Origin of the sequence: Sphingomonas insulae, from assembly GCF_010450875.1 — a bacterium.
GTDB lineage: Bacteria > Pseudomonadota > Alphaproteobacteria > Sphingomonadales > Sphingomonadaceae > Sphingomonas > Sphingomonas insulae.
In genome coordinates this window covers 1,960,752-2,013,512 of sequence record NZ_CP048422.1, presented here as the reverse complement: position 1 = coordinate 2,013,512, position 52,761 = coordinate 1,960,752, and the positions used below count along the sequence as shown (strand labels likewise).

68 protein-coding genes, 1 tRNA gene and 2 pseudogenes (2 of these 71 running past the window's edge) are annotated in these 52,761 nt (G+C 66.1%); 38 read left to right on the top strand and 33 right to left on the bottom strand.

Annotated elements, in window-relative coordinates; genetic code table 11:
• The 6 genes from rpsA to GTH33_RS11200 all read left to right on the top strand — a co-directional run.
• Positions 1-1,158, top strand: the 3' portion of a protein-coding gene (rpsA, locus tag GTH33_RS11220) for a 30S ribosomal protein S1 (RefSeq protein WP_163958470.1). The gene continues 561 nt to the left of window position 1, outside the view; only the last 1,158 of its 1,719 coding nucleotides appear in the window; its start codon lies beyond the left edge, outside the window; its stop codon occupies positions 1,156-1,158.
• 129 nt (positions 1,159-1,287) lie between these two features.
• Positions 1,288-1,566, top strand: a complete 279-nt coding sequence (locus tag GTH33_RS11215) for an integration host factor subunit beta (protein WP_163958469.1) — start codon at positions 1,288-1,290, stop codon at positions 1,564-1,566.
• A gap of 63 nt (positions 1,567-1,629) precedes the next feature.
• Positions 1,630-1,713: transfer RNA gene (locus GTH33_RS11210), tRNA-Leu, on the top strand.
• Positions 1,714-1,886: 173 nt separating this feature from the next.
• The gene (locus tag GTH33_RS18190) at positions 1,887-2,672 is read left to right on the top strand and encodes an ABC transporter substrate-binding protein (protein WP_249054864.1); all 786 of its coding nucleotides are present in this window, start codon (positions 1,887-1,889) and stop codon (positions 2,670-2,672) included.
• Positions 2,666-3,148 carry a hypothetical protein gene (locus GTH33_RS18185; RefSeq protein WP_249054862.1) on the top strand — a complete coding sequence of 161 codons (483 nt, stop codon included), beginning with the start codon at positions 2,666-2,668 and terminating at the stop codon, positions 3,146-3,148. The genes GTH33_RS18190 and GTH33_RS18185 overlap by 7 nt, the downstream gene beginning before the upstream one ends.
• A 5-nt stretch (positions 3,149-3,153) precedes the next feature.
• On the top strand, positions 3,154-3,579 hold the full coding sequence (locus GTH33_RS11200; protein WP_208404062.1) for a DUF4112 domain-containing protein: 426 nt from the start codon (positions 3,154-3,156) through the stop codon (positions 3,577-3,579).
• 16 nt (positions 3,580-3,595) lie between these two features.
• Here GTH33_RS11200 and GTH33_RS11195 read toward each other — a convergent pair.
• The 3 genes and pseudogenes from GTH33_RS11195 to nadC all read right to left on the bottom strand — a co-directional run bounded on the left by GTH33_RS11195 (position 3,596) and on the right by nadC (position 5,669).
• A pseudogene (locus tag GTH33_RS11195) lies at positions 3,596-4,314 on the bottom strand (ribonuclease T2 family protein).
• Entirely contained in the window at positions 4,311-4,757 is a 447-nt protein-coding gene (locus tag GTH33_RS11190) for a hypothetical protein (protein ID WP_163958468.1), read from the bottom strand. Before GTH33_RS11190 ends, GTH33_RS11195 begins: the two are co-directional and overlap by 4 nt.
• Positions 4,758-4,820: 63 nt before the next feature.
• Positions 4,821-5,669 (bottom strand): carboxylating nicotinate-nucleotide diphosphorylase, encoded by an 849-nt coding sequence (nadC, locus tag GTH33_RS11185; RefSeq protein ID WP_163958467.1) that lies wholly within the window; start codon positions 5,667-5,669, stop codon positions 4,821-4,823.
• Positions 5,670-5,747: 78 nt separating this feature from the next.
• Between nadC and GTH33_RS11180 the strand changes: the two genes are divergently transcribed.
• A complete protein-coding gene (locus GTH33_RS11180) occupies positions 5,748-5,897 on the top strand; it encodes a hypothetical protein (RefSeq protein WP_163958466.1) in 150 nt (49 codons plus the stop codon).
• Positions 5,898-5,906: 9 nt separating this feature from the next.
• On the opposite strand, the gene nadA is transcribed toward GTH33_RS11180, so the two are convergent.
• From nadA to GTH33_RS11135, 9 genes are all read right to left on the bottom strand, one after another.
• Entirely contained in the window at positions 5,907-6,914 is a 1,008-nt protein-coding gene (nadA, locus tag GTH33_RS11175; RefSeq protein ID WP_163959945.1) for a quinolinate synthase NadA, read from the bottom strand.
• A 31-nt stretch (positions 6,915-6,945) separates the two neighbouring features.
• Positions 6,946-7,629, bottom strand: coding sequence for a DUF4230 domain-containing protein (locus GTH33_RS11170; RefSeq protein WP_163959943.1), 684 nt, complete (start codon positions 7,627-7,629; stop codon positions 6,946-6,948).
• 41 nt (positions 7,630-7,670) lie between these two features.
• Positions 7,671-8,537, bottom strand: a complete 867-nt coding sequence (locus GTH33_RS11165; RefSeq protein WP_163958465.1) for an MBL fold metallo-hydrolase — start codon at positions 8,535-8,537, stop codon at positions 7,671-7,673.
• A gap of 95 nt (positions 8,538-8,632) precedes the next feature.
• Positions 8,633-10,153 (bottom strand): M56 family metallopeptidase, encoded by a 1,521-nt coding sequence (locus GTH33_RS11160; protein ID WP_163958464.1) that lies wholly within the window; start codon positions 10,151-10,153, stop codon positions 8,633-8,635.
• A complete protein-coding gene (locus tag GTH33_RS11155; RefSeq protein WP_163958463.1) occupies positions 10,150-10,518 on the bottom strand; it encodes a BlaI/MecI/CopY family transcriptional regulator in 369 nt (122 codons plus the stop codon). The genes GTH33_RS11160 and GTH33_RS11155 overlap by 4 nt, the downstream gene beginning before the upstream one ends.
• A 302-nt stretch (positions 10,519-10,820) precedes the next feature.
• Positions 10,821-12,068: a glycosyltransferase gene (locus GTH33_RS11150; protein ID WP_243848304.1), complete on the bottom strand. Its 1,248-nt coding sequence runs from the start codon at positions 12,066-12,068 to the stop codon at positions 10,821-10,823.
• Positions 12,069-12,082: 14 nt separating this feature from the next.
• Entirely contained in the window at positions 12,083-12,409 is a 327-nt protein-coding gene (gene grxD / locus GTH33_RS11145; protein WP_163958462.1) for a Grx4 family monothiol glutaredoxin, read from the bottom strand.
• Positions 12,410-12,420: 11 nt separating this feature from the next.
• Positions 12,421-12,651 (bottom strand): BolA/IbaG family iron-sulfur metabolism protein, encoded by a 231-nt coding sequence (locus GTH33_RS11140; protein WP_208404061.1) that lies wholly within the window; start codon positions 12,649-12,651, stop codon positions 12,421-12,423.
• Between the two features lie 5 nt (positions 12,652-12,656).
• A complete protein-coding gene (locus GTH33_RS11135; protein ID WP_163958460.1) occupies positions 12,657-12,980 on the bottom strand; it encodes a DUF1476 domain-containing protein in 324 nt (107 codons plus the stop codon).
• 195 nt (positions 12,981-13,175) lie between these two features.
• On the opposite strand from GTH33_RS11135, the gene GTH33_RS17910 reads away from it, so the two are divergent.
• The gene (locus tag GTH33_RS17910) at positions 13,176-13,319 is read left to right on the top strand and encodes a hypothetical protein (protein ID WP_166753141.1); all 144 of its coding nucleotides are present in this window, start codon (positions 13,176-13,178) and stop codon (positions 13,317-13,319) included.
• Between the two features lie 3 nt (positions 13,320-13,322).
• On the opposite strand, the gene GTH33_RS11130 is transcribed toward GTH33_RS17910, so the two are convergent.
• From GTH33_RS11130 to GTH33_RS11090, 9 genes are all read right to left on the bottom strand, one after another.
• Complete coding sequence (locus GTH33_RS11130) at positions 13,323-14,321, bottom strand: NADPH:quinone oxidoreductase family protein (RefSeq protein ID WP_208404060.1); 999 nt, start codon at positions 14,319-14,321, stop codon at positions 13,323-13,325.
• Entirely contained in the window at positions 14,284-14,913 is a 630-nt protein-coding gene (gene leuD / locus GTH33_RS11125) for a 3-isopropylmalate dehydratase small subunit (RefSeq protein WP_163959937.1), read from the bottom strand. The genes GTH33_RS11130 and leuD overlap by 38 nt, the downstream gene beginning before the upstream one ends.
• Positions 14,914-15,024: 111 nt before the next feature.
• A complete protein-coding gene (gene leuC / locus GTH33_RS11120; protein ID WP_163958459.1) occupies positions 15,025-16,464 on the bottom strand; it encodes a 3-isopropylmalate dehydratase large subunit in 1,440 nt (479 codons plus the stop codon).
• Positions 16,465-16,755: 291 nt separating this feature from the next.
• Positions 16,756-17,391 carry a 3-oxoacid CoA-transferase subunit B gene (locus GTH33_RS11115; RefSeq protein WP_163958458.1) on the bottom strand — a complete coding sequence of 212 codons (636 nt, stop codon included), beginning with the start codon at positions 17,389-17,391 and terminating at the stop codon, positions 16,756-16,758.
• Position 17,392: 1 nt separating this feature from the next.
• Complete coding sequence (locus GTH33_RS11110) at positions 17,393-18,349, bottom strand: HAD family acid phosphatase (RefSeq protein WP_163958457.1); 957 nt, start codon at positions 18,347-18,349, stop codon at positions 17,393-17,395.
• Positions 18,346-19,077, bottom strand: a complete 732-nt coding sequence (locus tag GTH33_RS11105; RefSeq protein WP_163958456.1) for a CoA transferase subunit A — start codon at positions 19,075-19,077, stop codon at positions 18,346-18,348. The genes GTH33_RS11110 and GTH33_RS11105 overlap by 4 nt, the downstream gene beginning before the upstream one ends.
• Positions 19,078-19,291: 214 nt before the next feature.
• Positions 19,292-21,949 (bottom strand): pyruvate, phosphate dikinase, encoded by a 2,658-nt coding sequence (ppdK, locus tag GTH33_RS11100; RefSeq protein WP_163958455.1) that lies wholly within the window; start codon positions 21,947-21,949, stop codon positions 19,292-19,294.
• Positions 21,950-22,051: 102 nt separating this feature from the next.
• The gene (gene glyS / locus GTH33_RS11095) at positions 22,052-24,532 is read right to left on the bottom strand and encodes a glycine--tRNA ligase subunit beta (protein WP_163958454.1); all 2,481 of its coding nucleotides are present in this window, start codon (positions 24,530-24,532) and stop codon (positions 22,052-22,054) included.
• Between the two features lie 238 nt (positions 24,533-24,770).
• On the bottom strand, positions 24,771-25,640 hold the full coding sequence (locus GTH33_RS11090; RefSeq protein ID WP_208404059.1) for a glycine--tRNA ligase subunit alpha: 870 nt from the start codon (positions 25,638-25,640) through the stop codon (positions 24,771-24,773).
• A 95-nt stretch (positions 25,641-25,735) separates the two neighbouring features.
• Between GTH33_RS11090 and GTH33_RS11085 the strand changes: the two genes are divergently transcribed.
• The 9 genes from GTH33_RS11085 (at position 25,736) to GTH33_RS11050 (ending at position 31,060) form a co-directional block, all read left to right on the top strand.
• The gene (locus GTH33_RS11085) at positions 25,736-26,650 is read left to right on the top strand and encodes a TraB/GumN family protein (RefSeq protein WP_163958453.1); all 915 of its coding nucleotides are present in this window, start codon (positions 25,736-25,738) and stop codon (positions 26,648-26,650) included.
• 216 nt (positions 26,651-26,866) lie between these two features.
• The gene (locus GTH33_RS11080) at positions 26,867-27,562 is read left to right on the top strand and encodes a 50S ribosomal protein L25/general stress protein Ctc (protein ID WP_163958452.1); all 696 of its coding nucleotides are present in this window, start codon (positions 26,867-26,869) and stop codon (positions 27,560-27,562) included.
• Between the two features lie 145 nt (positions 27,563-27,707).
• Positions 27,708-28,274 (top strand): aminoacyl-tRNA hydrolase, encoded by a 567-nt coding sequence (gene pth, locus GTH33_RS11075; protein WP_163958451.1) that lies wholly within the window; start codon positions 27,708-27,710, stop codon positions 28,272-28,274.
• Positions 28,275-28,288: 14 nt separating this feature from the next.
• A complete protein-coding gene (locus GTH33_RS11070) occupies positions 28,289-28,891 on the top strand; it encodes a TIGR02466 family protein (protein WP_163958450.1) in 603 nt (200 codons plus the stop codon).
• 57 nt (positions 28,892-28,948) lie between these two features.
• A complete protein-coding gene (locus tag GTH33_RS11065) occupies positions 28,949-29,266 on the top strand; it encodes a 5'-nucleotidase (protein ID WP_163958449.1) in 318 nt (105 codons plus the stop codon).
• Positions 29,267-29,309: 43 nt separating this feature from the next.
• A complete protein-coding gene (locus GTH33_RS17905) occupies positions 29,310-29,453 on the top strand; it encodes a hypothetical protein (protein ID WP_166753140.1) in 144 nt (47 codons plus the stop codon).
• A gap of 84 nt (positions 29,454-29,537) precedes the next feature.
• Positions 29,538-29,843 carry a glycine zipper 2TM domain-containing protein gene (locus tag GTH33_RS11060; RefSeq protein WP_163958448.1) on the top strand — a complete coding sequence of 102 codons (306 nt, stop codon included), beginning with the start codon at positions 29,538-29,540 and terminating at the stop codon, positions 29,841-29,843.
• A gap of 95 nt (positions 29,844-29,938) precedes the next feature.
• Positions 29,939-30,364 (top strand): OsmC family protein, encoded by a 426-nt coding sequence (locus GTH33_RS11055; RefSeq protein ID WP_163958447.1) that lies wholly within the window; start codon positions 29,939-29,941, stop codon positions 30,362-30,364.
• Positions 30,365-30,469: 105 nt separating this feature from the next.
• Positions 30,470-31,060: a glycine zipper 2TM domain-containing protein gene (locus GTH33_RS11050; RefSeq protein ID WP_163958446.1), complete on the top strand. Its 591-nt coding sequence runs from the start codon at positions 30,470-30,472 to the stop codon at positions 31,058-31,060.
• 70 nt (positions 31,061-31,130) lie between these two features.
• Here the strand turns inward: GTH33_RS11050 and GTH33_RS11045 are convergent, their stop codons facing one another.
• A complete protein-coding gene (locus GTH33_RS11045; RefSeq protein WP_163958445.1) occupies positions 31,131-31,352 on the bottom strand; it encodes a hypothetical protein in 222 nt (73 codons plus the stop codon).
• 109 nt (positions 31,353-31,461) lie between these two features.
• Between GTH33_RS11045 and GTH33_RS11040 the strand changes: the two genes are divergently transcribed.
• The 7 genes from GTH33_RS11040 to GTH33_RS11010 all read left to right on the top strand — a co-directional run bounded on the left by GTH33_RS11040 (position 31,462) and on the right by GTH33_RS11010 (position 36,618).
• Entirely contained in the window at positions 31,462-32,184 is a 723-nt protein-coding gene (locus tag GTH33_RS11040; protein ID WP_163958444.1) for a hypothetical protein, read from the top strand.
• 164 nt (positions 32,185-32,348) lie between these two features.
• Positions 32,349-33,476: an extracellular catalytic domain type 1 short-chain-length polyhydroxyalkanoate depolymerase gene (locus GTH33_RS11035; RefSeq protein ID WP_163958443.1), complete on the top strand. Its 1,128-nt coding sequence runs from the start codon at positions 32,349-32,351 to the stop codon at positions 33,474-33,476.
• A gap of 63 nt (positions 33,477-33,539) precedes the next feature.
• Positions 33,540-33,923 carry a fluoride efflux transporter CrcB gene (crcB, locus tag GTH33_RS11030; protein ID WP_166753139.1) on the top strand — a complete coding sequence of 128 codons (384 nt, stop codon included), beginning with the start codon at positions 33,540-33,542 and terminating at the stop codon, positions 33,921-33,923.
• On the top strand, positions 33,920-35,056 hold the full coding sequence (locus GTH33_RS11025) for an RluA family pseudouridine synthase (RefSeq protein WP_163958442.1): 1,137 nt from the start codon (positions 33,920-33,922) through the stop codon (positions 35,054-35,056). Before crcB ends, GTH33_RS11025 begins: the two co-directional genes overlap by 4 nt.
• 7 nt (positions 35,057-35,063) lie before the next feature.
• Entirely contained in the window at positions 35,064-35,717 is a 654-nt protein-coding gene (locus tag GTH33_RS11020) for an HAD-IA family hydrolase (protein ID WP_163958441.1), read from the top strand.
• The gene (locus GTH33_RS11015; protein WP_243848303.1) at positions 35,714-35,935 is read left to right on the top strand and encodes a hypothetical protein; all 222 of its coding nucleotides are present in this window, start codon (positions 35,714-35,716) and stop codon (positions 35,933-35,935) included. Before GTH33_RS11020 ends, GTH33_RS11015 begins: the two co-directional genes overlap by 4 nt.
• Positions 35,932-36,618 (top strand): ATP12 family chaperone protein, encoded by a 687-nt coding sequence (locus GTH33_RS11010; RefSeq protein WP_163958440.1) that lies wholly within the window; start codon positions 35,932-35,934, stop codon positions 36,616-36,618. The genes GTH33_RS11015 and GTH33_RS11010 overlap by 4 nt, the downstream gene beginning before the upstream one ends.
• Positions 36,619-36,661: 43 nt before the next feature.
• Here GTH33_RS11010 and gmk read toward each other — a convergent pair whose 3' ends face one another.
• Entirely contained in the window at positions 36,662-37,327 is a 666-nt protein-coding gene (gene gmk / locus GTH33_RS11005) for a guanylate kinase (protein WP_163958439.1), read from the bottom strand.
• A 115-nt stretch (positions 37,328-37,442) separates the two neighbouring features.
• Here gmk and GTH33_RS18430 point away from each other — a divergent pair.
• Positions 37,443-37,927, top strand: a pseudogene (locus tag GTH33_RS18430) (DUF2585 domain-containing protein).
• On the opposite strand, the gene GTH33_RS10995 reads toward GTH33_RS18430, so the two are convergent.
• The 4 genes from GTH33_RS10995 to GTH33_RS10980 form a co-directional block, all read right to left on the bottom strand.
• Complete coding sequence (locus GTH33_RS10995) at positions 37,924-38,124, bottom strand: hypothetical protein (protein ID WP_163958438.1); 201 nt, start codon at positions 38,122-38,124, stop codon at positions 37,924-37,926. The pseudogene GTH33_RS18430 and the gene GTH33_RS10995 sit on opposite strands and share 4 nt — an antisense overlap.
• Positions 38,121-38,372, bottom strand: coding sequence for a hypothetical protein (locus tag GTH33_RS10990; protein WP_208404058.1), 252 nt, complete (start codon positions 38,370-38,372; stop codon positions 38,121-38,123). The genes GTH33_RS10995 and GTH33_RS10990 overlap by 4 nt, the downstream gene beginning before the upstream one ends.
• Before the next feature lie 32 nt (positions 38,373-38,404).
• Positions 38,405-39,793, bottom strand: a complete 1,389-nt coding sequence (gene fumC, locus GTH33_RS10985; protein ID WP_163958437.1) for a class II fumarate hydratase — start codon at positions 39,791-39,793, stop codon at positions 38,405-38,407.
• A gap of 275 nt (positions 39,794-40,068) precedes the next feature.
• Complete coding sequence (locus GTH33_RS10980) at positions 40,069-40,554, bottom strand: SspB family protein (RefSeq protein ID WP_163958436.1); 486 nt, start codon at positions 40,552-40,554, stop codon at positions 40,069-40,071.
• 75 nt (positions 40,555-40,629) lie between these two features.
• On the opposite strand from GTH33_RS10980, the gene hisB reads away from it, so the two are divergent.
• The 10 genes from hisB (at position 40,630) to GTH33_RS10935 (ending at position 46,828) form a co-directional block, all read left to right on the top strand.
• Positions 40,630-41,217, top strand: coding sequence for an imidazoleglycerol-phosphate dehydratase HisB (gene hisB / locus GTH33_RS10975; RefSeq protein ID WP_163958435.1), 588 nt, complete (start codon positions 40,630-40,632; stop codon positions 41,215-41,217).
• Positions 41,214-41,534, top strand: coding sequence for a YciI family protein (locus GTH33_RS10970; RefSeq protein WP_163958434.1), 321 nt, complete (start codon positions 41,214-41,216; stop codon positions 41,532-41,534). Before hisB ends, GTH33_RS10970 begins: the two co-directional genes overlap by 4 nt.
• Before the next feature lie 10 nt (positions 41,535-41,544).
• Entirely contained in the window at positions 41,545-42,186 is a 642-nt protein-coding gene (gene hisH / locus GTH33_RS10965) for an imidazole glycerol phosphate synthase subunit HisH (RefSeq protein ID WP_163958433.1), read from the top strand.
• A complete protein-coding gene (gene hisA / locus GTH33_RS10960) occupies positions 42,183-42,923 on the top strand; it encodes a 1-(5-phosphoribosyl)-5-[(5-phosphoribosylamino)methylideneamino]imidazole-4-carboxamide isomerase (protein WP_163958432.1) in 741 nt (246 codons plus the stop codon). The genes hisH and hisA overlap by 4 nt, the downstream gene beginning before the upstream one ends.
• A 184-nt stretch (positions 42,924-43,107) precedes the next feature.
• Positions 43,108-43,875 carry an imidazole glycerol phosphate synthase subunit HisF gene (hisF, locus tag GTH33_RS10955; protein ID WP_163958431.1) on the top strand — a complete coding sequence of 256 codons (768 nt, stop codon included), beginning with the start codon at positions 43,108-43,110 and terminating at the stop codon, positions 43,873-43,875.
• 36 nt (positions 43,876-43,911) lie between these two features.
• On the top strand, positions 43,912-44,286 hold the full coding sequence (locus tag GTH33_RS10950; protein WP_163958430.1) for an STAS/SEC14 domain-containing protein: 375 nt from the start codon (positions 43,912-43,914) through the stop codon (positions 44,284-44,286).
• A complete protein-coding gene (locus GTH33_RS17900; RefSeq protein WP_166753138.1) occupies positions 44,283-44,444 on the top strand; it encodes a hypothetical protein in 162 nt (53 codons plus the stop codon). The genes GTH33_RS10950 and GTH33_RS17900 overlap by 4 nt, the downstream gene beginning before the upstream one ends.
• 32 nt (positions 44,445-44,476) lie before the next feature.
• Entirely contained in the window at positions 44,477-44,785 is a 309-nt protein-coding gene (locus GTH33_RS10945; protein WP_163958429.1) for a phosphoribosyl-ATP diphosphatase, read from the top strand.
• Between the two features lie 11 nt (positions 44,786-44,796).
• On the top strand, positions 44,797-45,189 hold the full coding sequence (locus GTH33_RS10940) for a histidine triad nucleotide-binding protein (RefSeq protein WP_163958428.1): 393 nt from the start codon (positions 44,797-44,799) through the stop codon (positions 45,187-45,189).
• A 103-nt stretch (positions 45,190-45,292) separates the two neighbouring features.
• Positions 45,293-46,828 (top strand): amino acid permease, encoded by a 1,536-nt coding sequence (locus GTH33_RS10935; RefSeq protein WP_163958427.1) that lies wholly within the window; start codon positions 45,293-45,295, stop codon positions 46,826-46,828.
• A gap of 420 nt (positions 46,829-47,248) precedes the next feature.
• Here the strand turns inward: GTH33_RS10935 and GTH33_RS10930 are convergent, their stop codons facing one another.
• Entirely contained in the window at positions 47,249-48,247 is a 999-nt protein-coding gene (locus GTH33_RS10930; protein ID WP_163958426.1) for an adenosine kinase, read from the bottom strand.
• A gap of 107 nt (positions 48,248-48,354) precedes the next feature.
• Here GTH33_RS10930 and GTH33_RS10925 point away from each other — a divergent pair, with 107 nt between their 5' ends.
• From GTH33_RS10925 to GTH33_RS10915, 3 genes are all read left to right on the top strand, one after another.
• Positions 48,355-49,044, top strand: coding sequence for an EI24 domain-containing protein (locus GTH33_RS10925; RefSeq protein WP_163958425.1), 690 nt, complete (start codon positions 48,355-48,357; stop codon positions 49,042-49,044).
• Entirely contained in the window at positions 49,041-49,406 is a 366-nt protein-coding gene (locus GTH33_RS10920; protein ID WP_163958424.1) for a hypothetical protein, read from the top strand. The genes GTH33_RS10925 and GTH33_RS10920 overlap by 4 nt, the downstream gene beginning before the upstream one ends.
• A 191-nt stretch (positions 49,407-49,597) precedes the next feature.
• Entirely contained in the window at positions 49,598-49,936 is a 339-nt protein-coding gene (locus GTH33_RS10915) for a GFA family protein (protein WP_163958423.1), read from the top strand.
• Positions 49,937-49,974: 38 nt separating this feature from the next.
• Here the strand turns inward: GTH33_RS10915 and GTH33_RS10910 are convergent, their stop codons facing one another.
• From GTH33_RS10910 to GTH33_RS17895, 5 genes are all read right to left on the bottom strand, one after another.
• The gene (locus GTH33_RS10910) at positions 49,975-50,298 is read right to left on the bottom strand and encodes a hypothetical protein (RefSeq protein ID WP_163958422.1); all 324 of its coding nucleotides are present in this window, start codon (positions 50,296-50,298) and stop codon (positions 49,975-49,977) included.
• Positions 50,295-50,963, bottom strand: coding sequence for a hypothetical protein (locus tag GTH33_RS10905; RefSeq protein WP_163958421.1), 669 nt, complete (start codon positions 50,961-50,963; stop codon positions 50,295-50,297). Before GTH33_RS10905 ends, GTH33_RS10910 begins: the two co-directional genes overlap by 4 nt.
• A gap of 795 nt (positions 50,964-51,758) precedes the next feature.
• A complete protein-coding gene (locus GTH33_RS10900; RefSeq protein WP_163958420.1) occupies positions 51,759-51,995 on the bottom strand; it encodes a helix-turn-helix transcriptional regulator in 237 nt (78 codons plus the stop codon).
• Positions 51,992-52,600, bottom strand: coding sequence for a hypothetical protein (locus tag GTH33_RS10895; protein ID WP_163958419.1), 609 nt, complete (start codon positions 52,598-52,600; stop codon positions 51,992-51,994). The genes GTH33_RS10900 and GTH33_RS10895 overlap by 4 nt, the downstream gene beginning before the upstream one ends.
• On the bottom strand, positions 52,597-52,761 hold the 3' portion of the coding sequence (locus GTH33_RS17895) for a hypothetical protein (RefSeq protein ID WP_166753137.1). 12 nt of this gene lie beyond the right edge of the window; the window shows 165 of its 177 coding nt (coding positions 13-177); its start codon lies beyond the right edge, outside the window; its stop codon occupies positions 52,597-52,599. Before GTH33_RS17895 ends, GTH33_RS10895 begins: the two co-directional genes overlap by 4 nt.

Here is a 52,761-nt window from a genome sequence, read left to right as displayed (position 1 = left end):
CAGCGTTCGGGCCTGATCCAGAGCCTGGCCGAGGGCCAGATCATCGACGGCGTCGTCAAGAACATCACCGATTACGGTGCGTTCGTCGACCTGGGCGGCATCGATGGCCTGCTCCACGTCACCGACCTCAGCTACAAGCGTGTCAATCACCCGTCCGAGATGATCAACATCGGTGACACGGTGAAGGTGCAGATCATCCGCATCAACAAGGATACGCAGCGCATCAGCCTCGGCATGAAGCAGCTCGAGTCGGATCCGTGGGACGGCGCATCGGCCAAGTATCCGATCGGCGCCAAGCTGTCGGGCCGCGTCACGAACATCACCGAATATGGTGCGTTCGTCGAGCTGGAAGCGGGCATCGAGGGCCTCGTCCACGTGTCGGAAATGTCCTGGACCAAGAAGAACGTCCATCCGGGCAAGATCGTCAGCACGTCGCAGGAAGTCGATGTTGTGGTGCTCGAGGTCGACGAGGACAAGCGTCGCATCAGCCTCGGCCTCAAGCAGGCGCAGAACAATCCGTGGGAAGCGTTCGCCGCCGCCCATCCGATCGGTTCGACCGTCGAGGGCGAAGTCAAGAACGCGACCGAATTCGGCCTGTTCATCGGTCTGGACAACGACGTCGACGGCATGGTCCACATGTCGGACATCGCCTGGGGCGTGTCGGGTGAGGACGCCCTCAACCTGCACCGCAAGGGCGAGACGGTGCAGGCCGTCGTGCTCGACATCGACGCCGAGAAGGAGCGCATCAGCCTCGGCATGAAGCAGCTCGAGCGTGGCGGGCCTTCGGCCGGCGGCATCGCGGCGGCTGGCGACAAGCTGAACAAGAACGCGATCGTCACCGTGACCGTTCTCGAAGTCCGCGACGCGGGCCTCGAAGTGCAGCAGGGCGACGATGGCGCGACCGGCTTCATCAAGCGTACGGATCTGGGTCGCGATCGCGACGAGCAGCGTCCGGAGCGTTTCCAGGTCGGCCAGAAGTTCGACGCAATGGTGACCGGCTTCGACCGTTCGAAGAAGCCGACCTTCTCGATCAAGGCGATGCAGATCTCCGAAGAGAAGCAGGCCGTGGCCCAGTACGGTTCGTCCGACTCGGGCGCGACCCTCGGCAACATCCTGGGCGAGGCTCTCAAGGCCCGTTCGGACGCCGAGAAGAAGTAAGGGATGCCGGGGCCGTTACACCCTTGTGACGGCCCCTCATCTTTTTTGGACCAGTTACGATTCGGACCTATACTTGGTCGCGATTGATCTTTATCAAGTTCTCGTTGCATCAGCCCGGGGGAGCTTGCGATGATCCGATCTGAACTCGTTCAAAAAGTGTGCGATCTGAATCCAGGGCTGGCAGCCCATGATGTCGAGGCGATCGTCTCGACGTTCTTCGATGAGATCGCGCGTCGACTGGCGGCCAACGGCCGGGTCGAACTGCGCGGCTTCGGCGCCTTTTCCACCCGCGCGCGCGATGCACGCGTCGGCCGCAATCCACGCACCGGCGAGACGGTCGATGTCGACGCCAAGCGCGTTCCCTATTTCAAGCCGGGCAAGGAAATGCGCGCGCGCCTCAACGTCTGACCACGGATGGCGGCCATAACCGCTTGACGCCCCGCCCGGGGTGGGCTTGTCGTGCGCACGTGCGCGGACGTGGCGAAACCGGTAGACGCAGCCGACTTAAAATCGGCTTCCCCTGGAGTGCGGGTTCGAGTCCCGCCGTCCGCACCATCGCGCTGCTGCTCGGCGTCGCGCTGCCGATTCTGACCGGTTGCAACCAGCGCCCGGATTCGGGTCCGGTCGTCGTCAGCGCGATCGGTGGCGCACCCAGGCTCGCCGATCCGGCCCGCGGCCGTCCCGACACTGCGGCGCGCCTGCTGCTCGATGCCACCGCCCAGGGCCTGGTGCGCTTCGACGCCAACGGACAGATCGAACCGGGACTCGCCGAACGCTGGATCGTGATCGACGAGGGCACGAGCTACATCTTCCGGCTGCGCGAGGCTCGATGGCGCGACGGCAGCCGGGTCGAGGCGGAACAGGTCGTCGCGCAGTTGCGGCGGCAGTTGGCGGGCGGATCGCGCAACGCGCTCGCCCCCTTCCTGACCGCGATCGACGAAATCGTCACGATGACGCCGCAGGTCATCGAAGTGCGTCTGCGCCGCCCCCGTCCCGACCTGTTGAAGCTGTTCGCCCAGCCCGAACTCACCCTGTGGCGCAACGGTGCCGGTGGTACGGGGCCGCTCCGTATCGTGCAGGAGGGCAAGCGAAGCCTACTGCTGCGTCCCGCCTTCGATCCCAATCGCGCCGATCCCGAGGATCAGCGTACAACCCGCCCCGAACAGGACGTCCGGTTGATCGGGGAGCGTGCGGCGCGCGCCATCGTCCGCTTCGCCGCTCGCGATTCGGATTTCGTTGCCGGTGGCACCTTTGCCGACTGGCCGCTGGTCGCGCTGGCGTCCGTCGCTCCAGCGAACGTGCGCATCGATCCCGCCGCCGGCCTCTTCGGATTCGCCATCCTGCACCGGGACGGCTTCCTGGCAGACGCGCAGAACCGCGCGGCGATCAGCGGTGCGATCGATCGGATCGCCGTCACCAATGCGGTGATGCAGGGATGGGAGCCGGCGGAGCGCATCCTGCCGGAGACCCTGGATTCCACGGTGCCCCCGCCCTTCCAGGCTGGTCGTTGCTGACGCCCGACCAGCGCCGCGAACAGGCCAGAACCCGCGTCGCCGCTTATGGCGATCCCGTCCGCTTGCGGATCGCGCTGCCCTCCGGACCGGGCGCGACCGTCCTGTATGCGCAGGTTGCCGCCTCGCTGATGGCGGCCGGCATCACCCCACAACGCGTCGGCATGGCGGACGATGCCGACCTGCGACTGGTCGACCAAATTGCCCCCTACGACAGCGCGCGCTGGTATCTCGCGAATGCCTGCGCCGTCTGCGGTGACGAGGCCCGCGACGCGCTGATCGCCGCGCGCGACGCGCCGACACTCACCGAACGTGCACGACTGATCGCCGCCGCCGATGCCGCCCTTGCCGTCGATACCGCCTTCATCCCGATCGCGCGGCCGCTACGCTGGTCGTTGGTAGCGTTGCGACTGCGGCAATGGCGGCCGAACACCCGGGCCTGGCACCCGTTGAACCGGCTGCGCGACGACACCAGATAAAGCGCATGAACTCACGCCCCCAACCCCTGCACACCCGCCCCTTGCTCGACTCGCTGCCGATCGGGCGTGACGCCGCCTCGGTGCGCATCCGGCTGGAAGCGATGGAGCGGGTGATGGAAGGCCTGTTCACGATCCCCGGCACGAACCGCAAGGTCGGCATGGATGTGCTGCTCGATCTGGTGCCGGTCATCGGCACCACGCTCGCCGCGCTGATCGGATCGTGGCTGGTGTGGGAAGCGCGCAACCTCGGCATGTCGAAGCTGCAGATGGCGCGGATGTTCGGCAACGTCGGCATCGACTGGGCGCTCGGTCTCGTGCCGTTCGTCGGTGCGGTCCCCGATTTCTTCTTCCGCTCCAACACCCGCAATCTGCGCATCATCCGCAAGCATCTGGATCGGCATCATCCGGCGACCGCAACGATCGTCGGATAACGCCGGCCCGTTGGCGTTATCCCAGTCGTCCGCCGCGCCAGATCTTCAGGCTAGACGTGGTCGCCAGCCCTCCTTGGTGAGCGGGACAGCGACGATAGCGGAACGCCTTGTCGAGGCAGATCCAGACTTCGTCCAGCCACCCCTGACGATTGGCGGTGACCCGCATCATATCCGCGCCCAGCCCCGGATTCGATCGGGACATCGCCTCTGCAAATCCCCGGCGGTCAGCGGTGCCCGCGACAGCGCGTCCATGTCGGGATAGCGCAGCTTGCCGTACAGCCCTGTCGATCGCGCGAAGTAGGTATCGGGACGATAGCCCGCCATGCACGTGCCGTGCTTCGCCCATTCGTGCTGCAACAATTGCGCGGATGGCGTGGCGCAGATGTTGCGCTGAACGACGGCACGGGGCAGCAACGGGGTCGCCTTGCAATATTGCGGCCATTGATCCCCCATTCCGTCGGGCCACAGGCCGTGCAGCGTGAAACCGAAACGGTTGCCGCCCCTGCATTGAAACCGCGCCGAAGCGTCGCTTCCGTTATCGCGGCAATATTGCGGTGCCCAGGTGATCGCCAGCGTGTAGCTGCCGACCAGCAATCGCCGTTGCGGCTGGCGCTCGCTCGGCAAATCGGGCCGCGGGCGATCGACGCTCGCCGGCGTCGAACATTGATACGCCTGTGCCCGTGCAGCCACCGGCAAGGCAAGCGCCGCCGCGGCGGCAATGAAACGCCCGATCATACCCGCGGCGCCTCAAGGTCATCATCGCCCAGTCCTTCGCCGAACCATGCTTTGGCGTCCGCCTTGAACAGCATGACCGCTGCCGCAATGTACAGGATGTTGGCGATCAAGCCGACGATCACCTGCGCGCCAATCGGCGATCGCGCCGATGCGACCAGGAATAGCGCGGACAATACGCCGAAGGCACCGAACGCGGCGAAGACGACTTGCACCCACTTGGCGATCACACTCGGTCGACGAACGATGAAGAACCACAGCAGTACCGCGATCACCAGACCGACCACCTGCACCGCCGGCAGAAACCACGTCGCGTTCGCCAGCATCGGATTGGCAGCAAGCGCAGCTTGCGAGGCGTTCCAGTTAAGCCCGGTGTTGATGAGGCCCAGAACAATGGAGGCCCAGTAAAATTGCTCGAATCGCACGATCGATGGCGGCTTGATCATGATGCTCCCCTCTGAACAGGCTGACAGGGTAGCCTCGCTCGGGTGCTACGCAAGCCACACCGATCACTCTATCGTGAAATCCAGGCCGATATCGGCCGCCGGTGCCGATTGGGTCAGCCTGCCCACCGACACATAGCTAACGCCACTTTCGGCGATGGCACGAATCGTCTCTAGGCGAACGCCGCCCGACGCCTCGGTCGGCACGCGACCGGCAACCATGCCAACCCCCTCGCGCAGCGTCGTGGGGGCCATGTTGTCGAGAAGCAGGTGCGTGGCGCCGGCACCCAGCGCAGGTTCGATCTGGTCCAACCGATCGACCTCGACGATAATCCGCTCGATGCCCGCCGCAACCGCACGCGACACCGCCGCCGCGATGCCACCGGCCACCGCGACATGATTGTCCTTGATCATCGCCGCGTCCCAAAGGCCCATACGGTGGTTGTGCGCCCCGCCCGTCGCCGTCGCATATTTTTCCAACGCACGAAGACCGGGGATGGTCTTGCGCGTATCCAGCAGGATCGCTCCTGTCCCGGCGATCGCATCGACATAGGTTCGCGTCAGGGTCGCTATGCCGGAAAGGTGCTGGACCGTGTTGAGCGCAGACCGCTCCGCTGTCAGCATCGCACGCGCCCGGCCTCGCAATCGGAGCAGCGCCGTCCCAGCCGCCACTTGCTCACCGTCTTCCGCCAGCGGCTCAATGACGACGTCCGGATCGAGCTTGCGAAAGAACGCCGCTGCCAATCCCAGACCGGCGACGACGATGTCCTCGCGGGTGTCCATCACGCCGGTGAAGCGCGCCTCGGCAGGTATGACAGCCGCAGATGTGATGTCCCCTCCATCGCCCAAATCCTCGGCGAGTGTCGTCGAGACGAACCCATCGACATCAAAATGCGGTAGCAAAAAGCGCTTCATTTGTATACCAAACCAAGACCAGTCATTGGTGTACCTGTGGTCATGAGTACGGCGTCCAGATCAGTAGGATTGACGAAGATGGATGAACACGCGGCCGTCGCCGAACTGCATCGTCTGTTGACCACCGCCTTGGAGACCGCCGACCGGCTGGACCTGACGATGGTCGCGATCCATATCGATGAGGCGCGTAACCTGCTGGCGCAGACGGGAGCGACCGCGCCCAGTTGATTGGGCGCCTCAGTCCCCCGTCACCGCCACGGCGCGGACCGGCCCCAGATCGCCCTGTCCGACCGTCGCCGACGCCATCGCCAACATGGAATCCAGGCTCTTCTTTGCCTTGATCCGCAATGCTTCATCGATTTCGATCCGCGGCGTCAGGTCGCGAAGCGCTATGTAGAGCTTTTCCATGGTGTTGAGCGCCATATAGGGGCAGATATTGCAATTGCAGTTGCCGTCGGCACCCGGCGCACCGATGAAGCGTTTTGTCGGCATCGCCTTTTCCATCTGGTGGATGATGTGCGGTTCCGTCGCGACGATCAGCGTTTCACCCGACATCGCATTGGCGAATTCCAAGATGCCGCGCGTCGAGCCGACATAATCCGCATGATCCAGAATCACCGCCGGACATTCGGGGTGAGCCGCCACCGGTGCACCGGGATGTTGCTCCTTGAGCTTCAGCAGTTCGGTTTCGCTGAACGCCTCGTGTACGATGCACACGCCGGGCCACAGCAAGAGCTCGCGTCCTGTCTTGCGCTGCAGATATCCGCCAAGATTGCGGTCAGGGCCAAAGATGATTTTTTGGTCGCGCGGCAGCTGCGCGAGGATCGTTTCGACCGATGACGATGTGACGATCACGTCGGACAGTGCCTTCACCTCCGTCGAGCAGTTGATGTAGGTCAGCGCGATATGATCGGGATGGGCGGCGCGGAAGGCGGCAAACTGCTCCGGCGGGCAGCTGTCCTCCAGTGAGCAGCCGGCATCCATATCGGGCAGCACCACGATCTTGTCCGGGCTGAGGATTTTTGCCGTTTCCGCCATGAAGCGCACACCGCAAAAGGCGATGACATCGGCATCGGTAGCCTGCGCTTTGCGGCTGAGATCGAGGCTGTCACCGACGAAGTCGGCGAGGTCCTGCAATTCCGGCTTCTGGTAATAATGCGCCAGGATTACCGCATTACGCTCCTTGCGGAGGCGCTCGATTTCGGCGCGCAGGTCTAGCCCGGCAAAGCTGTTCGTCAGTTCCATGAGCCCTCGATAGGCGATTGTAACGCCCCGCTCAACGTGCGTTGCCCAGAACCTCTTCAAGCGAGCGACTGGCATCCCAGCGCTCGGTGGATGCGGTCGGATCGTCGGCAAAACTCACCTTGACCGTCGCGTCGATCCCGGCCGCACGAAGGGGCATCGCGAAGCTGCTTTCGACTGCACGACGCGTCGCATCCCTGGCGAGCTTCATCGGCGTCGCATCCCGCGCCTGTCGGACGAGCTCCGCCTGCCCGGCTCGGCGATTGGCCGTATCGAGCCGGCTATCGGCGTCGGTCAGCCGCGAAAGGATACCGCCGGTGCCGTATTCGCGGATCGCGGTCAGATCGACTTGGGGGCCGTCCAGTTCGATCGCCGGAAGGCGAACCGACAGCACTCGCTTGTCCGCATCCCATGCGACGTCGCGCTGCGTCAGTTTCCCGAGGTCGACCTCATAGCGGACCAGCCCCGGCATGATGAGCGTCTTCTCTGTCGACAACCCCAGTTGCGACTGGCGCGACGTACTCACCGCGACGAACCGCGCGGCGAAGGCCGACAGGCGGTTCTGTTCGCGCAATCCTTCAAGGCTCGCGCTGGCGACGGTGGTCGGATCGGGCGACAGTCGCCGTTCGACGTAACGCTGCACCCCCCACAAGCCGACGAGCACGGCAAGGCCCATCAGGATTATGACGCCTGCCGTTTTGCCAAGAAAAGACCCCATTGACGATTTTGTCGGCGGCGAGAGCGGTTGAGCTGACTCGTTCACGCGGCTTGCCCCGTCATCTGCCAAACGTCGCGCTCCTCATGGACGAGCGCCCTTCCACGTAGATCGTACAGGTGGGCGAGCACCGAGCGTTCCGCCGCCGGTATGAGGCGCGGATCGATCCCCGCATACATGCGCGTCGTCAGCAGCCCGAGCGCCATCGGCCTTTCACGTAGCAGGCGCAGTATCTGTCCTTCGCGCTGCTTGCGATGGCCCAGCATGCCGCGCACCAGCCGCTGCGGATTGTCCACCGCCTCGCCGTGACCAGGGTAATAGACGCGATCGTCGCGGCCGAGCAGCTTTTCCAGGCTCTTCATATAGTGCTCCATGTCGCCATCGGGCGGCGAGATGACGCTCGTCGCCCATCCCATCACATGGTCGCCCGAGAACAACGCTTTCGTCTCGGGCAATGCAAAGGCGAGATGATTGGACGTGTGACCCGGCGTCGCGACGGCTGCCAGCGTCCAGCCATCGCCGGAGACGCTGTCGCCATCCCGCAATACCTCGTCGGGCGCGTAGTCCGCATCGAATGCCGCATCCAAGCGCAGGCTGTCGCTGGCGACATGCTCAGCGACGGCGCCAACGATCGGCGCGCCGGTCGCGGCCGCGAGCGGCCTGCTGCCGGGACTGTGATCGCGATGGTGATGGGTGATCACGATCGCCCGCACCGGTCGACCACCAACTGCCCGAAGCAGTGCTTCGGTGTGCGCGTCATCATCCGGACCCGGATCGATGATGGCAAGATCGCGATCGCCCACGATGTGCGTCTGGGTACCGCTGCTCGTGTAGGGCGAAGGATTGTTGGCGAGCACCCGTGTGACGAGCGGCTCGAGCTGGATGGGAATGCCGGTCGGGTGCTCAGCCATTGCCAGCGATGTGGCCCGATGCGCGCGGCAGTGCAAGAGGCGACCTCCCCCGGCAGACGGCGGAGGAGGTCGGGAAACACGTCGGCAGACCCGATTTAATCCTTGTCGGGCGAAGTCATCTTGGTCCTCAGCTCGGCCAGCGCCTGATCCATTTCGGCCAATGCTTCCTTGCGATCCGCATCGTTCATGCTGCGGTTGCCGGCGATGTCGGCACGCGACGCCTGCACGCTGGCCAATGCCGTTTGCATGGCATTGCGGCGGATCTGTTCGACATTGATCGCTGCGGCGTTGCCGGCCGTAACCATGGCTTCAATGCGGTTGGCGCAGATCACGATCATGCGCTTCTCGCCCCTGGCGGCGTTGACCACGACGTCTTTTGGGCCACCGTCCTTGCCGGTGCTGCAATTCCGCTCGGTCACCTCGGGCACCATCTTCATCGACCGATCGACCATTTGCTGGATGCCCTTGTCATCGAAACTGCCATCGGGCGCCGATGTGTAAGTGCTCACATTGCCGTCCTTGCCGATCCGATTAACGACGACACGCTTGATCGGTTTGTCGGCAAGCGGTGGCTGTGGAGCCTCCGGCGGCTGCGGGACCATGACCTTGCCCGGTGCCGGCGGCGCTGTCGGAACGCTCGGTGCCTGCGGCACTGTCTGAAGGTCGACCCCCAGCGTGTTGCCCACCTTACCGCTCAGCGCGGCGGCAGCACTGGTGCCGGACGCGGTCAGGCCAAGGCCGGCAAGCACGAGCGTGGAGACGATCACCCCGCCGGTGGCAAGACGACGTCGCGAATGTTTCGAGGTGGACAACATGCGAATTCTCCCTTTCAGATCATCGACGGTATGAAGATGGCAGGCGGCGGACACGGCGCCGCCGTGCGCTGCCTTGACGATGGCGCATGCATAGGCGTGACGATCGATCGTTGATCGCCCGGCAAGCACGCGGGCGTCGTTGGCAAGTTCCTGGTCAGCCCGGAACGCCCGGAAAGCGCGCCACGCGATCGGATTGAACCAATGGACCGCCAACACCGCGAGCGCGATCCAATTGGCGATCAGATCGCCGCGCTGATGGTGTCCGATCTCATGCGCCAGCGCCAGTTCGCGCTCATCGGCGTCGTAGCGGTCCGCGAAGTCCAGCGGAAAGGCGACGTAGCGTCGCAGCACGCCGAAGGCGAGCGGCCCGGTCGCTGCGTCGCTGGCGATCACATGCACGCCCCTCACCTGCTCGATCGCCGCGGCAGATCCCAGCAGACGGCGGCAGAAGCGGGTGTGGCTGGTCAGATGCCACAAGAGAAAGCCGAGCGCACCGGCAGCCCAAAGTCCGGCGACGACCATGGCAACGGAGGGCAATGATCCGGCCCCCATGGTGGCCGTATCGGCCCGACTATCGACGACCAGAATCGTGATTGTCTCGCCGACACCCGACAACGGGGTAATGGCCGCTTGCCGCCAAGCGTCTGGCAGCGGCGGCAACGCCAAGCGCAGAGCCGGCAACGCCCACAATGCATAGGCGACCTGGGGCCCGAACGCATCGCGTACCCTGCCCCGCGCCAGCAGCACGGTTAGCATCAATACGGTGGAGGCGATCAGCGTTTCGATCAGCCACGCGGTCATTGCTTCAGATCCTTCAGCAACGCCTCGATCTCGGCGATATCCTGCGCAGTGAGTTCATCCCGTTCGGCAAGATGCGCTACCAGCGGGGTCAGCTTGCCGCCGAACAGGCGATCGATCAGCCGTTTCGATTCGCCCGATACGTAATCATCCCGCGCAACCAGGGGTCGATAGAGATAGCGGCGGCCGTCCTCCTGATGGGTGATGGCGGCCTTGGCGAGCAACCGACCAAGCAATGTCTTGACCGTGTTGGCGCTCCACCCCCGGGCTGGGTCGACCCGCTCCGCCACGTCCTGTGCGGTTAGCGGCGCCTCGTCCCACAATACCTCCATCACGGCATGTTCGGCATCACTGATACGTTCGGCCATACCTCAGCTCCTATATCGACTACGCCTGTAATCATCGTGATTACGTCCGTAGTCAATGGGGAATTGCAGCGAGGTATTATGACCACTTGGCTTATTTCGGCAGGGGCGTGAGGAACGCTGTCGGCATCGTTTACAGGTGCAACCTCGCAAAACGCGACGTTAACCGAGATGGTGGCGGAATTCCGCGATTTCGCGCATGTGGCACAAAGTCTGCAGTATGGTCAGCAGCCGAGCGTTTCGACGCTTCAGCAGGGTGGGTCTGCAGTTCCCCTTCGGTCTCGCGCAGCCCACCCGCACCCGGCCTACCCGATCGCAGCCATCCGCCGAGACGATTTAGCCTCTACCCGAGCCGCCGCACAGGCCAGGGCTTGCGGGTAAATCCCGTCGAACAACTGCTCAAACGTTCGCTGCCAGCTGAAGTGGCGTTCAACATGCGCCCGCGCAGACACACGCATCGCGGCAAGGTCGCCTTGCCATAGGTGCATGACGTTCGCGGCCATCGTTGCGACGTCATCGACAGGGCCAAGCCGCCCTATCTCCGTTGGTACGCGCGCTGGCATAGCGCCACCCGCAACGCCGACCACCGGCAACCCGGATGCCTGTGCCTCGATGATCGAGATGCCAAAGGTTTCGTCGGCCATCGCGGACACGTACAAGTCCGCCGATGCCAAAGCCTTGGCGAGACTGGAACGGTCGGTTTCAAATCCGGTGAATGCGATGGGTAGATCGGCCGCGTCGTTTTGCAAGGACGCCTTCAGCTTGCCGTCGCCGATCATCACCAATGCCGCGCCCAAATCCTGTGGCAATTGGCGCATCATCGCCACGAGCCGGTCTGCCCGCTTTTCGTTGTCGATCCGTCCGGCATAGATTAACAACGGCCCGCTGCCGGGCAGACCGATCGAACTTCGATAATTTGAATCGCGGCGCGTCGGGTGGAACAACTGCGTATCCACACCCAACGGTAGCACGTCGGTTCTCGTGATGCCGCGTCGACGCAATGTCTCGCGCGCCTCGTCACCCAGCGTGTAGACGCGATCGAACTCGCGGTAGGTGATCTCCGCGTAGCCGAGGCTCAGCCAGTAGAATAACTTGCCCATCGGTCCGAACAGCGCGCCAGCCACCCGATCGACATGCGCATTTGGGAAATCGGTACGATAGCCGGCCACCAGCGCAGTGGCAGGAAACGCACGCCGATGACGAATGGCTGTCCAGGGCAGCACCCACGGACATAGCGATTCGATGATATCGGGCTGATATTCCGCCAGCAGACGGCGAACGGCCGCTACCCGAAGGATGAAACGATAATTGGGGCTGCCACGAACCGGATCAGCCGCCACCTCGGCAAAAATATGACGGCCGTTGACCGACACCCTGTCGGCGTCACCCGGCACGATCTGCAACAGGTGATGCGGCGTGTGACCCAGCACGTAATCGCGCTTTTCACGCAAATACGTACTGATGCCACCACCGCCCGTCGTCGAATAGCTCTGCGTCAGATCACAGACCAGCAGCGGACGCCGATCGCACCCGCCGCCATGCGTCATCAGCATTGCGACGGTCTAGCTCAGCCGGCAGTCGTATCGCGCTTGAGCAGGGTCGCCAATTCACCGCTCTCGTACATTTCCATCATGATATCCGATCCGCCGACGAACTCACCATTGGCATAGAGCTGCGGGATCGTCGGCCAGTCCGAATAGGCCTTGATGCCCTGACGGATACCCTGATCCTGCAACACATCGACACTCTCATATTCGACATTGAGATGGTCGAGAATCGCCACCGCACGGCTCGAGAAGCCGCATTGCGGAAACAACGGACTGCCTTTCATGAACAGCACGACGGGATTGTTCTTCACGACGGCGTCGATCCGGGCGTTTGTATCGTCGGTCATAGTCATCTTCCTCAAGCGGCTGCGGTCTTAAGTTGCAGCGCGTGCAATTCTCCGCCCATCCGATGCCCCAGCGCCGCATAGACCGCCTGATGTTGCTTGCGGAGGGGCAGGCCGGCAAAACTGGCCGACACGACGCGTGCGGCATAATGGTCGCCATCGCCAGCGAGATCGGTGATCTGGACGTCGGCATCGGGAATCGCGGCACGGATCAGCGCGATGATATCGTCGGCAGCCATCGGCATCGCGTTTACTCCGACTGCATCAGTTGGCGCCGCGCCTCAATCGCCTTTTCGGCAAGAGCGCGGCGGACGGCGGCATCGTCGGTGTTCACACCTGCGGCGGTCAGATCGCCGAAAAGTTTCCGCACGACGTCTTCATCGCCTGCCTCTTCGAAATCGGCCTGAACCACTGCCTTCGCATAAGCATCGGTTTCCTCGGGCGTCAGTCCCATCTGTATCGCGGCCCATTGGCCGAGCAGGCGATTGCGCCGTGCCGTCACCCGAAACGCCATCTCTTCGGCCCGTGCCATGTGGTTTTCTTCGGCCTGTCCGCGATCGTCATACATCGTCATGGCCGATTTCACCCCCAGCGCTGCGTAGGCTCGTCACATAGGTGCAGGCCCCCGTCGGCGCAACGTGCTCATCCGCGGTCGACAAATACGGCATTTTCCATAATCCGGTATGTCGGAAAAGGACTTTACGGAACCTTTATATCTGTGGTGAGATAGTATCAGAGGCGCATTGAACGACGCCCGAGGAGATGGACGATGCTGAAAACCAATGCCGCCGTCGGCTTCCATGCACCACCGACCGCCGATCGCGTTCCGCCGCTGACAGGCGTCATGATCGGAACGGCCATTTCGCTGTTATTGTGGGCAATGATATTGGCGACATTTTTCGCGATGCGCTGAAGCCTAGCCTACGGTCACGACCAATTTTCCGATGGCGGCTCGCGCCGCCATCCTGGTGATAGCATCGCCTCCCCGTTCGAAAGAGAATGTCTCAGTCACATTCGGCGCGATCGATCGATCCCGCCACAGGCGGAATAACTCGTTGACGTGACTTTTGTTTGCCTCAGGGTCACGCGCCGCGAAGGCGCCCCAGAAGACGCCGCACACGTCGCAGCTTTTCAGTAGCGTGAGGTTTAGAGGCAATTTGGGTATCCCCGCAGGAAACCCTACGACCAGATAGCGCCCTTCCCATGCGATCGAGCGTAGTGCCGGCTCCGCATAGTCGCCGCCGACGGGATCGTAGATGACGTCGAAGCCGCCGCGACCGCCCGACGCCTTGAACTGCTCCGCCAGCGCCTTGGACTGGTCTTTATCGAACGGTGCGCGGCCATAGATAATCGTCTCATCGGCGCCAGCCGCCTTTGCCGCCGCCGCTTTGTCATCGGACGAGACAGCCGCGACCACATGCGCGCCGTAAGCCTTGCCGAGCTCGATTGCCGCAAGGCCGACGCCGCCGGCAGCACCTAACACCAGCAGCGATTGCCCCGCCTTCAAATGCCCGCGGTCGAGCAGGGCATGGATGGTGGTGCCATAAGTAAGGATCAGCGCCGCGCCCTCGGCAAAGCTGCGCTCCTCCGGCAGTCGGTACAGGCGCTGCGGTTCAGTCGCGATCTTCGTGGCGAGGCCGCCGTGACCGATCACGCCCATCACCCTATCGCCCACCTGCCAGTCGGTGACGCCCTCGCCCAGCGCCGCGATGATGCCGGCGATCTCGCCGCCGGGTGCAAACGGGCGTTGCGGCTTGAATTGATATTTGTCCTCGATGATCAATACATCGGGATAATTGATCGCGCAGGCCTTCACATCGATCAGGACCTGCCCCTTGACAGGTGCCGGATCGGGCAACTCGGTAAGTTCTAGTGTTTCAGGTCCGCCCGGCGTCGTTGACAGCAATGCTCGCATATCCGCTCCTGCTCCCGATCCAGGGGCGGTTCCGATCCACCGCGCCCTCGAATTTCGAAATCGCGGTATCCTTTGCCATCGTTAGCCCGATCTCGTCCAGCCCCTGCATCAGGCATTGGCGGCGGAATGCGTCGAGTTCGAAGCTGAAGCGATCCTGAAACGGGGTGGTAACGGTCATCGTTTCCAGGTCGACGGCAATCGTCTGGTCCTTGGCGACGTCGACTAGCCGGTCCACCGCCGCCTGCGGTAGTACGACGGGCACGATGCCGTTCTTGAACGCATTGCCCGAGAAAATGTCCGAAAAGCTCGGTGCGATCACCGCCCGCACGCCCATATCGGCAAGGGCCCAGGCGGCGTGTTCCCGACTGGAACCACAGCCGAAATTGTCACCGGCGATAAGGATCGGCGCACCTGCATAGCGGGGATCGTCGAAGACATTGCCCGGTTGCGCCCGCACCGTTTCGAACGCGCCACGCGACAGCCCCGTGCGCGTAATGGTTTTCAGCCAATGCGCGGGGATGATGATGTCGGTGTCGATATTCTTGGCACCCCAGGGGTATGCCGTACCGCTGACGGTCGTGACGGGCTGCATTGCGGGATCAGCGCTGCGTCTTGACCGGGTTGGCGAGCACGCGCGCACCAGCCACATACGCGGCGACGCCACTCATCATCGCGCCGGCCACCAGCAATACCAGTACCTTCTTCATAGCCTTGCTCCCATCAAGTCACGAACGTCGGCGAGCCGCCCGGTCACCGCCGCGGCCGCCGCCATCGCTGGCGACAACAGGTGTGTCCGTGCGCCAGGACCTTGTCGACCCACGAAATTCCGGTTCGACGTGGACGCGCACCGCTCCCCCGCAGGCACCTTGTCGGGGTTCATGGCAAGGCACATCGAACACCCCGGTTCACGCCATTCGAAGCCCGCCTCCACAAACACGCGGTCGAGCCCTTCGGCCTCCGCCTGCCGTTTCACGAGGCCGGAGCCGGGCACCACCATCGCCCGCACGCCATCGGCGACACGGCGGCCATCGGCGACCGCAGCCGCGGCACGCAGATCCTCGATCCGGCTGTTCGTGCAGCTGCCGATGAAGACGTGCTGGACCGCGACGTCCTGCATCGCGGTACCGGGGGTCAGCCCCATGTAATCGAGGCTGCGCTGCGCGGCGGCGCGCTTCGACGGATCGGCGAAGCTATCCGGCGTCGGCACGACGCCGGTGATCGGCACGACGTCCTCAGGGCTCGTCCCCCACGTCAAGGCCGGCGCGATGTCGGTGGCGTCGAGCGTTACGACCTTGTCGTAGGTTGCGCCCGGATCGGTGGCGAGGCTGCGCCACCATGCGACGGCAGCATCCCATGCCGCGCCTTGCGGAACCATCGGACGGCCCTTCAGATAAGCGAAGGTCAGGGCATCGGGCGCGAACAGTCCGGCACGCGCGCCGCCCTCGATCGACATGTTCGCGACGGTCATCCGCCCCTCGATCGACATGGCGCGCATGACGTCGCCGGTATATTCGATGACATGGCCGCTGCCACCTGCGGCGCCGATGCGGCCCATTATCGCCAGAATCACATCCTTCGGACTAACGCCGAAACCCAAAGTGCCGTCGACGCGCACTTCCATCGTCTTCGACTGGCTGAGCAGCAACGTCTGCGTTGCCAGCACATGCTCGACCTCGCTAGTGCCGATGCCGAACGCCAGCGCACCCAAGGCGCCGTGGGTGGAGGTATGGCTGTCACCGCAGACGAGCGTCGTGCCGGGCAGCGTGAAACCCAGTTCCGGACCGACGACGTGGACGATGCCCTGCTCCGCCGCGGTGGCGTCGATATAGTCGATACCGAATTCGCTGGTGTTGCGGCGGAGGGCGTCGAGTTGCTGCGCACTCTCCGGATCCTCGATCGGCAAGAGCCGGCCGGCAGCGTCGACCCGCGGCGTCGTCGGCAGATTATGGTCGGGGACGGCAAGCGTCAGTTCCGGCCGGCGCACCCGGCGGCCCGCGACACGCAGGCCCTCGAACGCCTGCGGGCTGGTCACTTCATGAACGAGGTGACGATCGATATAGATTAGGCAGGTGCCATCGTCGCGCCGTTCGACGACATGCGCCGCCCAGATCTTCTCATACAGGGTTTGCGGTCTGGTAGCCATGATGCGGGCGCGTTAACCGAAAGCTGCGCGAAGGTCGAGGCGGAGTGTCAGAAAATTGCCCTCGACCGCACCGCCCTTCATTTGCGGTCTTAAGACATTGTTGTTCGACGGCGCGCTGCGGAAGGCCCCCGGCAGCGTGCGCAAACACTTTGACCGCTATCCGATCCGCTGCAATGCGCCGACCTTGCCCCTAGGGCACCCAATACGCGAACAAACCCGGTTTTACCGTACGGATGAGCGCGATCGACGGCGTCGAGCGCCATCGTCGCACGTAGCAAGCCTCGCCACCACCTAGCTGGTATATCGGGCGGTGGTTTTCGCGGCAATCTCGTCAGCGGTCACGCCAGGTGCGACCTCGATCAGCTTGAACGGCGCCTGATGATCGGTACGGCGGAACACGCCGAGATCGGTGACGATCATGTCGACGACGTTCTTGCCGGTCAGCGGCAACGAGCAGGACGGAATGAACTTCGGGCTGCCGTCCTTGGCATTGTGATCCATCACGACGATGATCTGCTTGACCCCGGCGACGAGGTCCATCGCGCCGCCCATGCCCTTGATCATCTTGCCCGGGATCATCCAGTTGGCGATGTCGCCGCCCTCGCTGACTTCCATCGCGCCGAGGACGGTCAGGTCGATGTGGCCGCCGCGGATCATCGCGAAACTCTGTTCGCTGCCGAAATAGGCCGATTGCGGCAGCTCGCTGATCGTCTGCTTGCCGGCGTTGATGAGATCGGCATCGACCTCGTCGTCGTACGGAAACGGGCCGATGCCGAGCATGCCGTTTTCGGATTGCAGCGTTACCGTCATGCCCGCCGGGATGTTGTTCGCCACCAACGTCGGAATGCCGATACCGAGGTTGACGTAATAGCCGTCGCGCAATTCCTGCGCGGCGCGCGCGGCCATCTGGTTGCGGTCCCACGCCATGCTATTTCTCTCCTTGCGTGTCGGTCCAGCGTTTGCCGGTCGGGAAAACCTCGTCGAAGTTGCCCTTCAGCGCCGTGCCGTAGACGGGGTTGGGAAGGACGAACCAGCCGTTGCCCCACAGGTTCGCGACCGCACCGGTATCGGCGACGCGGCGGCGATCGGCGGCAGACGGAATGGCATTGAACAGGTCGCTGAAATCGCCGAGCTGGTCGCCGGCCATCGCCACGACGCAATATCGCGCGGCGATTGCGGTACGGCGGGCATCCTTGCCGCCGGGACCATCGCGCAGGAACAGGTCGCTGCCGAGCGTGAAGTCGCCCAGTCCCGCCGCCTTCAGGCCGGCGATCGTGCCGGCGGCATTGGCGAGGCTGCGATTGCTGTTGACGATGACCGCGATCCCCGCGGAACGGAGGGCGGCGAAGGCCTCGACGGCTCCGGGAACCGGCGCGGTCGCAGCGGCACCGGTGCGTTCCCAGCGCGCCCATTGCGCCGTATCGAAGGGCGCAGCCGGGTTGCGGGCGGCCAATGCCTCCACCCCCAGGTTGAGCACCGCGGTTTCGTCGGCATCGAATACCGCCGCACGCGGCTTTTCGGCGCAGCCGACCCATTGCGGCGCGGCGAGCGTCGCGTTCGGTGCCAACACCAGTCCATCCCCGGCCGCCTTGCGATAGCGGGCGTAGGCGACGAGCGCGCTGTAGGCCTGGCGGCTGAGTGCCGCAGCCTCGGCGGAGCCATAGAGGAACTGGAATTGCGGCGGCACCGGGCTGGCGCCTGCCGGAGCGGGCATGCTGCCATCGGGGGCGGGCAGCGCCTTCATCCCGGTGACGCGGACCACCTTGCCATCGGCGGTATAGGTCCGCCCCGGCGCGGGCAGGCGGCCGACGCGCGACGTGCGGGTCGGGCCGCAGCCGGCAAGCAAGGCCGCGCCGACCAGCAAGGCGGTCGCTTGCCGGATCACGCGCCCGCCTGCTCCGCGACCTGTCGCGGGGTGCGTTCGCGAACGGTGCGGAATTCGATCTTCTTGTCGTAGGGCGCGCCGACGATCATCCGCTTCACATAGACGCCGGGCAGATGGATGTGATCGGGGTCGAGGGCGCCGACGGGCACGACTTCCTCGACCTCGGCGATGCAGACCTTGCCCGCGGTCGCCATCGGCTGGTTGAAGTTGCGCGCGGTCTTTCGGAAGACCAGGTTGCCGCTCTCGTCCGCCTTCCACCCCTTGATGATGCTGATGTCCGAGCGGATGCCGCGTTCGAGGATGTATTCCTGCCCGTCGAAGGTCTTCACCTCCTTGCCCTCGGCCACCAGCGTGCCGACGCCGGTCTTCGTGTAGAAGCCGGGGATGCCCGCCCCCCCTGCCCGGCAGCGTTCGGCCAGCGTACCCTGCGGACAGAATTCGACCTCGAGTTCGCCGCTGAGATACTGGCGCTCGAATTCCTTGTTCTCGCCGACGTAGCTCGAGATCATCTTCCTGACCTGCCGGGTGCGCAGCAGCTTGCCGAGCCCTTCGCCATCAATACCGGCATTGTTGCTGGCGATGGTAAGATCCTTGACGCCCGACGCCTGGATGGCGTCGATCAGGCGTTCCGGAATGCCGCACAGGCCGAAGCCGCCGGCGCAGATCGTCATGCCGTCGTGCAGCAGGCCCTCGAGCGCCGCGGCCGCGTCTGGGTAGAGCTTCTTCATCGCCCGTCACTCTCCATATCGTTGCCGCGGCGATAGCGGGGCTGTCGCCGTAGCGTCAATCTTGGTCGAACCCTCGTCCTGCTCCGTCACCCCCGACGTATTCCGGGGTCCACTCGTCAGCAAGCGAACCGCAAGAGGCTCTAGCCGATGCGCCTGCCGCCCGGTGGATCCCGGAACACGTCCGGGATGACGGAGGGTTTGGGGTAGCGTCTGTCTACTTCAGCGCCGCCTGCGCCGCCGCGAGCCGTGCGATCGGCACGCGATACGGGCTGGCGGAGACGTAGTCCAAGCCGACCTTTTCGCAGAAGGCGATGCTCGCCGGGTCGCCGCCGTGTTCGCCGCAGATGCCGAGCTTGATGTCCGGCCGGGTCGCGCGACCGCGGTCGGCCGCCATCTGCACCAATTCGCCCACCCCTTCGATATCGAGGCTGACGAACGGGTCCTTGGCATAGATGCCCTGCTCGACATAGGCGCCGAGGAAGCGCGCCGCATCGTCGCGGCTGACGCCCAGCGTCGTCTGCGTCAGGTCGTTGGTACCGAACGAGAAGAATTCGCCGGTCTCGGCGATCTCGCCCGCCTTCAGCGCGGCGCGGGGGAGTTCGATCATCGTGCCGACGAGATATTCGATGGTCTTGCCGCGTTCGGCGAACACCACCTGCGCCGCCTTGTCGACCACCGCCTTCATCAGGTCGAGTTCACGCTTGGTCGCGACCAGCGGGATCATCACTTCGGGGATGGGCGCGGCGCCGGACTTTTCGGCGACGTCGATCGCCGCTTCGAAGATGGCGCGGGCCTGCGTTTCGTAGATTTCAGGATAGGTGACGCCGAGGCGGCAGCCACGGTGGCCCAGCATCGGGTTAAATTCATGCAGTTCGGCGGCGCGGCGCTTCAGCACGTCGATGTCGCTCCCCGCCGCGGTCGCGACTTCGGCGAAGTCGTTTTCCTCGTGCGGCAAGAATTCGTGCAGCGGCGGGTCGAGCAGCCGCACCGTTACCGGCAGGCCGGCCATCACCTCGAAGATCGCGGCGAAGTCGCTGCGCTGGGCGGGGAGCAGACGCTCCAGCGCGGTGCGGCGGCCGGCTTCGTCGGTGGCGAGGATCATCTGGCGAACCGCGGTGATGCGGTCGGCGTCGAAGAACATATGCTCGGTTCGGCACAGGCCGACGCCTTCCGCGCCGAAATCGCGCGCGGTCTGGCAGTCGAGCGGGGTTTCGGCGTTGGCGCGCACCTTCAGGCGGCGCACCCCGTCGGCCCATTCCATCAGCGTGCCGAAATCGCCGGCGAGTTCGGGCTGGACGGTCGCGACCTCCCCGAACATCACCTCGCCGCTGGCGCCGTCGATGGTGATCGTGTCGCCTTCGCGGATTTCGCGACCCGCCACCTTCATCACCTTGTCCTTCGCCGAGATCGACAGCGATCCGGCACCGGACACGCACGGGCGGCCCATGCCACGCGCGACGACCGCGGCGTGGCTGGTCATGCCGCCGCGAGCGGTGAGGATCCCCTGTGCGGCGTGCATCCCGTGGATGTCCTCGGGGCTGGTTTCGGTGCGGACCAGGATGACCTTGTCGCCCGCCGCGTTGCGCTTTTCGGCGGTGTCGGCGTCGAACACGACGGTGCCCGAGGCGGCGCCGGGGCTGGCGGGCAGGCCCTTGGCGATGACGTCGCGCGGGGCGTTGGGATCGAGCGTCGGGTGGAGCAGCTGGTCGAGCGCCATCGGGTCGACGCGCAGGATCGCTTCGTTCCGGGTGATGAGCCCTTCGTTCGCCATGTCGACCGCGATCTTCAGCGCCGCCTTGGCGGTGCGCTTGCCCGAGCGGGTCTGGAGCATCCAGAGCTTGGTCTGTTCGACCGTGAACTCGATGTCCTGCATGTCGCGGTAATGCGTTTCGAGCCGGTCGAACACGGCAGCCAGCTCGGCATAGACCTCCGGCATCGCCTCTTCCATCGAGGCAGGCTTGGCGCCGGCTTCCTCGCGCGCGGTCTTGGTGAGATATTGCGGCGTGCGGATGCCGGCGACGACGTCCTCGCCCTGCGCATTGATGAGGAATTCGCCGTAATAGGCGCGGTCGCCCTTGGCCGGATCGCGGGTGAAGGCGACGCCGGTCGCGGACGTGTCGCCCATGTTGCCGAAGACCATCGCCTGGACGTTGACCGCGGTGCCCCAGTCGGCGGGGATGTCGTTCAGGCGGCGATAGACCTTGGCGCGTTCCGACTGCCACGATCCGAACACCGCGCCGACCGCGCCCCACAATTGGTCGTGGACATCCTGCGGGAAGGGCTTGCCCCATTCCTGTTCGACCAGGCCCTTATATTCGGCGACCAGCTTTTTGAGATCAGCGGCGGTCAGCTCGGTATCGAGCGTGAAGCCGTTGTCTTCCTTGGCGATCTCCAGCGCTTCCTCGAACGCGCCGTGGTCGAGTTCGAGTACGACGTCGGCGTACATCTGGATGAAGCGGCGATAGCTGTCCCAGGCGAAGCGTTCGTCGCCGGACTTCGCGCTGAGCCCCTCGACGGTCGCATCGTTGAGACCGAGGTTGAGGACGGTGTCCATCATGCCCGGCATCGACACGCGGGCGCCGGAGCGGACCGACACCAGCAGCGGATTTGCCGCATCGCCGAAGGTCTTGCCCGTAATCCCTTCGATATGTTCAATTCCTGCCGCAACCTCATCACGCAGCGACTGCGGGAATTGCTCGCCTTCCTCGTAATAGGTCGTGCACATCGCGGTGCTGATCGTGAAGCCCGGCGGCACCGGCAGGCCGATCGACGCCATTTCGGCGAGGTTCGACCCCTTGCCGCCGAGCAGGTTCTTGTCGCCCTTTCCGCCGTCCGAAACGCCGCCACCGAAACGGTACACGTATTGGGTCATCGCTGGTCCTTGAGCTAGGTTCGAATGCCTGTCCCGGGGAGGAAGGAAGCATACCGGACGTTCGGAAGTTGCCGAAGTTGACGCTACGTGGGGGTTGTTCCGCTACCCCTCGATTTTCGAAAAGTCGGCGACGGTATGCACCGCGGCGCGGACGCGCGCGAGCAGCGCCAGCCGGGCCGCGCGCTTGTCCGCGTCGGGATCGTTGACGGTCACATTGTCAAAGAACGCATCGATCGGCGCGCGCAGGGATGCGAGCGCCGCCATCGCGCGTTCGAAATCCTCCCGACCCACCGCCGCGGCGGCGGCGGGTTCGGCCGAATCGAGCGCGGCGACGAGGCCAGCTTCTGCGGTTTCGGGCGTGTAGGACAGCGAAATCCCTCTCCCATCCGGGAGCGTCGAAGGCGCGGAAGGGTGAGGCTCGCCACCCGCCTCGCCCCTGCCCTCACCCCGCGGCGCTGGCGCGCCTTGCCCCTCTCCCGATGGGAGAGGGGAATAGCCCTCCTTCTTCAGGATGTTGGCGGCGCGCTTGTAGCCGGCGAGAAGGTTTTTGCCGTCCTCGGTGGTGACGAAGGCTTGCAATGCACGAACGCGGGCGAGCAGGCGGACGAGGTCGTCCTCGCCGCCGAGCGCGAACACCGCATCGATCAGGTCGTGGCGGACTCCGGCTTCGCGTTGCTGGACCTTGAGACGGTCGGCAAAAAAGTCGAGGAGCTCGGCTGCCAAGGGCCAGACGTTTGAGAACGCCTCCTCAAACTCCGCTCGCCCGCGTGTTTTTTCGAGAGCATTAATTGCCCCAAAAGCCTCAGAGAACTTACCTGAAGTGTCGTTGGCCAATTCACCAAACATCAGTGCTTGCCTGACCGCACGAGCTGCTTCGGCGGAAGGCAAGGGCTGCAGAAGACGCATCCCTAACGCCATTCTGCTCACCGGCAACAGCTTCGCACGGATATCATTTGCCTCGATGATCCGAAGTATGCCCAACGCAGCCCGACGTAACGCGAAAGGATCTTTGGACCCTGTCGGTTTATCGCCAATAGCGAAGAACTGGGCTAGCGTATCCAGCTTATCCGCCAGCGACACCGCCACCGTAACCGGCGCTGTCGGGACCTCGTCACCCTGCCCGACCGGCTTGTAGTGATCGCGGATCGCGTCGGCGACTTCGCGGGGTTCGCCCTGCGCGGCGGCGTAATAGCCGCCCATCAGGCCCTGTAGTTCGGGAAATTCGCCGACCATGCCGGTGACGAGGTCCGCCTTGGCGAGGCGCGCGGCGCGTTCGGCCATGTCAGCAAGCGACATGCCCTCTCCCGGCGGGAGAGGGAGGGACCCGCCCGGCGCAGCCGGGTGGGATGGGGAGGGCGACCCGACCGGCGTCTCGCCCCTGCCCTCACCCCGCGGCGCTAACGCGCCTTGCCCCTCTCCCGGCGGGAGAGGGGAGGAAACGATGCCTTCCTCGACCAGCCACCTTGCCAGTTTGGCGACGCGGTCGACCTTGTCGGCCACCGTGCCGAGCTTTTCGTGGAAGACGATGTTGGAAAGCTTTGTGGCCTGCTCCTCGAGCGGCGTCTTCAGATCGGTGTCGTAGAAGAAGCGGGCATCGGAGAGGCGGGCGGCGAGGACCTTGCGATTGCCCTCGACGATCTTGGCGCCGCCGTCGCTCGCCTCGATGTTCGCGGTGCAGACGAAGGCGTTGGCCAACGCACCATCGCCGTCGCGGCAGACGAAATACTTCTGGTTCACGCGCGCGGTGAGCTGGATCACCTCGGGCGGGACGGTGAGGAATTCGGCGTCGAAACGACCGAGTAGCGGCACCGGCCATTCGGCGAGGCCGGCGTTTTCGGCGACCAGCCCCTCATCCTCGACCAGCACCAGCCCTGCCTCGGCGGCGAGCGCGGTGGCGCGGTCGCGGATCAGCGTGCGGCGTTCGTCCTGGTCGACGATCACGTGGCAGGCGCGCAGCTTCTCGACGTAATCCGCCGCCGACCCGATGGTGATCGGGCCGGGGTGATGAAAGCGGTGGCCGAGCGTGGCGGCACCGAATTCGATCGCGCCGCCCTGCCCCGTGCCCGGCTGGAGTTCGATCTTGCCGGGGACGAGCTGGTCCCCGAACAGCGCGACGACGCCTTGGAGCGGGCGAACCCAGCGCAGCGAGGTGGTGCGCAACGAGCCGTGCCCCCAGCGCATCGATTTAGGCCATGGAAACTTGTGCACGATCGTCTGGATCGCGTTGTGCAAGACCTGCACGGTCGGCTCGCCGGGCTTGTTCGTGATGGCGTAGAGGGTGCCGTCGCGCTCGGTCAGTTGGTCGCGCGTCAGGCCGGTTTTCCTGAGGAACCCTTCGAGCGCCTGCGGCGGGGCACTTGCCTTGGGGCCCTTCAATTCCTCGGACACGGCCTGCGTTTCGGCCGGCAGGTCGCGCGCGATCAGCGCCAGACGGCGCGGGGTGGCGTAGGTGACGAGTTCGGCGGCCTGCAGCCCGGCCTTCGCCAGTTCGGCGGCGAACAGGCGGGCGAGATCGTCGCGCGCCTTGTCCTGCATGCGCGCGGGGATTTCTTCGGAGCGGAGTTCGAGGAGAAAGTCGGTCATCGTGCAGCGCCGAAGAAGGAAGGGATTGGTTCGCGCAGAGGCGCAGAGACGCCGAGAAGAAAAGATGTGTCGGACCGCGCCTGCGACGACCGTGATCCGAAACGCCGCAGGCGCTTCGGATACACGCAATTCCGATAGGGCTGGTTGGAGACAGCCGAGAGCGAGGTGGTCAAACACCCCCTCTTCTCTGCGTCTCTGCGCCTCTGCGCGAACACCCCTTCTCTTACTCGAACGGATCTCACGCCGCCCATCCGTTCTTCTCCATCCAGGCGCCGCAGGCGCCCTTGGCGAGGTCGCGGACGCGGCCGATGTAGGCCTGGCGTTCGGCCACCGAGATGACGCCGCGCGCCTGGAGCAGGTTGAAGGTGTGGCTGGCCTTGATCGCCTGTTCGTACGCCGGGATCGGCAGACCGGCGGCGAGGCTGTTCTCGCATTCCGCCGCCGCCTTTCTGAACGCGTCGAACAGCGTGGCGGTGTCGGCGACCTCGAAGTTCCACTTCGACATCTGGCGTTCGTTTTCGAGGAAGACGTCGCCGTAGGTCACGCCATTGTCGTTGAACTTGAGATCGTAGACGTTGTCGACGTCCTGGATGTACATCGCCAGCCGTTCCAGCCCGTAGGTGAGCTCGCCCGCGACGGGCTTCATGTCGAAACCGCCCATCTGCTGGAAATAGGTGAATTGCGTCACCTCCATGCCGTCGCACCAGACTTCCCAGCCGAGGCCCCAGGCGCCCAGCGTCGGCGACTCCCAATCGTCCTCGACGAAGCGGATGTCGTGGCGGGTCATGTCGACGCCGATCGCCGCCAGGCTGCCGAGGTACAGGTCCTGCAGATCGGCCGGCGAGGGCTTCAGGATCACCTGATACTGGTAGTAATGCTGGAGGCGATTGGGATTTTCGCCATAGCGGCCGTCGGTCGGCCGGCGGCAGGGCTGGACGAAGGCGGCATTCCACGCATCCGGCCCCAGCGCGCGCAGCGTGGTGGCGGGGTGGAAGGTGCCGGCGCCCATTTCCATGTCGTACGGCTGGAGGATCACGCAGCCCCGGTCGCTCCAGTAATCGTGGAGCGTCAGGATCATCTTCTGGAAGGAAAGCGGTGTGGCGGCCATGGCCCGAGCGGCTTTGGCGGATGAGGCGGCGTCTAGCAAGTGGTGCGGCGCCGCATTACCTCATCGCGAAGCTTCACGATCGGACAGTCACCCGCATGATACGAACATTCGGCGCCGCCTTGTCGGCCATCGCGCTCTGCCTGGGCCTGCCCGCCTGCGCGGAGCAGCCCGCCAAGGCGCCCGCCGCCGCCGCACCGAACGATGCCGACCCTGCTTTGTGGGTGGTGAAGCACAAGGACACGACGGTGTATCTGTTCGGCACGATCCACGTGCTCAAGCCCGGCCTGACGTGGTTCGACGAGGCGGTGAAGACCGCGTTCGACCGGTCGGACGAGGTGAAGCTGGAGATCGTGATGCCCGATCCTGCGACGATGCAGGGGCTGGTGCAGGCGACCGGGGTCGCGGCGCCGGGCACCCCGCCGCTGACGCAGCGCCTGCCCGCCGCCAAGCGGGCGGCGTTCACCAGGGCGGTGACCGACCTTGGCCTGCCGGCGGATGCGCTGGACCGGTACAAGCCATGGCTGGCGGCGACGCAGCTGTCGGTCGCGCCGCTGTCGAAGCTGGGATATGACAGCACCAACGGGCCGGAGGAGGTCATCACCGCCGCGGCGAAGCAGGCGCACAAGCCGCTGACGGGGCTGGAGACGCCCGAGCAGCAGCTGGGGTTCTTCGGCAGCCTGTCGGACGCGGCACAATTGCAGTTCTTGGAGAGCACGGTGGACGAACTGCCCTCGTTACCCAAGCAGATGGCGGCGATGGTCGATGAATGGGCGCGCGGCGACCCCGACGCGCTGGCACGCGAGATGAACGACGAGCTGAAGAGTTCGCCCGAGGTCGCCAAGGTGCTGCTGACCGACCGCAACGCGCGCTGGGCGACGTGGATCAAGCAGCGGATGGCCCGGCCGGGGACGGTGTTCATCGCGGTGGGCGCGGGGCATCTGGCCGGACCGGATTCGGTGCAGGCGTATCTGGCGAAGATGGGGGTGAAGGCGGAGCGGGTGCGGTATTGAGGCGGGTCGCTCCTGCCGTCACCCCTCGGCGCTGGCGCGCCTCTCCCCTCTCCCTCCGGGAGAGGGGATAAGACGGCGAAGCCGGCGAAGGGTGAGGACGGGCCAGCCGGTTGCCTTTTCCGCCCCCGTCCGCTAAGCGCCCCCGCTTCCGGTCATGGTCATCCCTGGAGGCGTGGCGCGGAAAGACACTTAAGCACGTTTCGGAAGGTTATCTGCATGAGCGACACCATTACGCTCGCAGCCGAGACGCGCGACCGGGTTGGCAAGGGAGCCTCCCGGGCGCTGCGTCGTGACGGCCGCGTCCCCGCCGTGATCTACGGCCAGAACAAGGAACCGACCTCGATCCATCTCGAGGAAAAGGCGCTGATGAAGGCGCTGATGACCGGTCACTTCATGAATTCCGTCATCATGGTCTCCGGCGAGCGCACGCTGCCGAAGGACGTGACGTTCCATCCCGTCACCGATCGTCCGGTGCACGTCGACTTCCTGCGCATCGGTGAGCACACCGAGGTGACCGTGGCCGTCCCCGTCGTGTTCGCCGACGAAGACGACGCCCCCGGCATCAAGCGCGGCAATGGCGTGCTGAACATCACGCGCCACGAGATCGAGCTGATCGTCGATGCCGCCGACATCCCCAGCGAGATCACGATTTCGCTGAAGGGCAAGGAAATCGGCGATTCGATCCACATCAGCGACGTGACGCTGCCGAAGGGCGCCAAGCCCGCGATCGACGACCGCGACTTCGCGATCGCGACGATCGTGCCGCCGACGGTGCCGACCGCGCAGGACGAGGCGCTCGACGCCGAAGTCGCCGAGACGCAGGCTGCCGAGGCTGCTGCCGAGGACGAGGCCGCCGTCGAGCCGAACGACGACGACAACGACGACGACAAGATCACCCCCCAGAAGAAGTAAGGGGCGGTGCCGCTGCGGCGGCGTCGGACAGGGGGCAGGGCAGCGGCGACGCTCCCCTGCCCTTTTTGTTTATGGTTCCGACGGACGCCCCACCCCCGTCACCCCGGAACACGTCCGGGGCGACGAAGAAGGAGGATACCACGCCATGCAGATCTGGGCCGGGCTCGGCAATCCGGGGCCGCAATATGCCATGCACCGCCACAACGTCGGGTTCATGGCGCTCGACCTGATCGCCGACATGCACGGCTTTGCACCGGTGAAAAAGCAGTTCCAGGGGTGGACGCAGGAGGGGCGGATCGGCAGCGACAAAATCCTGCTGTTGAAGCCCGCGACGTTCATGAACGAGAGCGGTCGCGCGATCGGCGAGGCGTTGCGGTTCTACAAACTGGGGCCGGACGCGCTGACCGTGTTCCACGACGAGCTGGACCTCGCGCCGTTCAAGGTGAAGGTGAAGCGTGGCGGCGGGACCGCGGGGCATAACGGGCTGCGGTCGACCGACCAGCATCTGGGCCCGGAATTCCGCCGGGTGCGGATCGGCATCGGCCATCCGGGGCACAAGGATCGCGTGACCGGTTACGTGCTGGGCAATTACGCCAAGGCAGAGCTGGACCCGCTGGCCGACATGCTGGGTGCGATCGGCGCGGAGGCGGGCTGGCTCGCCGCGGGGGACGACGTGCGGTTCATGAACGATGTCGCCATGCGGCTGGCTTGAGAAAGGTTGACGGCATGACGATCCGAACCCTGTTCGCAACACGCTTCTACGAGGACGATCTGGGCGATGCGGCGCTGCTGGACGAGCTGGCGGACGCGTGCCTCGACCTCGCCAGGCAGGATCGGGCGGGCGTCGCCTGGTCGAAGGCGCATGGCTATCGCGGCTATACCTCCTACGCATCGCTCAACGACCTGCCGTCGCGCGATCCGCGGTTTGCCGATCTGGTGAGGCTGCTCAACAAGCATGTCGCGCGCTTTGCGGACGCATGCGCGTTCGACCTTGGCGGGCGCAGGCTGAAACTGGACAGCCTGTGGGTCAACGTCCTGAAGCCGGGCGGCAATCATTCGGGCCATATCCATCCGCACAGCGCGGTGAGCGGGACGATCTATGTCGCGACGCCGCCGGGCGCGGGGGCGCTGAAGCTGGAGGATCCGCGACTGCCGATGATGATGGCCGCGCCGATGCGCCGCGCCGATGCCGGCGAGGATCACGCCACCTTCGTCTATGCCGAACCGAAGCCGGGCAGCGTGTTCCTGTGGGAAAGCTGGCTGCGACACGAGGTGGTTCCCAATGCCGCCAAGGGCGAGCGGATCAGCATCAGCTTCAACTATCGCTGATCCGCCTTCGCAGCGCCGCAATCCGTCGCCACGCTGGCGGCATCGGGAGGGGTTGCGATGCGGCTGGCGATGATGATGGCGATGCAGGCGATATCCGGCCCGCCGATCCCGCCCGAACTGCGCCCGGTCAAACCCACGCCGGTGGCCACGCCCTGCGGCGAACCCGATGCCGGCGGCGACATCGTCGTGTGCGCCCGCGCCCGCGGCGCGGATCGACTGGGCCCGATCGACACCGATCGCCATGCCGCCCGCCCGCTTCGCGCCGAGACAGGCCTGATCGGATCGATCCGCATGTCCGCCGCCGCCGAGCAGGGGACGCTGCCGAACGGTCAGAGCGCCCCACGCGCGATGCTGCATTTGAAGATGCCGTTCTGATCCGCAAGCCGGCGTTCACCGGCGCGCCTTACATGCATCGCCGATGCGTATCACCAAAAGCCAGATCGGCCTTGCCGCCGTCGTCCTGCTCGCCCCCGGCGGCTTTCTGCTGGGAGCGACGCTGATCGCCAATCACTATCGGAAACGGGGTGAGACGCGGCCACCCGAACCACCGATCGTTCCCTGAACGGAACGTTATTTCAGGTTCATGCAACCGCGTTATGTTGACCGACGTTAGCACATCACAAGTTTCGAGAACGGGAGTGATTTTATGCGTAAGTTGATGCTCGCCATAGGTTGTGCCGCAATGGTCCTGCCCGCCACCATGGTGGTCCCGGTGTCGCAGGCCGGCGCGCAGCGTTACAAGTATCGCGAGTGGCGCGACAATCGCGGCCGCGTCCGTTGTCGCAAGCCGGACGGCACGACGGGCGCCGTGGTCGGTGCCGTCGGCGGCGCATTGCTGGGTCGCACGATCGACACGCGCGGCGATCGTACGGTCGGCACGCTGGGCGGCGCGGTCGCCGGTGGCCTGCTTGGCCGTGAGATCGATCGCGGTGGCAAGCGTCGCTGCCGCTGATCGACCGGCGATTTAGGTCAGAAAAGGGCGTTCCGAGGAAACTCGGGGCGCCCTTGCTGCGTATGGCGTCCGCAACCCACAGGAGTTATCGACACATGGTCACCCGCAGCGCTTCGGCAAGCTACGATGGTCTCGGCAAGGACGGCAAAGGCAAGGTCACGACGCAGTCGGGCGTCCTGTCGAACAACAATTACGGATTCGGCACCCGTTTCGAGGATGGCCCCGGCACCAACCCGGAAGAGCTGATCGCCGCCGCGCATGCCAGCTGCTTCACGATGGCGCTCAGCTTCGCGCTGGCCGGTGCGGGTCACGCGCAGGGCAATCTGAAGACCGACGCGAAGGTGACGCTGGACAAGGATGGCGACGGTTTCACCATCACCAAATCGGCGCTGACGCTGACCGGTCATGTCGAAGGCCTGGATGAGGCGGAATTCGAGCGGATCGCGAACGAGGCGAAGGCCGGCTGCCCGGTGTCGAAGGTGCTGAACTGCGACATCACGCTGGATACGACGTTCGGCTGAAGCGAAGACGGCCTGTCGGATGTGTGAACGCGACGTAGTTTGTCGTTCACGCAACCCGGCGGGCCGTCCGCTGGTTCTACAATCACAAAATAAGGAGCCAGACGCATGCGTATCGCCATCCTGTCCGCCGCATTGGCGGCGACGACCTTTGCAGCGATCCCTGCCGCGGCGCAGGACACCCGGCGCGAGGCCAATCGCGAATATCGTGGCGAGGTGCGCGACGCCCGCCAGGATTATCGCCGCGACCTGCGCAATGCCGATTCACGGCGCGACGTCCGCGATGCCCGTCGCGAATATCGCGACCAGGTGCGCGATGCCCGTCAGGATCGCCGCGGCGATCTTCGCGACATCCGCCAGGATCGGCGCAACGATTGGCGGCAGTACCGCAACTACGACTATAATCGCCTGCCGCGAGGCCAGCGCGGCTATTTCGCCGACCAATATTATCGCGACGGACGCTATTACCAGACGCGCCAGCTGGGCCGCAACGACCGCATCTACCGCGGTAACAACGGTCGCTATTATTGCCGGCGCAACGACGGCACCACGGGCCTGATCGTCGGCGGCCTCGCCGGTGGTGCGCTGGGCAACGTGATCGCCGGCGGCGGTTCGCGGCTGCTCGGCACGCTGGTCGGCGCCGGTGGCGGCGCGTTGCTGGGCAATGCGATCGACCGGGGTCAGGTGACCTGCCGCTGATCGACGGCAGAGTCGGCACAGAGTATATGGAAAGCGAGGCCCGGCGGCGACGCCGGGCCTCGTCATATTATCAGAAGATGCCGCCGCCGAGGCTGAGGCGGATCGCGAAGATCACGATCAGCACCAAGTTGAGATTGCGCCCGCCGTTGGACGACGACATGGCGCCCACCGCGGCCCCGACGATGCCGATCGGTATGACCAGCCAGTTCATCCAGCCGAGCAGGGGAATGAACGCGACGAGGCCCAGCACCAGGGTGACGAGGCCGATCGCGACGGAAACGATATTGAGCATGCGGGCAACATGGGTCCTGTCTCGCAGCGGGACAAGCCGCCGGATTGTGACATTGGGTTAACCATCAACGCCGATGGCACCTTAACGACGGCTGCGCCATGATCGGGGGGTGACGACGAATCGCGCCCTCCTCCTGTCCGTCCTCCTGCTGGCGGCGTGCAGCAAGCAACCGGCATCGCAGCAGGACCTCGACAGCCTGGACAAGGAATTGACCGGCGCCACGCAGGCGTCCGGCGCGGACAACCAGCGCGACCCGGCCCTGACCGCTGCGTTGCACGACCAGATCATGGTCGATCCGGCGCTGACGCAAAGCGCCAACACGAATGTCGTGCGGCCGCCGAGCAGACCCGATCCGCTGTCCATTCCCACCGATCCGGTGCGCGACGACCGCGTGACGGCCGCCGACCTGAAGGCGGTGCCCGCCGCCCGCAAGGATTGCCCGGAATGTCGCAAGGCGGATGGTGCGCTGACGCTGGGTGAACTGGCGTCCCGCCAGTCGGGCGATGCGACCTGCACGCAGCGCGTCAGCTATTCCGCCGGCTGGGCCAACCGCCTGCCCGCCGATGTGCCGCTCTACCCCGACGCGCGGGTGCGCGAGGCCGCGGGTAACGATGCATGCGGGTTGCGTGTCGTCAGTTTCACCAGCGGCGCGCCGGTCGGCCGCATCCTCGACTGGTATAATGCCCGCGTCAGCCGGGCGGGCTATTCGGCCGAACATCAGGCATCGGGCGCGATGCACGTGCTGGGCGGTACGCGCGGCGATGCGGCCTATGTGCTGTACGCTACCGCCAATCCCGCGGGCGGCAGCGACGTCGACCTGCTGGTTCGCTGATCGCGAACACACGTTCGGCTTGATCCAGGGCAGCACGACTGTCCTGTCCGGGCGCGGATGGCCGCTTGCCAACCCCTGCCGCGACCCCATATTGTGCATTGCAGCATAGGCGATCCGCCGGCGATCCTGCCGGATATGCCCTGCTCGATCTGCGGAGTGCGCGCATGCCACGATTGTCCGAAACCCTCAGTCGCCTGGCGGCCGGACGCGGCATGCCAACCCCGGCGGTTGCGGCCGGGATCGACCGGCTGAGCGATCTGGAAGGCTTCGGCCGCAATCCGGGTAACCTGCGCGCGCGCATCTATGTCCCGTCGTCGCTGCAAGCGCGGCCGGCGCTGGTCGTCGTGCTGCATGGCTGTACGCAGAATGCGGCCGGCTACGATACGGGGTCCGGATGGTCGCGGCTGGCGGACGAACAGGGTTTCGTGCTGCTGTTCCCCGAACAGAAGAGCGCCAACAACCCCAATCGCTGCTTCAACTGGTTCGCGCCCGAGGACGTCAGCCGCGACCATGGCGAGGCGCAGTCGATCCGCGAGATGATCGCGGCGATGATCGATGCCCACGCCATCGATCCGGCACGGGTATTCGTCAACGGCCTGTCCGCGGGCGGTGCGATGACCGCGGTGATGCTGGCGCAATATCCCGAGGTCTTTGCGGGTGGCGCGATCATCGGCGGCCTGCCTTACGGTACGGCGAGCGGCGTAATGCAGGCGATGGAGCGCATGCGGGGCCAGGGCATGCCGGATGCCGCGTCGCTCGGCACGCTGGTGCGCGATGCGTCGGCGCATCGTGGCGGCTGGCCGACGCTGTCGGTCTGGCACGGCGATTCGGATGCGACGGTGCAGGATGCGAATGCCGAGGCGATCCTGACGCAATGGCGTGTGCTGCATGGCGTCGACGACGCACCGACCGAGCGGAGGTCGGCCGGCGGCGATGCGTATCGGGTGTGGCGCGATGCCGCCGGGCGACCGGTGATCGAGGATCATCGCATCGCCGGCATGGGCCACGGCACGCCGATCGCGACCCGCGGCGCGGAGGCAGGCGGCACGGCCGGCGCGTTCATGCTGGACGTCGGCATCTCCTCCACCCGACGGATCGCCGCTTTCTGGGGCATCGCGCCCGCGCCCGCCGATGCACCCGTACGGGACGAAGCGCAGCGGTCGCCGCGCGAACCCCGGCGATTGCAGCCCGAACCGCAGCGGCTACAGCCCGAACCGTCGGCACGGCGGGATAGCAGCGGCGTCGCCGCCGTCATCGACGATGCGCTGCGGGCGGCCGGACTGCTCCGCTAGCGCCCCGCCATCCGCAACCCGGGCTGCATTCCCCTGCGGACGTTCTTGCTCTAGGGCGGGGCCATGCCTCTTGTTTTCGTCATGATCGGCGGGGCCCTGGGTAGCGGCGCACGCTATCTCATCGGCCGCGCCACGCTATCGCTGTTCGGCCCGGACTTTCCCTACGGTACGCTCGCCGTCAACCTGATCGGCGGGCTGCTGATGGGCGCACTGGTCGGTGCCCTCGCCCGCGCCGCCGGGACCGGCGAGGCGTGGCGGCTGTTCGCCGGGGTCGGCGTGCTCGGCGGATTCACCACCTTTTCCTCGTTCAGCCTCGATGTCGTCGTCATGATCGAACGCGGCGCCGTCGCCAGTGCCGTCGGCTATGCGGCGCTGTCGGTCGTCGGTTCGATCGCGGCGGTGTTCGCCGGCTTGATGATAACCCGCACCGGGGGGACGCTGGCATGAGCGACGACGAAAAGAGCGGCCGGGACCAGGGCATCCGCCAGTTCAACGTCGGCTATGACGACGACGGTATCCGCCTGGATCGCTGGTTCAAGCGGCACCTGCCCGAGACGAGCTTCACCACCGTCGCCAAATGGGCGCGCACCGGCCAGTTGCGCGTCGATGGATCGCGCGCGACGCCGGGCGACCGGATCAAGGCGGGCCAGACGCTGCGCGTGCCGCCGCCCGAACCCGAAATCAAGGACGAGGCCGGCGCGATCGTCGCCCGCCCGAAGCGCGAACGCCCCCCGCTGAGCGAGGACCAGATCGCCTTCGCGCGTGAGATGGTGATCCACAAGGATCTGCAGGCCCTCGTCCTCAACAAGCCGCCCGGCCTCGCCACGCAGGGCGGCACCAAGACGTTCGACCATGTCGACGGTCTGCTCGACGGCTTGCAATATGAAGCGGAGGGCCGACCGAAGCTGGTCCACCGCCTGGACAAGGATACGTCGGGCGCGCTGCTGGTGGCGCGGACCAGCCGTGCCGCGGGCTTTTTCGCCAAGGCGTTTTCAGGCCGGACCGCGCGCAAGATCTACTGGGCGCTGATCGTCGACGTGCCGTCGATCGAGGACGGCGTCATCGATTTGCCGATCGGCAAGCAGCCCGGCACCGGCGGCGAAAAGATGCACGTCGACGAGGAGAACGGCCAGGCCGCCCGCACCCGCTATCGCGTGATCGAGCGCGCCGGCAACCGCTGCGCCTGGGTCGAGCTGCAACCGTTCACCGGCCGCACCCATCAGCTGCGCGTGCACATGGCGGCGATCGGCCATCCGATCGTCGGCGACGGCAAATATGGCGGCGCGGCGGCGTTCCTGACCGGCGGGATCAGCCGCAAGATGCACCTGCATGCGCGCCGCATCCGCGTCGACCATCCCGACGGCGGCAGCATCGACGAGACGGCGGCCCTGCCGACGCATTTCGCCGAGAGCCTGTCCACGCTGGGGTTCGACGAGGCGAGGGGTGATGCGATGCCGTTCGAGGAGGCGACCAAGGGTCCGCCGCCCAAGGCCGTGCTGAAGCAGCGCGCCAAGGCGCACGCCAAGTCGATGCGCAAGGAACATCGCGGCGAGCGGCGCCGGCGCGGCGCGAAGGATTGATGCACGGATGAAGCGCCTCGCCGTGTTCGACTGCGACGGGACGCTCGTCGACAGCCAGGTCAACATCTGCCGCGCGATGGAGGACACGTTCGCCCGCGCGGCCCTGCCTTCGCCGCCGCGTGCCGCCATCCGCCGTATCGTCGGGCTGAGCCTGGTCGAGGCGGTGCGCGCGCTGCTGCCGGATGCGGACGATGCGCAGCATCGCGCGATGGCCGCCGACTATAAGGACGCGTTCCACCGCCTGCGCACCAGCAACGCGCTGGCCGAAGAGCCGCTGTTCGACGGGATCGCCGACGTGCTGCGGACGCTGGCCGACGACGGCTGGCTATTGGGCGTCGCGACCGGCAAGTCGGACCGCGGGCTGGCGCACATCCTCGACCATCACGGGCTGACCGATCGCTTCGTTACCTTGCAGACCGCCGATCGGCATCCGTCGAAGCCCGACCCGGCGATGCTGCTGGCGGCGATGGACGAGGCGGGCGCCCTGCCCCACATGACGGCGATGATCGGCGATACCAGTTTCGACATGGCGATGGGCAAGGCGGCGGGAGCGCGCGCGGTCGGCGTCGCCTGGGGCTATCACGACGTGCACGATCTGGTCGACGGCGGGGCCGACGTCGTGGCCGACCGGGTCGCCGCCTTGCCGGGACTGCTCGCATGAGCCGCGACGACGCGCTCGCCCGCCGGCGCTGGCTGGGGATGGTGGGCAGCCGCATCGTCGGCAGTGCCGGCGCGGTGTTCGGGCTGGTGCTGGCGGCACGGGCGCACGACTGGCCGGTGAAGGTGCTGGGCGTCGCGATCACGCTGTCGGCGCTGGCGGTGGTCGCGATCGTCCCCGCCAGCCTGGCGCATCGCTGGCGGACGCCGCCGCAGCCATGAAGCGGTTCTGGACGGAGGTCGCCGTGGACGGCGATCGCGTGGTGACGCTGGACGGGCGGCCGGTGCGCACCCCCGGCCGGGTGCCACTGGCCTTGCCCACCGATGCGCTCGCGACGCTGGTCGCGGCGGAATGGCGCGCGGTGCCGGAGATGATCGACCCGCGGGCGATGCCGCTGACCGGCCTTGCCAATGCGGCGATCGACCGGATCGCGCCCGACCCTGCGGCCTTCGCCACCGGCCTTGCCGCTTATGGCGAGAGCGATCTGCTCTATTATCACGCGCAATCGCCCGATCCGTTGATAGCGCGCCAGCAGGCGGCGTGGGACCCGTGGCTGGCGTGGGCGCGGGCGCGCTACGACGTGCATTTCGAAACGACCGCCGGGATCATGCACCGCGCGCAGCCGGCGACGACGCTGGCGCGGCTGGGCGAGGCGGTGGCGGCGCTGGACGCATTCCGGCTGGCGGGGCTGTCGCCGGTGGTGACGATCACCGGGTCACTGATACTGGCGCTCGCGCTGATCGAACGGGCCGGCGATGGCGATCGTCTGTGGGCCGCGGCCAATGTCGACGAGGATTGGCAGGCCGAGCTATGGGGCGCGGACGCGCTGGCGGCGCAGGCGCTTGCGAACAAGCGGCGCGAATTCGACGCGGCGTCGGCGTTCCTGGCGGCGCTGGAGCGCTAGGCCCGAACGCTCGCCCGCCGGCCCGCCGGTCCCTGCCCTGCGATCAGTGCGTTCCCGCCACGCGCGTCAGCTTGCGGATGAAGCCGATCAGGCCGGTCTGGCGCGACCGCTTCAGCCGCTCGGCGGCCAGGATCGTCTTCACGCCCGCGAAACACTCCTCGACGTCGTCGTTGACCAGCACATAGTCATAGCCGTCCCAATGGCTCACCTCGTTGGCGGCGCGCGCCATCCGGGCGTCGATCACCTCGGCCGAATCAGTGTTGCGGTTGGTCAGCCGCGAACGCAGCTCCTCCATCGACGGCGGAAAGATGAACACCCGCACCACGTCGCCGCCGGCGATCTGGAACAGCTGCTGCGCACCCTGCCAGTCGATGTCGAACAGCACGTCCTTGCCCGCCGCCAGCATCTCCTCGACCTGCGCGCGGGGCGTGCCGTAGCGGTGATTGAAGACGTGCGCCCATTCGAGGAATTCGTCATTCGCCACCATCCGGCGAAATTCCTCCAGATCGACGAAATGATAGTCCTTGCCGTCGACCTCGCCCGGCCGCATCGACCGCGTCGTCGCCGACACGGACATCGCCAGTTCGGGTTCGTCGGCCAGCAATTTGCGGGCGATGGTGGACTTGCCCGCGCCCGACGGCGAAGACAGCACGAACAGGACGCCGCGACGACGGAAGTTGTGCGGATCGGTGGGGAGCGACGACGACATGCGCGCTAGTGGCGTCTGGGCGGGGCGGGCGTCAAGCATTGGCGGGCGGCTGGCCGCGAAAAGTGCGTGGTCGATCGCGCTGGTCCTGATCGTCACGGCGGCGATCCTGCTCGCCATGGGCCGCTCCGCGATCTGTCCGTGCGGGCATGTCGCCCTGTGGCACGGTGCCGTTCAGTCCGACCAGAACAGCCAGCAGATCGCCGACTGGTACACGTTGAGCCATGTCGTCCATGGCCTGCTGTTCTACGCCATCACCCGATTCGCGCTGCCGCGCTGGCCGTGGAATGGCCGGCTGGTCGTCGCGGTGATGGTCGAGGCGGCGTGGGAAATCCTCGAAAATTCGCCGATCATCATCGATCGCTACCGCAGCGTCACCATGGCTTGGGGTATGCAGGCGACAGCGTGCTGAATTCTATCAGCGACATCGCCGCGATGATGCTGGGGTTCGCGCTTGCCCGAAGCCTGCCGCGGCGGGCGGGCGTCGGGCTGGCGTTTGCCCTGGAACTGATCGCCCTGGCGGCGATTCGCGACAATCTGACGCTCGACGTCATCATGCTCGTTGCGCCGGTCGATGCGATCAGGTCGTGGCAGGCGGGCTAGATCTCGCCCCGCGCCTGACGACGGCGGTCATAGGCCTTCTTGGCCACATAGCCGCCGCCGAGCAGCAGGCCGAGCGGCCCCATCCGCCGCATCGCGCCGACGGAGAGCGCACCGATCGCAGCGCCATTCAACCCGCCCTGCCCGTCACGCCGATCGATTTCGCGGCCGACAAGTGCGCCCAGAATGCGTCCGATCATGATTCTACCTTTCCGAAAACCTGGTCCTTGAGTTCCGCCGCCCCGCGCAGGACGGCCCAGCCCACCGCATAGGTGACGGCGAGCGGCAGCACGATCTTGAGCACATTGGCGGTGACCGCCCCGACGATGGCGCCGTCCGCGACGCCATCGTCGCCCGAGATCGAATCGATCGCCGCGCCGATCAGCGCGCCCGTGGTCGTTGTGCTCACATCATGCCCCTTGCGGTGTGGTCCATCGAAGCGCGCCAACCGGCGGGAAGTTCCTCGTTACGGCGCCGTACCTAGCGCCCGATCATCGTTTCCGGGCGGACCAGCCGGTCGAACGTCGCTTCATCGACGAGCCCGAGTTCCAGCCCGGCCTGCTTCAGGGTCTGACCATGCTGGAGCGCGTGCTTGGCGATCTTGGCGGCATTGTCGTAGCCGACGTCGGGCGCCAGCGCAGTGACGAGCATCAGCGACTGTTCGACCAGCGCGGCGATGCGATCCCGATTGGCCTTGAGACCATCGACGGTCCGTTCGGCGAAGCTCTGCATGCCGGTCGCGAGCAAGGCGATCGAACGAAGGACGTTGGCGCCGATCAGCGGCTTGAAGACGTTGAGTTCCATATGCCCCTGCAACCCGCCGACCGTCACCGCGACGTTGTTGCCCATCACCTGTGCGGCGACCATCGTCAGCATCTCCGCCTGCGTCGGATTGACCTTGCCCGGCATGATCGAGCTGCCGGGTTCGTTGGCGGGCAGTTCCAGTTCGCCGAGGCCCGAGCGCGGGCCGGAGCCGAGCAGGCGGATGTCGTTGGCGATCTTGGTCAGGGCGACGGCCAGCACGTTCAGCGTGCCATGCAGGTCGACCAGTCCGTCGTTCGACGCCAGCGCCTCGAACTTGTTGGGGGCGGTGACGAACGGCAGGCCGGTGAGCGCGGCGATCTCCGCCGCCACCGCTTCCGCGAAACCGGCCGGCGCGTTGAGGCCGGTACCGACCGCGGTGCCCCCCTGGGCGAGCGGCATGATGTTGCGCTTCAGCGTGCCCTCGATCCGGTCGCGCGCATTGGCGAGTTGCTGGACATAGCCGGAAAATTCCTGGCCCAGCGTCAGCGGCGTCGCATCCTGAAGATGCGTGCGGCCGATCTTGACGATGGCGTCCCATTCGCGCGCCTTGGCGGCCAGCGCATCGTGTAGGCGGTCCAGCGCCGGGTACAGTTGCTGCGTCACGGCCAGCGCGGCGGCGACGTGCAAAGCGGTCGGAAAACTGTCGTTGGATGACTGGCCGCGGTTGACGTCGTCGTTGGGGTGAACCGGCGTCTTGCCGCCACGGGTGCCCGACAGCGCTTCGTTGGCGCGGCCGGCGATCACCTCGTTGACGTTCATGTTGGATTGCGTGCCGCTGCCGGTCTGCCAGATCACCAGCGGGAATTGATCGTCCATCCGGCCAGCGACCATTTCCGCGGCGGCAGCCTCGATCGCGTCGGCCTTTTCGGCGGCAAGGCCGTGATGCCGGTTCACCCGCGCCGCCGCCCGCTTCACGATGGCGAGCGCATGGACGATGCCGATCGGCATCCGCTCGCCGGGGCCGAAGGGAAAGTTTTCGAGGCTGCGTTCGGTCTGGGCGCCCCAATAGGCGTCGGCGGGGACTTCGATCGGCCCGATCGAATCGGTTTCGGTGCGTGTGGTCATGCGCGCATGAACCGGCGGGAACAGGGATGGTTTCGTGGGCCCCTGCCCGACCCTCGTCATCCCCGCGCAGGCGGGGATCCAGACTGGCGAACCTTCGAGGGTCCCGGCAGCGTTGCGACTATGGATCCCAGCCTGCGCGGGGATGACGAACGAAAAGGTGCGCCCCCCGTCACGGGAGTAAATCCCGTGACGTCGAAGCTCGGCGGCGCCGAGCCCGGCCGGCGGTTCGCGTCGCTGTGCGACCACGATTTAGCATACGCTAAATCGCTCGCTCCCTATTTCTTCCGCTTGAAGTCCACGCTGACGACGTTCGAGCCGTCCGCCGCCGGCGTCACTGCCGGACCGTCGTTCTCCGCCTCGTCGTGCGGTTCGGGGCCGTCGCTGGGATCCTCGGTCGCCTGGAAACGGAGCTCGAAGTTCACCGCGGGATCGTGGAAGCCGGTGATCGCCGAATAGGGGATGACCAGTTTCGAGGGCACCTGATTGAAGCTGAGGCCGACCGAGAATTTCCGATCGTCGACCAGCAGGTCCCAATAGCGGTTCTGGAGGACGATCGTCATCTCGTCCGGGAATCGTTCGATCAGGCGCTGCGGGATGTCGACGCCGGGGGCATGCGTTTTGAAGGTGATGTAGAAATGGTGTTCGCCGGGCAACCCGCCCGATTCGGCGACGGAGCCGAGCACGCGGCCGACCACGGCACGCAGCGCCTCCTGGACGATCTCGTCATAGGGGATCAGGCTATCGGGCAGTCCGTCGGTCATGCCCCTTGGGTAGCGCAATGGCGGTGTCGGTCAAGATTGTGTGTGCCGGTCGACCCACGTATGGGGCGAGCCGACATGCGCACCGCCACGATCAACCGCTCCACCGCCGAAACGCGGATCGACGTCACCGTCAATCTCGACGGCACCGGCGTCTATGCGATCAACACCGGCATCGGCTTCCTCGACCACATGGTCGAACAGCTCAGCCGCCACGGCCTGATCGACATCGACCTGAAGGTCGACGGCGACCTGCACATCGATGGCCATCACACCGTCGAGGATTCGGCGCTGGCGCTGGGCCAGGCGGTGGCGCAGGCGCTGGGCGACAAGCGCGGCATCCGTCGCTACGGCGATGCGCTGTCGCCGATGGACGAAACGCTGACCCGCGTCGCGCTCGACATTTCGGGACGGCCGTGGCTGGTATGGAAGACGGCCTTCACCGTCTCGCGCCTCGGCGAACTCGATACCGAATTGATCGAGCACTGGTTCCACAGCTTCGCCCAGACCGCCGGCATCACGCTGCACGTCGAGACGCTGTACGGCAGCAACAACCACCATATCGTCGAAGCGACGTTCAAGGGCCTCGCCCGTGCGCTGCGCACCGCGGTCGAGGTCGACCCGCGCAAGGCGGATGCGATCCCGTCGACCAAGGGGGTATTGTGAGCGAACGTTTCATCCGGCCGGGCACCAGCCTGTGCGTCGTGTCGCTGACCTATGGCGACGATCTCGACGCGATCGACGCGGCGATGAGCGACCATGTCGACTGGCTGGGCGATGCCTATGCCAACGGGCTGCTGCTCGCGTCCGGGCGGAAGCAGCCGCGGACCGGCGGCGTCATCATCGCGATCGGCGGCAAGGCCGAGGTGGAAGCGCTGGTCGCGCGCGATCCGTTCGTGTCGCGCGGGCTGGCGACGGCGGAGATCATCCCGTTCACCGCCAGCATGGCGGCCACCCCGCTCGCCGACCTGCTGTCGTCGTGAGCCGCCGGTCGTGACCATCGCCCTGATCGATTATGGCGCGGGCAACCTCCATTCGGTCGAAAACGCGCTGCGGGCGGCGGGGGCGAGCGACCTTGCCGTCACTGCCGATCCGGATGTGGTGGCGAAGGCGGATCGCATCGTCCTGCCCGGCGTCGGCGCGTTCGGTGCCTGCGCCGGCGCGCTGCGCGGCGTGCCGGGGATGGTCGAGGCCATGGAGCTGCGGGTGCGGCAACAGGGCGCGCCGTTCCTGGGCGTGTGCGTCGGCATGCAGCTGATGGCGGACGTCGGCGAGGAGATGGGCCAGCATCGCGGCCTCGGCTGGGTGCGCGGGCGCGTGCGGCGGCTGGTGCCCGGCATGATGCCGGGATCTGGGCTAGGAGTTGGGCCAGGATTTGGGGACGCCAAGGTCCCGCACATGGGCTGGAACGACGTGGTGCCGACCGGCGACCATCCGCTGGTGCCGGCGGGCGAGGCCTATTTCCTGCACAGCTATGCCTATGAGGGCGAGGACGTGATCGCGACCAGCGACCATGCCGGCCCGGTGACCGCGGCGATCGCCCGCGACACGATGCTGGGCGTGCAGTTCCATCCCGAAAAGAGCCAGCGCTACGGGCTGGCGATGCTTGCGCAATTCCTGGAGTGGCGGCCATGAGCCTCATCGTCTTTCCTGCCATCGACCTGAAGGGCGGGCAGGTCGTCCGCCTGGCCGAGGGGGATATGGATCGCGCGACGGTCTATGGCGACGATCCCGCCGCGCAGGCGATGCTGTTCGCCGAGGCGGGGGCGCAGCATCTGCACGTCGTCGACCTCGACGGCGCATTCGCCGGTGAATCGGTCAATGGCGAGGCGGTGCGCAGCATCGTTGCGCGCTTTCCGGGGCATGTCCAACTGGGTGGCGGCATTCGCAACCGTGCCAGCGTCGAACGCTGGTTCGACGCTGGCGTATCGCGGGTCGTGATCGGCACCGCCGCGCTGGACGACCCGGAATTCGTGAAGGGCGTCGCGCGCGACTTTCCGGGCGGCGTCGTCGTGGCGGTGGACGCACGCGACGGCATGGTCGCGACCAAGGGCTGGGCGGACGTCTCCACGACCAGCGTGGTCGATCTCGCCCGCCGGTTCGAGGATGCGGGCGTCGCCGCGCTGCTGTTCACCGATGTCGGTCGCGACGGGATGCTGAAGGGCTGCAACGTCGAGGCGACCGTCGATCTGGCGCGGGCGGTGTCGATCCCGGTGATCGCCAGCGGCGGCGTGAAGGGCATCGCCGAAATCCACGTGCTGGCGCTGCACGTCCGCGACGGGGTGGAGGGGGTCATCACCGGCCGCGCGTTGTACGACGGCCGCCTCGATCTGGCCGCGGCGCTGGACGTGGCGCGAGCCGCGGCAGAGTGAAGACGGTGTTCACGCGGAGGCGCGGTGGCACGGAGACGTCGCGCCTGGAGCGCGCGTTACCTCCCGTAGCCGGACGCAGGATCATGTCTTCCGAACGCCAGCGATCAAGTGCGGCTCGATCCTTCTATCTTCTCCGCGTCTCCGCGTTTCCGCGTGAGCACCTCTTTTTCCCGAGCTTCGCAGCATGACCGTGCGCGCCCGCGTGATCCCGTGCCTCGACGTCGCCAACGGCCGCGTGGTGAAGGGCGTGAACTTCGTCGAGCTGCGCGATGCCGGCGATCCGGTGGAGCAGGCGCGCGCCTATGACGCCGCCGGCGCCGACGAATTGTGCTTCCTCGACATCACGGCCAGCCACGAGGAGCGCGGCACGATCCTCGACGTCGTGCGGCGTACCGCGGCGGTGTGCTTCATGCCGCTGACCGTTGGCGGCGGGGTGCGCGGTGCCGAGGATGCCCGCGCGCTGCTGCTGGCGGGCGCCGACAAGGTCGCGGTCAATTCCGCCGCGGTGGCCCGGCCCGAGGTCGTCGCCGATATCGCCGAGCGGTTCGGCAGCCAGTGCTGCGTCGCCTCGGTCGATGCCCGCAGGGTGGGCGAGCGGTGGGAGGTGTTCACCCATGGCGGCCGCCGTCCGACCGGCATCGATGCGGTCGCGCACGCCATCCACCTCGCCGAACTCGGGGCGGGCGAACTACTCGTCACCTCGATGGACCGCGACGGCACGCGCAGCGGCTACGACCTCGCGCTGGTCCGCGCGATCGCCGACCGGGTGAGCGTGCCGGTGGTGGCGAGCGGCGGCGTCGGGGGGCTGGACGATCTGGTCGCCGGTATCCGCGACGGCCATGCCAGCGCGGTGCTGGCCGCATCCATCTTCCACTTCGGCGAGGCGAGCATCGCCGATGCGCACGACGCGCTCGCCGCGGCGGGCATCCCGGTGCGCCGCCCGGTCGTTTAGCGCTTCGGCAACGCTTCGCCGCTAGATGGGCGGGCCATGTATTCGATCGTGTTCCGCCATGACCTCAACCTCATCGACATCCGGTGGAGCGGGCTGTTCGACCGGGCCACGGTCGACGCCTATGCCAATGAGCTGATCCGCCGCTTTCACGACGAGGGGTTTCGCCCCGGCTATCGCCTGCGCATGGATATGACCGGCACCAGCGTCCAGCCGGTCGACGCGGCGCAGGCGATCAACCGGCGGCTCGGCGCCTTTCACCGCGCCAGCCGGATCGCGATCGTCACCGCCAGCGCGATCACGCGGTTGCAGGTCCGCCGCTTCATGACCCAGCCGTACCTGTGCATCTTCGATGCGGCCGACGACGCGCTCGATTGGCTGGTCGCGACCGACAATCGGACGCTGGCGGCATGATCGCCGTCACCATCCTGTCGGTCGCCGGCGGGCATTCTGGCGTCGTCCATCGCAAGACCGGTCCCGAACTGTCCGATGTCGCGCTGTTCGTCGTCGCCGCCTGCGGCGTGTGGCTCGTCCGGCGGGCGATGCGGCGCCGGTTCGAGAAGAAGGATTGACCCCTCCCCTCTTCTCGCGCCAAGCGGGCGCCATGGACCCGCTCGATCGCCTGGAAGCCACCATCCACGCCCGCCGCGTTGCCGCCGATGCCGGCAGCTCATATGTCGCCAGCCTGTTCGCCAAAGGGCGCGCCAAGATCGCGCAGAAGGTCGGCGAGGAAGCGACCGAGACGGTGATCGCCGCGCTGGCCGAGCCGGACACGCTGGCGTCCGAAGCCACCGACCTCGTCTTCCACCTGCTCGTGCTGCTCGCCGATGCGGGGCTGGGACTGGACGATATCCGTGCCGAACTCGTCCGGCGCGAAGGCGTGTCGGGCCATGTCGAAAAAGCCGCCCGCTAGAGGATCCGACCATGCCGATCGACGCCACGCTGCCGTATGACGACCAGAACATCTTCGCCCGGATCCTGCGCGGCGAAATCCCGTCGACGCGGGTGTACGAGGACGATCATGCCGTCGCCTTCCACGACATCGCGCCGGCTGCCCCCGTCCATATCCTGGTGATCCCGCGCGGCCGCTACGTGTCATGGGATGACTTCAGCGCGCACGCGTCGGAGGCGGAGATCGCCGGGTTCATCCGCGCCATCGGCCGGGTCGCGCGGGACCACCAGCTGGTCGCGCCGGGGTATCGCATCCTCGCCAACGTCGGCGCGCACGGCGGGCAGGAAGTGCCGCACCTGCACGTCCACCTGTTCGGCGGCCGGCCGCTCGGACCGATGCTCGCCGGCCAGGCGGCGGGCGGCTGAGCCACGATAGGGGATTGCCTCCGCCCCATTTGCGGTTAGCATCGTCGGCTTCACCATGCGGCGGCGCGTTAGAGGCCGTCCGCATCCGGGGGGATACATCATAATGCTATTCGGGCGCGTCAAACCACTCGACGCCATTCTCGCCACGGCCGAAAAACGCGGCCTGCATCGCTCGCTCGGAGCGTTCCAGCTGACCATGCTGGGCGTCGGCGCCGTCATCGGCACCGGCATCTTCGTCCTCACCTCCGAAGCCGCGCAAAAGGCGGGACCGGGCATGATGATCTCGTTCATCATCGCCGGCTTCGTCTGCGCGGTGGCCGCGCTGTGCTATTCCGAGCTCGCCTCGATGGTGCCGGTCGCCGGCTCCGCCTACACCTATACCTATGCCGTCATGGGCGAATTGCTCGCCTGGATGGTCGGCTGGGCGCTGATCCTCGAATATGCGGTGGGTGCGTCCGCGGTGGCGGTCGGCTGGTCCGGCTATATGGTCGGGCAGTTGCGCAACCTGCTCGGCATCGAAGTGCCGATGGAATGGGTCAACGGGCCGTCCGCCGGCGGCTACATCAACCTGCCCGCGGTCGTGATTTCGGGCCTGGTCACCTGGCTGCTGGTGATCGGCACCACCGAAAGCGCCCGCGTCAACGCCATCCTGGTCTGCATCAAGGTCGCCGCGCTGACGCTGTTCATCGCCCTGTCGCTGCCGGTGATGAACATGGACCATTTCGTGCCGCTGATGCCGACCGGTTTCTCCGGCGTGGCCGGGGCCGCGGCATCGATCTTCTTCGCCTATGTCGGCTTCGACGCCGTCTCGACCGCGGCGGAGGAGACCAAGAACCCGCAGCGCAACGTGCCGATCGGCCTGATCGCCTCGCTGGGCTTCTGCACCATCTTCTACCTGCTCGTCTCGGCGGGCGCGATCGGTTCGCCGCTCGGCGCGCAGCCGGTGCGCGATGCCGCCGGCACCCTGCTGTCGCCGGGTACGTCGGAACTCGCCGACCGCTGCCGTGCGATCGTCGCCGGCGGGGCGCTGGAGCCGCTGTCGTGTTCGCGTGAAGCGCTCGCCCATGTGCTGCGCACGATAGGCTGGGTGCAGATCGGCAATCTGATCGGCCTCGCCGCGACGCTGGCGTTGCCGTCGGTCGTGTTGATGATGATGTTCGGCCAGACCCGCGTGTTCTTCACCATGGCCCGCGACGGCCTGCTGCCGACTAAGCTCGCCGCGATCCACCCCAAGTACCGGACGCCGCACGTCGTGACGATCGTCACCGGCATCGCGACGACGCTCGCCGCGGCGTTCCTGCCGGTCGGCAAGCTCGCCGATTACTCGAATTCGGGAACGTTGTTCGCCTTCCTGATGGTGGCGGTATCGGTGCTGGTGCTGCGCAAGACGGACCCGACGCGCAAGCGGCCGTTCCGCACGCCGCTGATCTGGATCGTCGCACCGGCGGCGATCATCGGCTGCCTCTACCTGTATTTCTCGCTGCCGCTGCTGGCGATCCTGGTCCTGCCGGGCTGGGGGGTGATCGGCCTGCTGATCTACTTCGGCTACAGCCGCAGTCGTTCGTACGTCGGGCGCGGTATCACCGATGTCGTGGATGACGCCGCGATGCAGCCGGAGGTCGCCAAGCCGCTACACTGATCGGGCACATGCCGATACGGGGGCCGGGGGAGCGATCCTCCGGCCTTTTTCGTGCGCGCGAAGACGCGACGACGCGAAGGGGTTTCTGGCTTGGGTGCGGTTTCGCCCGTATCGATGTCGTGAAGCGCTGGCCCGGTTCGGGGCGCGGGATCGCCGTGTTTCCATGGGGACCGCAAACACGGGCGCCGGGAAGAGGGGTTAACGCGGAGGAGCGGAGGCGCGGAGGGTTTCGACCGGTGGACGACCTGAGGTTACCGGGTCAGCAGACGATTTTGAGGCACCAGCCGGGGCGCGAGAGGGGGAGGCGCGAACCGGCTTTTTCCGCGCCTTTTCGAACAAGGCGAGGCGTTCCGCCCCTGCCCTCACTCCTGTGCGTCCGCACCGCCGTTTCCCTCTCCCGGCGGGAGAGGGAATACGGGTTCAGCCGAGCTTGGCGGCGGCCAGCGCCTTCATGTCGACGTTGGGGCGTGCGCCGAAGTGGCTGATGATCTCTGCCGCGCAGATCGCGCCGAGGCGCAGTGATTCCTCCAGCCCCTTGCCCTGCGCCTGGCCGTGGAGGAACCCGGCGGCGAACAGGTCGCCGGCGCCGGTGGTGTCGACGACCTGGGCGATCGGTTCGGCCGGCACCTCTGCACGCGTGCCGTGCTGGATCGCGCAGGCGCCCGATGCCCCACGGGTGACGACCAGGGTCGGCACCTGCGCCGACAGCCTTGCCGCCGCCGCCTCGAAATCGTCGGTTTCGGCCAGGGCGGCCAGTTCGCTCTCGTTGGCGAAGAGGATGTCGATCAGGCCGTCGGCGATGAGGTTGCGGAAATCGCCGCCGTGGCGACCGATGCAGAAGACGTCGGACAGGGTGAAGGCAACCTTGCGCCCGGCCTTGCGCGCCGCCTCGATCGCCGCGCGCATCGCCGCGCGGGGCTCTTCCGGGTCCCACAGATAGCCTTCGAGATACAGGATCGCCGCATCCTCGATCACCGACAGGTCGAGCGCGCCCTCGGGCAGGAACTGCGACGCGCCGAGATAGGTGTTCATCGTACGCTGGCCGTCCGGCGTCACGAAGATCAGGCAGCGCGCGGTGGTCGGCTGGCCGGGGCGGGCGGCCGTGTCGAAGGCGACGCCGGCAGACCGGATGTCGTGCGCGAACACCTCACCCAGCTGATCGTCGGCGACCTGGCCGATGAAGGCCGTGCGGCCACCGAGCGCGGCGATGCCGGCGACGGTATTGGCGGCGGACCCCCCCGACACCTCGCGACCCGGGCCCATCTTGGCATAGAGCGCGTCGGCATCCTCCGGCGAGAACATCAGCTGCATCGATCCCTTGGCGACGCCGATCGAATCGATGAAGGCATCGTCGGCCTGGCTCAGGATGTCGACGATCGCATTGCCGATCGCGACCACGTCATATTTGGGTTGGGGCAAGGGTTTGTGGCTCCGGAAGAAAATATGGCCACCCCCTAGAGATGCGGCGGGCGCGGTGCAACGTACCGGCGGTTGACGTGCCGCGACCCAGCCGCCAACCCGGCGCCATGCTGCGTGCCCTCACCCTGTCGATCGGCCAGCTTGGCGACCGCGCGATCCTGCGCGTGCTGGTCAAATCGCTGCTGGTGACGCTCGCGATCTTCGCCGGTTTGGGTGCTGCGCTGTATCTGGGGCTGCGGTCGGCGTTCGATGCACTGGTCGGGATCGAATTCGGCGGCAGTCTGGCGAGCGCGGCGGCGGTCGTCCTGCTGCTATTGGGCGCGTGGCTGCTGTTCCGGGTCGTCGCCATCGCCGTCATCGGTCTGTTCGGCGACGAGGTGGTCGCGGCGGTGGAGGCGCGGCATTATCCCGCCGCCCATGCCGCCGCACGGCCGGTGCGCCTCGCCCGCTCGATGCGCATGGCGACGGCATCGGTGCTGCGTGCCGTGGCGATCAACCTGCTGATGATCCCCGTCTATATCGCCCTGCTGTTCACCGCGATCGGACCGGCGATCGCCTTTTTCCTGGTCAACGCCCTGTTGCTCGGCCGCGACCTGGGCGAGATGGTGGCGAGCCGCCACATGGGCGATGCGGCGGTGCGGGGCTGGCGCAAGGCGACGCGCGCGCGGCGGTTCGTGCTGGGGCTTGCCGGCACCGGCCTGTTCGTGGTTCCGGGGCTCAATCTGTTCGCCCCGATCCTGGGCGCAGCCATGGCGACGCACCTGTTCCATGCATCGCAGAGGGGGAAGACGACGTGAAGGCACTGGCGGCAACGGGATTGGCCCTGGCGGTAACCGCCTGCGCCGCGCCGGGCGGCATCGCCCCGCCGGTCGCGAACCGTGCCGTCGTCCCCTATACCAGCGCCGGTCTGGAACGCGTGATCGGCCAGGATGCCGCCGGCCTCACCCGGCTGTTCGGCCAGCCCGATGCCGACATCCGCGAAGGCACCGCGCGCAAGCTCCAGTTCGCCGGGCCGATCTGCGTCCTCGATGCCTATCTCTATCCCAAGAGCGGCGAACCACCCCGCGTCACCTATCTCGACGCGCGCGAACCCGACGGCAGCACCATCGACCGCGCCAGCTGCGTCGCCGCCCTGACCCGGCGCGACGGCGGCAAGTAGCGGGGCCGCGCGGGGCGGCACGAACGGATGCGGCATCCGCGAGAGAGCGATGCCAGGCGATCGATCGCATCCCTGCATCCCGCCACGACGACATCATGCGTCTGCAATGATGACCGGCGCGGGGGAGCTCGGTGTAATATACGGCGAGACCATCCATTCTGCTCGATCGTCCACCGACAAGGATACTGCGGATGACCGACCATCACGGCGCCTGCCACTGCGGACGCATTCGGCTCGTTCTGTCGGACACGCCATCGGAAGCGACGGAGTGCAATTGCTCCGTCTGCCGGCGCGTGGCGGGGCTGTGGCATTACCCCGCGCCGGACGCCGTCACGGTGATCGGAGCCGCGACCGCCTATCGACAGGGCGATGGCGCGCTCGACCTGTGGCATTGTCCCATCTGCGGCTGCACGACGCACTGGACGCCGACCGATGCGGCGTACCCGCGGATGGGCGTCAACCTCAGGATGTTCGATCCCGGGCTGTGGAGCGAACTGCCGCGCCGGCCGGTGAATGGTGCGGGTTTCTAGCGCGGTGAGGCGATGCGACGTCACGATCGCCCCACACCCTAATCCTCCTGCGCATCCCGAGCATCGCGCAGCGCTTCCAGTTCGGCGAGCTTGACCGGGTCGTCGGCGGCGATCGCCTCTTCGAGATAATAGCCATAGGGTATGCTGCGCACCACCTCCTGCGCTTCGCCGCTATAGCGGGTTGCGATGATCGCGAACGCGTCCACCAGCTCGCGAAGAAACCCCTTGTCCATCTCCTCGAAATGACCGTTCAGCGCTTCCATCATCTTGACGGCAGTGTCGAGGTTCAGATCCTCTTCATCGGTCAATTCGAGGAAAAGGATATATTCCGCAAGTATCTCCGCAACCTGCATGGCAATCATGGCTTCACCACCTTTACATGGATGTTGGTGACGTTCAGTTCTTTAAGAATTTTCAGGGCCTTGACCTTCACGACGGGCGTGGGAACCTCCCACACTCCGAACAGACGGTGTTCAGCCAGCACCGCCGACTGCCGCAAGATCTGTGCTTTCGAACGCGGTCTGCTGGACACCGACCATTTCCGATCGATCACGTAATCGCCCTGAAAGCCGTCGAATTTGACAGGCCGCTTCGAGCCGTCAGGCATCGTCCGCATCAATGTCGGTGCCTGGCCGGCGCGCGCGCCGGGCGCTGAGTCGTTATAGGGTTTCCACGGCTTTTCCGATTTGGTCACCTCCTTCACCCAGCCGATTTGCGGCGGCGGAAAGGTCGTGCGCGGCCTCGCCATGCGAAGTCGGCGTAATGCGGTAGCTTTGGACAGCGCCGCTCCCGGTACCGCAGCCAGCGCGACGTTTCCCGCGACCGTCCCCGCGGCATGACCGATATCCCGCGCTGACGCGTTGGCGACGGCACTCGCCGCGCGGGAGACCTGAACACGAGCGGGCGTATCCTCGGCAGCGATAGCGGCATCGATCATGCCTGCTGCCCCGCCGCTGATGTTGCTCACGGTGGTCGCCGGATTCGTCGTCAGCACAGCATGGATTCCCGCCACAGTTTCCTTGCCCATGGCGTAAAGTCCTACGCCGACACCACCGGCGAATTCGGTAACCGGATTTTGTCGATGAGCGAGCCGCGGTCCCGAAGAGCGCTTGAGATGCACCCCGACCGATGGACGCGCTGCCGAGTTTCGGCGATGCGTTGCGAGCGGTCCGGTAAGCGCCGTATCCACCTTTGGTCGTGTCGCGGTCCGCGCGTCATCATGATCCCGCCTGCGCGCGGCGCGACCGCGAGGAGTAGACGCCCGTCTGTTCGTATCGGCACCACTGGCACTATAACGCTGTCCCGCGCCGGTGAAAGCAAACCGGCCGTTCTTAGGATCGTGCCAAGGATTGAACTTGAGTTCCAGACCGTTAGGACTGAGTGGCGGTGGCAGCTTGCCTGTTCGCAGCCATGATGAAAAAGCGTTCGATCTATTATCGTCAGATGTTTCGATCATGTTGCCCCGCCTATCATTGCGATGAGAACATCTGAGCAACATTATCCAACAAGTCAACTGTGAAACGGGGTCACCGCGAAAGGCGATGTCAACACTCGTCCTCAGTCAGGACAATGACTACAAATATGGCGCCCGCGAAATGATCCCAGATCTTCCGCGTTGCATGGCGATACTTTGAGAGATGGTGAGATGCCCAACCGGCTTTAAAACAAAGCAAATCCCGCCCCATGCGGGACGAGATGCGACGGTGCGGGATGGATGGTTGGTGCCCCTGGCCTCTGCTGATTTTCTAACGCTATCGGCATGATTTCCCCCGTAATCTTGATAATGCGCTTGGGCTCGGTGCCCCCTAAGGTGCCCCCAGCGCTACGCGGCATCTTGGGCCGCAAGGAGCTTTGCGCGCGTCCATTCGTCGACGGATGCCTGCCACCAGCCGCTGCATTGGGCTGTGAGTCGTACCTGTTTTGGGAAGTCGCCGCTGGCGATCATTCGGTAGATCGTCGCCCGGCTAAGGCCGACTGTCGCGACGACGTCGCTGATCCGTAGGAAGCGGCCACCGGCGCTGGGTTGCCCCTCCTGCCTGCGTTGCGAGGCGGTCTTCATGATTCGTCCTCACCGGAGCCATAGTCGGCGCATTCCACGCGCGCCGGTTCGCTAAGGGGCAACCGCTGTTGCCAGCCGTCGCGTGGATGTTCGCGGTCGAGTGCCAAGCAGTCGATGCACCTGCAGCGCTGGTCGAAATTGGCAGTCATGCGACTGCTCCGAACAAGTCGAGCTGCGGGCCGGTCGTGAAAGGCAGCGCTTCGGCCGGCGGCAGGATGATGGGTTTTGGTGTGGGCAGCGGGCAGCGGCTCGCCGCGCAGCGCCGCAATGCGCGCGCGCAGATTGTCGCAGTGCGCGTCCATGATCGGGCCGGTGCCCGTCACGTTCGTGATGCCGGGATACAAACCCGGCTGGCACATGGCGAGACGGGCCGCAAGCCGGGCGATCTGCGCCTTGACGGACGGCGCCGAGGGCGGAGCAACCTCGGCCGCCTGGTCGGCGCCGAGCGCCGCCCGCATGCCGCTGACAACCACGTCGAGGCCGCGCGCGATATTGAGCGCATGACGACCGCTTAGCGCGCGCCGTTCGTCGGCAAGGGCGGACCACAACGCAATGTGGCGTTGGTTCCAGTCGATCGCCGCAGCGGAAAGCCGGCTGGCGCTCATGGATTAACCTCGAATGCGGCGATGTCGTGGGGGAGGCCGAGTAGCGTCCACCGGCAGGCACCCTTGCCGTCGGCAGGCCAGCCGGGCGATGTGACGACGATGCCATTGGCGAGCGTCACGCGGACGCGCTTGCCGATCGCTTCGCGGGGGCAATAGCCGGG

Bases quoted from the DNA above. Each gene is read 5' to 3' on its own strand.
- GTH33_RS11215 (WP_163958469.1), top strand. From the start codon at position 1,288: ATGATCCGATCTGAACTCGTTCAAAAAGTGTGCGATCTGAATCCAGGG.
- GTH33_RS11200 (WP_208404062.1), top strand. From the start codon at position 3,154: ATGAACTCACGCCCCCAACCCCTGCACACCCGCCCCTTGCTCGACTCG.
- GTH33_RS11190 (WP_163958468.1), bottom strand. From the start codon at position 4,757: ATGATCAAGCCGCCATCGATCGTGCGATTCGAGCAATTTTACTGGGCC.
- nadC (WP_163958467.1), bottom strand. From the start codon at position 5,669: ATGAAGCGCTTTTTGCTACCGCATTTTGATGTCGATGGGTTCGTCTCG.
- GTH33_RS11180 (WP_163958466.1), top strand. From the start codon at position 5,748: ATGGATGAACACGCGGCCGTCGCCGAACTGCATCGTCTGTTGACCACC.
- nadA (WP_163959945.1), bottom strand. From the start codon at position 6,914: ATGGAACTGACGAACAGCTTTGCCGGGCTAGACCTGCGCGCCGAAATC.
- GTH33_RS11170 (WP_163959943.1), bottom strand. From the start codon at position 7,629: ATGGGGTCTTTTCTTGGCAAAACGGCAGGCGTCATAATCCTGATGGGC.
- GTH33_RS11165 (WP_163958465.1), bottom strand. From the start codon at position 8,537: ATGGCTGAGCACCCGACCGGCATTCCCATCCAGCTCGAGCCGCTCGTC.
- GTH33_RS11160 (WP_163958464.1), bottom strand. From the start codon at position 10,153: ATGACCGCGTGGCTGATCGAAACGCTGATCGCCTCCACCGTATTGATG.
- GTH33_RS11155 (WP_163958463.1), bottom strand. From the start codon at position 10,518: ATGGCCGAACGTATCAGTGATGCCGAACATGCCGTGATGGAGGTATTG.
- GTH33_RS11150 (WP_243848304.1), bottom strand. From the start codon at position 12,068: ATGCTGATGACGCATGGCGGCGGGTGCGATCGGCGTCCGCTGCTGGTC.
- grxD (WP_163958462.1), bottom strand. From the start codon at position 12,409: ATGACCGACGATACAAACGCCCGGATCGACGCCGTCGTGAAGAACAAT.
- GTH33_RS11140 (WP_208404061.1), bottom strand. From the start codon at position 12,651: ATGCCGATGGCTGCCGACGATATCATCGCGCTGATCCGTGCCGCGATT.
- GTH33_RS11135 (WP_163958460.1), bottom strand. From the start codon at position 12,980: ATGACGATGTATGACGATCGCGGACAGGCCGAAGAAAACCACATGGCA.
- GTH33_RS17910 (WP_166753141.1), top strand. From the start codon at position 13,176: ATGCTGAAAACCAATGCCGCCGTCGGCTTCCATGCACCACCGACCGCC.
- GTH33_RS11130 (WP_208404060.1), bottom strand. From the start codon at position 14,321: ATGCGAGCATTGCTGTCAACGACGCCGGGCGGACCTGAAACACTAGAA.
- leuD (WP_163959937.1), bottom strand. From the start codon at position 14,913: ATGCAGCCCGTCACGACCGTCAGCGGTACGGCATACCCCTGGGGTGCC.
- leuC (WP_163958459.1), bottom strand. From the start codon at position 16,464: ATGGCTACCAGACCGCAAACCCTGTATGAGAAGATCTGGGCGGCGCAT.
- GTH33_RS11115 (WP_163958458.1), bottom strand. From the start codon at position 17,391: ATGGCGTGGGACCGCAACCAGATGGCCGCGCGCGCCGCGCAGGAATTG.
- GTH33_RS11105 (WP_163958456.1), bottom strand. From the start codon at position 19,077: ATGAAGAAGCTCTACCCAGACGCGGCCGCGGCGCTCGAGGGCCTGCTG.
- ppdK (WP_163958455.1), bottom strand. From the start codon at position 21,949: ATGACCCAATACGTGTACCGTTTCGGTGGCGGCGTTTCGGACGGCGGA.
- glyS (WP_163958454.1), bottom strand. From the start codon at position 24,532: ATGACCGACTTTCTCCTCGAACTCCGCTCCGAAGAAATCCCCGCGCGC.
- GTH33_RS11090 (WP_208404059.1), bottom strand. From the start codon at position 25,640: ATGGCCGCCACACCGCTTTCCTTCCAGAAGATGATCCTGACGCTCCAC.
- GTH33_RS11085 (WP_163958453.1), top strand. From the start codon at position 25,736: ATGATACGAACATTCGGCGCCGCCTTGTCGGCCATCGCGCTCTGCCTG.
- GTH33_RS11080 (WP_163958452.1), top strand. From the start codon at position 26,867: ATGAGCGACACCATTACGCTCGCAGCCGAGACGCGCGACCGGGTTGGC.
- pth (WP_163958451.1), top strand. From the start codon at position 27,708: ATGCAGATCTGGGCCGGGCTCGGCAATCCGGGGCCGCAATATGCCATG.
- GTH33_RS11070 (WP_163958450.1), top strand. From the start codon at position 28,289: ATGACGATCCGAACCCTGTTCGCAACACGCTTCTACGAGGACGATCTG.
- GTH33_RS11065 (WP_163958449.1), top strand. From the start codon at position 28,949: ATGCGGCTGGCGATGATGATGGCGATGCAGGCGATATCCGGCCCGCCG.
- GTH33_RS17905 (WP_166753140.1), top strand. From the start codon at position 29,310: ATGCGTATCACCAAAAGCCAGATCGGCCTTGCCGCCGTCGTCCTGCTC.
- GTH33_RS11060 (WP_163958448.1), top strand. From the start codon at position 29,538: ATGCGTAAGTTGATGCTCGCCATAGGTTGTGCCGCAATGGTCCTGCCC.
- GTH33_RS11055 (WP_163958447.1), top strand. From the start codon at position 29,939: ATGGTCACCCGCAGCGCTTCGGCAAGCTACGATGGTCTCGGCAAGGAC.
- GTH33_RS11050 (WP_163958446.1), top strand. From the start codon at position 30,470: ATGCGTATCGCCATCCTGTCCGCCGCATTGGCGGCGACGACCTTTGCA.
- GTH33_RS11045 (WP_163958445.1), bottom strand. From the start codon at position 31,352: ATGCTCAATATCGTTTCCGTCGCGATCGGCCTCGTCACCCTGGTGCTG.
- GTH33_RS11035 (WP_163958443.1), top strand. From the start codon at position 32,349: ATGCCACGATTGTCCGAAACCCTCAGTCGCCTGGCGGCCGGACGCGGC.
- crcB (WP_166753139.1), top strand. From the start codon at position 33,540: ATGCCTCTTGTTTTCGTCATGATCGGCGGGGCCCTGGGTAGCGGCGCA.
- GTH33_RS11025 (WP_163958442.1), top strand. From the start codon at position 33,920: ATGAGCGACGACGAAAAGAGCGGCCGGGACCAGGGCATCCGCCAGTTC.
- GTH33_RS11020 (WP_163958441.1), top strand. From the start codon at position 35,064: ATGAAGCGCCTCGCCGTGTTCGACTGCGACGGGACGCTCGTCGACAGC.
- GTH33_RS11015 (WP_243848303.1), top strand. From the start codon at position 35,714: ATGAGCCGCGACGACGCGCTCGCCCGCCGGCGCTGGCTGGGGATGGTG.
- GTH33_RS11010 (WP_163958440.1), top strand. From the start codon at position 35,932: ATGAAGCGGTTCTGGACGGAGGTCGCCGTGGACGGCGATCGCGTGGTG.
- gmk (WP_163958439.1), bottom strand. From the start codon at position 37,327: ATGTCGTCGTCGCTCCCCACCGATCCGCACAACTTCCGTCGTCGCGGC.
- GTH33_RS10995 (WP_163958438.1), bottom strand. From the start codon at position 38,124: ATGATCGGACGCATTCTGGGCGCACTTGTCGGCCGCGAAATCGATCGG.
- fumC (WP_163958437.1), bottom strand. From the start codon at position 39,793: ATGACCACACGCACCGAAACCGATTCGATCGGGCCGATCGAAGTCCCC.
- GTH33_RS10980 (WP_163958436.1), bottom strand. From the start codon at position 40,554: ATGACCGACGGACTGCCCGATAGCCTGATCCCCTATGACGAGATCGTC.
- hisB (WP_163958435.1), top strand. From the start codon at position 40,630: ATGCGCACCGCCACGATCAACCGCTCCACCGCCGAAACGCGGATCGAC.
- hisA (WP_163958432.1), top strand. From the start codon at position 42,183: ATGAGCCTCATCGTCTTTCCTGCCATCGACCTGAAGGGCGGGCAGGTC.
- hisF (WP_163958431.1), top strand. From the start codon at position 43,108: ATGACCGTGCGCGCCCGCGTGATCCCGTGCCTCGACGTCGCCAACGGC.
- GTH33_RS10950 (WP_163958430.1), top strand. From the start codon at position 43,912: ATGTATTCGATCGTGTTCCGCCATGACCTCAACCTCATCGACATCCGG.
- GTH33_RS17900 (WP_166753138.1), top strand. From the start codon at position 44,283: ATGATCGCCGTCACCATCCTGTCGGTCGCCGGCGGGCATTCTGGCGTC.
- GTH33_RS10945 (WP_163958429.1), top strand. From the start codon at position 44,477: ATGGACCCGCTCGATCGCCTGGAAGCCACCATCCACGCCCGCCGCGTT.
- GTH33_RS10940 (WP_163958428.1), top strand. From the start codon at position 44,797: ATGCCGATCGACGCCACGCTGCCGTATGACGACCAGAACATCTTCGCC.
- GTH33_RS10935 (WP_163958427.1), top strand. From the start codon at position 45,293: ATGCTATTCGGGCGCGTCAAACCACTCGACGCCATTCTCGCCACGGCC.
- GTH33_RS10925 (WP_163958425.1), top strand. From the start codon at position 48,355: ATGCTGCGTGCCCTCACCCTGTCGATCGGCCAGCTTGGCGACCGCGCG.
- GTH33_RS10915 (WP_163958423.1), top strand. From the start codon at position 49,598: ATGACCGACCATCACGGCGCCTGCCACTGCGGACGCATTCGGCTCGTT.
- GTH33_RS10910 (WP_163958422.1), bottom strand. From the start codon at position 50,298: ATGATTGCCATGCAGGTTGCGGAGATACTTGCGGAATATATCCTTTTC.
- GTH33_RS10905 (WP_163958421.1), bottom strand. From the start codon at position 50,963: ATGGGCAAGGAAACTGTGGCGGGAATCCATGCTGTGCTGACGACGAAT.
- GTH33_RS10900 (WP_163958420.1), bottom strand. From the start codon at position 51,995: ATGAAGACCGCCTCGCAACGCAGGCAGGAGGGGCAACCCAGCGCCGGT.
- GTH33_RS10895 (WP_163958419.1), bottom strand. From the start codon at position 52,600: ATGAGCGCCAGCCGGCTTTCCGCTGCGGCGATCGACTGGAACCAACGC.